We start from the raw sequence: 57,671 nt of genomic DNA, 5'->3' as shown, positions 1-57,671 counted from the left end.
AATATTTTCAAGGCTACTGTGAAAGAGCGCGTTTAGTTTCCTGTCGGACTGGTTCTTCTCGTCACATGCCAGCGATATGTTCAGGGATTTCCGTTCCGTCCGTTCAGCTTTGAGATTTGGGAGCTGGTACGGATAGTCGGATGCTCCTCCCCATATGAGCAGGTGATAAGTCCCGGCGGGAAACGGCACTCTTACCATGCAGTAGCTTTGATGTAATGTTATACTGTCTACGTCCAGTCGGTCCACATACTTGTCGTTCTTGTCGAAGGCAAGAATGGTGATGTCGCCTACTTGCGTAGGTGCGGCGTCCACGTTCAGGATGTTGTAGGTGTACGAGATTTTCAGCCAGGTTCCTGTCGGACAGTCTGACAAGTCATCGTTCACCCAGTCACAGGACGAGAACAGCGCGACAACGCAAATAATATGTAGTAGAAATGAACGCATTTAGATTGATTTTAGTTCAGACGGCCGGACTGCTTATTCAAGTTCTACATCTTGATTACGTACGGCCCATGGAAAAACATTGATATTGATATCCAGTTCGGCTTTGTATTCGTCCGGTTGTTCCGGTTCGATGTAAGGTTCTCCGCTGCCGAGTCCCGCTACTTTGCTGATAGACAGACGATAGATATTATTGCGGACGATGCCGAATTCCATTACACCCATTTCTGTAGAGTTGTTATCTTCGTGCTTGATCCAGTAGTTGTAGTAGCATGAGTAATTTTCCGTCTTCTGGAAACGTTTGATGCTGTATTCGGCAAGGATTTCCGTAGCCGAATCGTCAGTGATGTCTTCCGGAAGATTATTCAGAACCTGTTTGCGGATAGCGTCTACACTGGTGTAGAAATTGTAATTGAAGTAGAACATCTTGGACGGCCAGTTGGAAGGATTGCTTATGTTGTCACCGTTTTCATCGAAAACGCGGTCGGTGGCAATGTCCATGTTCGCTTTAAACATCACTCCTGTGCTGTATGCATTTAATTGTGCATTGACGAACATACAGTTCTCCAGACAGTAGACATGTGACCAGCTACCCGCTTGTGCCATGCCTGCCCAATTGCTGTCGTTGATATCCAGATCTACTAATGCCTGTGCAAAGAATCCGTCGGCATTGGTGAAATCTTTGGCGCCTTCCACTGTTTTCTTGAAGAAATAGGGGTCGATTGCATAACCGTTGTTGTCGTTGATGTCACCGAAGTTCTCATTTGTGTATGAGCCGGGTTCCTGGAAATCATTCAGAACGGCGGTGTGACGGAAGGTATAGAACTGTGTTGCCAGATTCAACATTCTGAAGTTGTTGAGCTTGATGGTGCAATAAACCTTTCCGGCAGGGTCTTTCAATGGGAAAGTTTCCTGTTTTTGTGTCAGTTCAATTTTGGCAACAGCACGTTCCAGGCCGATAGATACACTGGTCACCTTGTCGGAATCAGTCGGCTTCTTTACTTCCACGTTCAGATTGGCCGCACCGCGGTTTGTCATTACGAATCCACTTGCAGGTACGCTTGGAATCTTTCCTTCGCTGTATGTAATGCCGTCGACAGCATTCAGGAAAGCATCCTGCGTGCTGATATCTCCGGTGACGGCCTTTCCGTTGGCAATGGCGAAGATATTGTAGGTGCCCGGATTCACGGTAATCTTGTCGGCAGTGTACTTTATCTCTTCTAAGTCCGCTTTAATCTGTTGGATATTCTTCAGTTCCTGCTGGTCTTTAAGAGTTTTGGTGGTTGAGTCGAACAGATAGATTGTCAGGCTTTTTACTGCATACTCCTCTTTTGAACCTGTTTCGGTTATGCCCGATGATTCGGCGCTACGGGTGCCGTTTGCATTGGGGATTTCAAAGAACAGGGCAAGGTTGCCATTGGAATCCGCATGAGTTTCATCGGAAAAGGCTACATCCGCATCATTGATGCAACTGTACTGTGTGACTGCTGCAAATAAGAGCAGGGGCACTAACTTTGTGAATCTTTTCATTTTTACTTTGAGTTTTAATTGAATATTTATTTGAGTTCTAAAACTTGTTTTAAATTATCCTCCGCTTGTGACAATCCGGCGTCCTTAGCTTGCCTGAATAGCTTTTCCGCTTCTTCATAGTCGGTCTGAAGGAAGTATAGGACTCCTTTGGCCAGCGTCGTCTCCGGCACTGGCAGGGCTTTTTCGAGAAACCCTGCCGCAGCCTTGGTGTCTTTTTGCGTCAACGCTATGCAGGCGGCATTCAGGTTGGCCGTCGGATTATCGGGAAACAGTTGTACGGCAGTCATAAATATCCTGTTGTATGTTTCACTTCCCGGTGTATGCGTGAGCGCAAGGCGGAACATCTCTTCCAGGCTCAAGTTCTTGGGATTCGTATCGAATATCTTTTGAGATTCTTCCACCGTAAAGGGGCGGACATAATATTCGATGGTATAATCGGAATGTCTTAGTATGACAAACCAGTGTTTCAACACAAAACGGTAGAATGCCGGAAACTTCGACTTTATCAAACCTTCTTTACGGTCGGGATGAATGTTGCTTGTTACGATTTTCATGATAGCTTCCTTGTCCTGAAAAACTGTGTCGCCCAGAAGGGCTTCAAAGCCTTCCCAGTCTTCGGGCGTATAATTGGTGTGTATGTATGTGTTGTCGAAAGTATATAGTCGGGCTACATATTCCTTCAATGCACGGGTACGTTCGCGGGCCAGCCGCTCATTTATCCGGAAAGGGCCGTCGGGCGACGCATACCCATGAATGTTGATGTGTGTGATGCTTACGTTGCTGTCTCCTTTGATGGTGTTGATCGTTTCGATGATTTTATCCAACTCTGCCGCATTATTGCTGAATTCTTTATGAATAGCGGTCACATTCACCGGAAAGTCAATGAATGCCGACCCTTTTTCCGTCCTGATTTTAGACGTTTCAACTTGCGGAGTCAGGAAAGCAAGTTGCGGAACGGGCGTTGATTGCGGATGCAGGCGGGCAATACAGGTGAAATCTTCCGTACCGGGAATGCCGCAACCGCAACTCTTCTCTACCAGTGTGAGCGTAGCTTGGTTCATCCATTGCTCGAATGGGACGGATTGCAGATAATGCATCGTTTGCTTATCCCCGTTTTTCCTTTGCAATGCCCGGGCTGCCTTATCTTTCCTGCCTGTCTCCCGCAGGAATACGATGTGCTGTTTCCGGCTGTTGATATATATGGGTGGCAGTTCCAACCGGTGTTCCAGACTGTCACTGACAACGGGAACCAGCACCACTGATTCATTGGGAGAGAGGTCGCGGGTGATATCCATCGAAATAGAAACCACCAACTCTTTCCCTGCCTTGTACAGACTGGAAGTAGTTGTGCGAACAGTCCCCCTCTCTTCCGTTACGGCCCTTTGGGCTTGTATCGAAAGGGATAAAATGACTGCGATAATAAAAATTCCTCCTGTCTTCATTGTCGTAATAATCTGCATTTCTTCATTTCTGTGTGAGAATATCACCAGGGATAGATTTGGGAGATTACTCCGTTTTGTTGTAATTCTTCCAATATCTTTATATCCTTATTACTCTTACTCACGCCACCGTGCCCCAAGTGATATACTCTCCAGGGAGTGGAGTGGTGCTTGCGTGCTATCTGGACGTATATGTTCCTTCTTTTCGAAAACCAAACTTTCCATAAACTTTTCATACCTTTTTCTTCTTAAAATAGATAAACTAAACTTATTGAGGCTTTGGTAGGCCCTATGTAATGATGATGTCCTTTGTTACGTACTCCGGCACATTTCCTGACGCAGTTGTATTGTTTATAATGAATATAATCGTATCCCACTCCCAAGCTCGTTTCCACATTCCAATGATCGTTCAGCATCCAATGGTAGCCGCAACTAATGCCGCCCCCTATAAGCCACCCTTCATACCGGTACTTCTTCAGGTCAGAGAATATACCGAAAGGCAGCTTTTTCCCACCGACATTGAATTGCGCTCCATTGAGATAAACTCCCCAGAACAGGCCGTTAAACTTCTGGCAAGTCCAATATTTGTATTCGGGTTGAATCACCCAATAACGGTTCACGTACATCTCGCTCCGTTTCCATGGTCGCAGGCTTCCTGCCAGTTCGACGGTGCTTTTATTCCCTATGGCATAAGAGACTCCGGCTCCGAAAGCTCCGTCAATGGCGGGAAGCGTGTTGAGTCTGACGGCTACTTTCTGTGCGTAACCGTCAAGACAACCCAATAATAGGAACAGGAGTAAAATATATCTCATTGTATCTACCAGTTAATGCCGTTTATTATTTTCAAAAAAAACATTCAGATTGTATGCAGCTTCCTCAGAACCTTCCGCCTTGGCGGCTTTCAGTATGCGGATGCCTTCGTATGTGTTTCCGGTCATCAGCTCATATACCCCCCGGCAACTCTTGTAGGCAAGTCCCTCGTGCAATGCCATGGAAAGAAACTTGCTTGCGGATTTCGTATCTCCCTGCTCAATGGCAGCAGCCGCCGCATTGAGGTTGGCAACGGGGTGTACAGGATACAGTTTCACGCTGATATTGATAATCTGATAAAACTTCGCCTTATTATCCGCATATGATAAGGCTACCGTATACAGTTCGCGGAGCGATAACATCTGCGGATTGATGTCAGCCATAATCTTGGCTTCCTCGAGATTGAAGTTCAACTCTTTCTGATTGCGGATATCCACATCATCCGATGACGGTGAGACATACGAACCTTTATACCTTGGTTTTTTGCCTGTCGGGGCAGCAGAAGGAGTTGTGCTGTTGTCTGCTGTTGCCGCAGAGGAGACTTCCTGAATAGCTGTATTGCCCATTTCCGGCGGAAGCACTGCATATTGCGGTGCGATGATTAGCGTATCTTTCAGCGTCTGTTCGCCTTCGGGTCTGACAATCGTTCTCCTCAAATAGAGCGTGGCGTCGTTCATCCAGTTTTCTGCCGGCAATGCGGTGCGGTAATTGATGGTGCGTGAATGGCTGTCGTCGATACCGGCTACAAGATAGTCAGTGTCGTCTGCTTTACTGCCCTTCTTCTTGCGCAGTATCTGGTTGCGCAAATATAATTTCTGCTTCTGCTTGCCGTTCAGTTGGATGGCCGGTAATAGTATTCTGTGGTCTTGTCCGGTCAGGACAGGTGTCAGTATGACGGCATTCTTCGGGTTCATATCCTCGATTTCTACCGATATGTCCATCGAAAGGAGTAATGAGTCTGCCCGTACTCCCAGGAAATGGGGCTTGATATCCAGCTTGACGTTCTGTGCCGGAAGCAGATTACATATCAATAGGCCGAGCAAGATGAATGTTTTCGTTTTCATTTGATGCGTTTATTAAATTGGATTATTTATTGGATGAAGTACACGACTGATATTCCTATTTGCGTAGGACCCCAGTAGTTGCAATTTGATTTTTCTATCAGGGGTGCGCCTGCGGAGCGTCCGTAGCGTTTGTAATTGAGGTGGGCATATCCCAGAGCGATTCCCGCTTCCAGGTTCCATTGCGGGCTAATCATCCACTGGTAACCGTAGGAAATGCCGAATCCCGCCAGATTGCCTTGATATCGGTTATTGGCGATTTGTCTGTTCTCTACACCCAGCATCTTTCCGTCTCCGAATCCCCAGGGAAGCATTCCGCCGAAATTGAACAAGGCATAATGAAGCTGTAAGCCGATAAAACTTCCTGTGAATGCTTCGTTGAACCATTTACGGTATTCCGGTTGCACGAGGAAATGCTTCATCTTCTTGTTGTCGCTGAAGTTCCACGGATTGTAATTGATGGAAAGGCTGAAAGTATGTGTGTCATCACAACGTATTTCTCCGCCTAAATTGAGTGAGGTGGTGAGGTCATAAAGCAGATTGCTTTTGACGGCTATGTTTTGTCCGCAGAGATTCGATACAGGCATAATGCACACTACAAAGACGAGCGTGGTCAGTCTATGTCTCATGCTTGTCGTATGTCTCCGTCTGCTGTTGGCGGACAGACATGGATATTTGATATTATCGGGTTTGTGTGTCATAACTTTTTGTTTATGTGTGTCTGTTACTTCTTAGGTAACGGAATTTTATTATCATGACAGATGTATACGGGGAAAAAACAGGAAAAAGACAGCGGTCTTTTATAAATAAAATGTACTTGAATGCTTTCGGACGAAAATTAGTCTGATAGACGGCAATAAATAGTTGGAACATGAAAGAAATCTGCTTCGTGTTCTTGCCTGTTATTTTATTTATTCAAAGAAAAAGAATAAAATAAGATATGATTTATTTGGAATGTGAGATTCTTTTTATATATCTTTGTGCCATATTTATATCCGTTACCTAAGAAGTAACAGATGGGATAAAGTGCTTGTTTTTAGGTTATTGTGAATTAATGGTTGCTTCTCTTATAAGATTCTATGTAATAACAATTCAATTTGTTGGCTTCTGTCCTTTCCTTTAATCCGAAGCCTTTCAAATAGGTCTGTGTAGCCTTGATTGATTTGTGTCCCAGTGATTCACTAATCATCTCGATGGAAATTCCCTGATACTTTGCGTTTGTTGCCCAGGAGTGTCGTATAGTATATGAGGTGACGGGTGATTTTAGGCGCAATTCTCTCGACAGGCTTTTCAGTTGATTATTGAACCGACGGAGTGCTGATTGGTATTCTTTATAAACACCTTCATCTTTTCGTTGCTTGTCACCTTTCAGGATATTGAAAAGATAATCAGGGCAATTTTCTCTTGACGACTGGTTGTTGCGCAACCTGTTCATTTCCTTTTTCGACATATCCAGTATTTCAAGACTCATGGGCGTTCCTGTCTTTACACGGTTGTATCTGAGGACGTTTTGTTCCAACGCTGATTTTTCGATATGAGCGAAGTCCGAGAACGGCATGCCGCAAAACTGGAACATCAATCGTGCGATGGCTTGTGTGCGGCCCAGATGTTCGGACTGGGGAGTCTTGTAAAGGAGCGTATGCAGCTCTTCAGGCGGCAATGCTTTCTTCTGTCGTACATCCACCCCTGTGTACACGTCACGAAATAAATGGGGAATAAAGCGGGCGATACCTGCTTCCACGCCACGGTTGTAAATGCTGCGCAACATACGCATATAAGTAGAGACTGTATTCGGCCGTAGCCCATATTCTTGAAGGTGTTGGCCGTATCGTCTCAGACTGTCACGGGTGATTTGTGCAAATGATATACCCGGCGTATTGCAGAACTTCGTGAATGAGAGGACGGCGTTCTTATACACATGCGCCGTTGAATAGCGCCCTTCTTCTTGTAGCTTCCGTAAGTACGCCTGGGCACATACGGTAAATCCATTTCTGTTACTTTTTTGTTTCATAAGCTTGTTTATTTTTACTTTATTATTCAAGGTGAATAACAAAAGTAGTTGTTTTTTAGGTTGTTAATGCTTATGAAAAGTCATCGATTACCTTGCATTTTTTTTGTAATTTTGTTCCGGATTGATAATGAGATAGTTTGCTATGTTGCAAAAAACGAAAGGAATAGTTCTACATACGTTAAAATATAATGATACGTCTATCATTGTAGATATGTACACGGAATTGTCCGGAAGGGCTTCTTTTCTTGTCGCAGTACCCCGTTCGCGAAAGGCGGCAGTGAAGTCCGTCCTATTCCAGCCGTTGTCTTTTATTGAATTTGAAGCGGATTACAGACCGAACACGACTCTCTATCGTGTGAAGGAAGCGAAATCTTTTTATCCTTTTTCGTCCATTCCTTATGACCCGTACAAGTCTGCGATGGCACTTTTCTTGGCTGAATTTCTTTATCGGGCTGTCCGTGAAGAGGCGGAGAACCGTCCATTGTTTGCCTATCTGCAACATTCTATTATCTGGCTGGACGAGTGCAGCGAAGGTTTTGCCAATTTCCATCTGGTCTTTCTGATGAGGCTTTCCCGCTTTTTGGGGCTTTATCCCAATCTCGAGGACTATCATACCGGTGACTATTTTGACTTGCTGAATGCCTGTTTCACTTCGATTCGGCCTCAGTTACATTCATCTTATATCAAGCCCGATGAGGCCGGGCGTCTTCGCCAATTGATGCGTATGAATTATGAGACGATGCATCTTTTCGGCATGAGCCGTGCGGAACGCACCCGCTGCCTGACGACTATAAATGATTATTATAGCTTGCATTTGCCGGACTTCCCGGCTTTAAAATCACTGGAAGTACTGAAGGAATTGTTTGATTAAACATTGCCAGAATTGTATTAGATAATTTTAATTTTGCATTTTGGAATCAACATTATTGGTTGTTTCCTCATTTTCGGAGAGGGGGATATCGCCTTTCCGGTAAGTTTGTGGGGTGATGTGATATCTTTCCTTGAAGCATTTACTAAAATATTTGGGTACATTGAAACCGACCTGGTCTGATATTTCCGCAATATTCAGTTCCATGTTGTTCTTCAGTAAGAATGCTGCACGTTTCAGGCGGAGGGTCATAATGAAATCAGCAGGTGTCTGTCCTGTGATGGCTTTTAACTTGGAGAAAAGCTTTGTACGCGAAATACTCATTTGCGTTGCCAGCATATCTACATTGAAATCTCCATTCTCCATCTCCTGCTCGATAATTTCCATCACTTTATCCATGAATTTCTTGTCCATCACATTGTTGGTCAGGATTTGTATGTTTTCTTGCGGCAGTTTGCTGAACTTTTCTTGTAGCATGATTCGGTTATTGACCAGATTGTTACAGCGGGACAACAAGATGTTGATGTTAAATGGTTTGGTAATATAATCATCCGCTCCCATTCTTAATCCTTCCAGATTATGTTCGATGGCAGTTTTGGCTGTGAGTAGAACTACGGGTATATGGCAGGTATCAAAATCGGCTTTAATGGCTTGGCAAAGTTCCGTACCGGACATCTCCGGCATAATGATGTCGCTGAGCACGATATTGGGATTTTCGGATCGTACTTTCTCCAGTCCTTCCTTGCCATTGGAGGCGGTAATGACAATATAGAACTCTTCGAATATTTTAGATATCATTTCTTTTAATGAATCATTATCTTCTACAATAAGAATTTTATATTCTCTTTCCTTTAGTCGGCTATCGTTGTTTGAAGTCGTTTGTTCAAATAATAAAGACTGCTGGAACTCTGCATTTAACTCGTTAATTTCATTAAATGCAAATGTATCTTTTGTTTCACAGAACTGTTCGGATGTGAAGTGCTCATTTCCTGTTTTCAGATGTATGCAGAAAGTGGTCCCTTCTCCCAATTCGCTGGAAACTTCAATACTTCCATGATGCAGTTCGACTATACCTTTGGAAAGCGAAAGACCGATACCGGTACCTACATAGAACAGAGAATCCAACTGTTCCGTTTGATAGAAACGAGTAAAGATATTGTTGATGTCTTTGGCTGCTATTCCCGAACCATTGTCTGTTACGTCAATGAGGACTTCCTGATTTCTTTTCCGGACAGATATGGAAATTATTCCTCCCGCTTTTGTGTGTTTAAAGGCGTTGGAGATAAGATTGTTTATCACTTTTTGCATCTGCTTGGCATCGTACCATAAATTGATGGTATCACTACTCTTTTCGAAGTTGAAAGTAATCTGGCGTTGTACTGCATATTCCTGAAAGAGTAGATAATGTTCATATACGAAGTCCACAATATTGTGTTCGCTAACCTTGATAGTCATGTAACCTTGTTCCTGCTTGCGAAAGTCAAGTAATTCGGTGATAAGCTCCCTCAGCTGTAAACAACTCTTGTACACTCCCAGTATTTTGTTATAGACATTGGGAGCGAAGGAACGTATCTGTAATAACATTTCCATTTGTCCGATGATGAGTGTAAGAGGGGTGCGGAACTCATGTGAAATGTTGGTGAAGAAGCGTAATTTGGCTTGGTTGAGTTTTTCGATATCTTCAGCATGCTTTTTTTCATACTTCAGCGATTCTTGTAGCTGGATCCGGTGATGATAGGCGCGTATAAGGTAATATGCAATACCTACAATACATATGAGATATACTAGGTATGCCCATATCGTACGATAGAAAGGAGGTAAGATCTCTATCTGCAATCTGCTTGGTGGAACCAGGCTTTCATTGATATCTTTGGCTTTGACAACTAATGTATATTTACCAGGGTTTAAGTTGGTGTATGTAATAACATTTTGTTCCAGACTGTTCCATGTATTAGAGAAACCTTCCAAACGGTATATGATTTTATCTTTATTGAAAGGTATATAGTCTGTTGTGGTATACTCAATACTAAATATATTTTGATTAGATTTAAGAGTGATTTTTGGAGAATAAGTTATGTCTCTAGTCAATATGCTGTCTTTATCTCCTACATTGATGTCTTTTCCGTTCACGATAAGTCGGAATGGATATATACGGTAAGAACGAGGAGACTCTTCAAGTTCTTTCTCAAAGAACGAAATAATTCCAGTGGTTCCTCCAATGAAAATTTCTCCTTTTTTGTTTTTGTAAAGTGCATTCTCGTTAATACAGCTTAATGGGAGTTCTTCATAATTTTTGAATTTTTTTTGTTGATAGTCTAATATGGAGAACCCCTTGTCGGTGGTTACAAGTAGCCTATTTGGGGATAATTCACAAATGTTGTAAATAATATTGCTTGCCAGGCCGTTTTTGCTCATATCAAAGTTTTCGAAGTCGTCCGTTTCTCTACGGTATAAATCCAGTCCATTTTCATTAGTGCAAAACCATAACCTGTTTTGACTGTCTTCGTAGATGGAATTGACGCTGTTACTGCTGATGCTGTGTTCATTGGCGCTTTTATGTTTGTATATTGACAGCTTTTGAGTATTGAAGTTATAAGCGCAGGCTCCATTGTTATTATTGGTTATCCATAAAATACCTTTGTGGTCGAGGGTTAATCCAAAGGTGGATATAGTATTGTTGAGTGCCACTTCATCGTGGAACAATGGTTTACATGTTCCGGTTGCAGGATTGAATAGACCGATTCCGTTGTTAGTTGCTAAAATTAATTGTTCTTGATAGGGTAAAATATCTTCAATAAGATTGGATGGAATAGATGTTCTATCACCTTTCTTATATTTATAATTGGTAGAACGGCCGGTTTTTAAATCCAATTTGTTAAGTCCTTCCAAATGAATACCGGTCCACACTACTTTTTGTATGGAGTCGTAGTAGATTGCTCTTATATTTCCTGTATAATTGTTGGGAGTGTTTTTATTTGTATACCATTGATAGGTTTGGGTAGTCGGGATGTATTTATTAATTCCCCCTCTCTCTGTACCTATCCATAAATTCCCCTCATCATCCTCAGTCATACGTTTAACGATAGGGGAACTTAAACCTTCTTTTTCCTTGGAAGAAGCCTGATACTCACGATAAATTTGCTTCTGTGGATTGAAATAGTTGATTCCACCGGAGTATGTTCCTACCCAAATGGTTCCTTGTAAGTCGCAATGTAACCCCCAAATAGAAGAGTTGCTCAAGCTTTTGCTATTTTCTTTTTTCTCGTAACGGGTGAACTTTTTGGTTTGTTTGTCATACTTGTTAAGTCCGTTGAAAGTTCCTATCCATATATTCCCTTGTTTGTCTTCGCAACACCTGTGTGTATAGTTGGAACTGATGGTGGAAGGATCATCCGCTTCATACAAGAAATTGTTTATCTGTTTGCCTTGTATGCAGTACACTCCGTGTCCTGATTTGGTCGTTATCCAATAGTAACCGGAAGAATCTCTGATGATATCGGAGATATTTCCTTCTTTGATAGGTTGGGTTAGTGCCTTTTGTGGGTCGAGTATATAAAGTCCTTTATTGGTTCCTATGAAGACAGAGTCGTTATATACGTATAATCTTTGAATAACGCTAGTATTTTGAGTCATCTTATAGAACAAATCGAATTTTATTCCATCGTACTTGAATATTTGGTTTGAAGTGGCAACGTATAGATGTTTAGAAAAGAATTCTGCCCGTGTGCTTTTCTTTATGATAGGAGTAAATTGCCCTTTTTCTATGTCATAAGCGGAAATCCCTCTGTTAGTCATGATATAGACGTGTCCGTTTTGATCTCCTGTGATGTGATAAATATCATTGTATAAAATACTATTTGAGTTGTTTTTCTCCTTTTGATAAATCTTGAAATATTTTCCATTATATAAACTGACTCCATTTCGTGTACCGAACCACATAAATCCTCGTTCATCCTGATATATAGAAATAATGGAGTTGTGTGATAAACCATTATCGGTAGTCAAATGTCGGAAAGATATGCTTTGTGTACTACATGTAAGTATGTGTACACATAGGAAGTAGCAGATTAAAAAGATTTTGTTTCTCATAATCTTTAGGTATAGTAATCATTATATTAAGATTTGCAAATATAGCTTTTTTGTCGTGAGGGGGAAAGTGTGATGTTGTGTTGTTGGGTGTTTTATTATCCAATTTATATGTTATTTTTGTTCATTTTTTCAGATTGGACTTATTTTGTATGTTTAGAATTCCTTTCGTGTATATATACCGCCCTTCTAATATTGTTTTATTCTTTACTTTTGTTTGGCATAGTTAGCAAGTTAATGAAATGTTGATTGATTATGAAAAGTAATATTTTAGTTCGTACGTGTATTGGTCTTTTTCTCTTTTCAATGTTTGCTTGTGTGGGAGTTAAAGGACAGAAAGATTTTATTTCAACGAACATTGAGCATGCCGCTATTCAATATAGTTTGCAGATGGATGCTCTTGAAAAGAACGATAAAATCTTAATTCCTCGTACCGTGAACGCTAAGGGCGATATGGTGTATGCACGTCGTGGCTGGGATTGGACTCTTGGCTTCTTCCCGGGAAGTCTTTGGTATTTGTATAATCTCACTGGTAATGAATATTGGAAGCAGAAAGCAGAGAAATGCACCGAATACCTATATAAAGAACAATATAATACTTCGCATCATGATATTGGCTTTATTATAGGTTGTAGTTTCCTCAATGGTTTGCGCTTAGGTGGTAAGGAGGAATATACGTCGGTTGTGGTACAGGCTGCCAAATCTTTGTCTACACGTTTTCGTCCGAATGCGGATATCATTCAGTCTTGGAATGCTGACAAAGGACGCCCGTTAAAGATGGGATGGAAATGTCCAGTGATTATTGATAATTTGATGAATCTGGAACTTTTATTTGAAGCTACCCGGTTGTCCGGTGACTCTACCTATTATAATATTGCCGTTTCACATGCTGATAAAACCTTGAAGAACCATTTTCGGGAAGATGGAAGTTCGTATCATGTGGTAGATTACAATCCGGAAACAGGAGAAGTGCTTAAACGTTGTACGGCGCAAGGATATTCAGATGATTCGGCATGGGCACGAGGGCAGGCTTGGGCTATTTATGGCTATACTATGTGTTATCGGTATACACATCGTCCGGCATATTTAAATCAGGCTAAGAAAATATATGAGTTTATATTTACCAATTCAAATCTTCCTGAAGATTTGATACCTTACTGGGACTTTGATGCGTTGAATATTCCCAAAGAACTGAGGGATGTGTCAGCGGCCGCTATTACAGCTTCGGCGCTGTATGAGCTAAGTGTCTTCTCAAATAATAAGGAATATAAGGAAACAGCAGATAAGATAATGAAAACTCTGTCTTCTCCCGCTTATCGTGCAGAAATTGGTGAAAACCATTATTTTCTATTGATGCATTCCGTAGGTAGTTTCCCAGATTGCGCTGAAATAGACGTTCCTTTGAGTTATGCTGACTATTATTATCTGGAGGCTTTAAGACGTAAAAGGGATTGGGGAAAATAGTGAATATATCTAATTATGAAAACACATTTTAACCTTTCTTCGTAATACTAGAGATGCGTTTTCTTTGTGCAAAACACCGAGAACTGGGAGGCACGTTGTGGATTTGCTACAAAATAGCTATAGCCCTGCATGCTTGATTGGGGAGAATACCTGCTGTAATATGGGGCGCTATTGTTCGTTTATGGGGCATTTTTGTACATAAATACCTTATTTTTAGTTGTGTATAATATGCTACCTTCTTCTGAATAATAAATGGATTTTAATATCTAAAAACTATTTAATTTTGTGAATTATAGATAGAACCTTTTTGATAATATATTTTATAATACTTAAATTTAAAAAAGATGGAAAACTTCTTCTTTCCAATGAAAATACCTCAGAAGCAGGTATGGCTATTGGCGACGTTTTTGTCATTCGGACAAATGGCTTTCCCTATAGGAAATAGTGTGTTGGGAGAGGCTTCTGTTGTAAGTCCTATTGTGCAGCAGAATCGCAGAATGGTTACTGGAACAGTGACTGATAGTCATGGTCCGGTAATTGGTGCCAGTGTAATTGTAAAGGGAACTACCAGCGGGGTTATTACTGATGTGGATGGTAATTTTAAACTGGAAGTTCCGATAGGCGCTACTATCGTTATATCTTATATGGGATATAAGGATAAAGAAATAAAGTATACCGGAGAATCCGCCTTAAAAATCGAACTGAATGAAAATGTTCAAGAGTTACAGGAAGTACAGGTAGTGGCTTATGGTGCTACCAAGAAAGTGACAGTGACAGGAGCAATGTCGTCTATTACGACAAAAGATGTATTGAAAAGTCCGGTATCAAGTATTGGTAATGCATTGGCTGGTAAAATGCCGGGTTTGTCTGCCATCCAGACTTCCGGTCAGCCGGGTAGTGACGATCCCACAGTATATGTACGTGGTGTGGGGTCATTGAACGAATCCATGTCTCAGCCGTTGTTTTTGGTGGATGGAGTAGAACGCAGTTTCTTCCAACTCGATCCTAATGAAGTGGAAGATATTACGGTATTGAAAGATGCTTCTGCAACGGCTGTGTTTGGAGTACGTGGTGCTAATGGTGTAATTTTGGTGACGACCAAACGTGGGCAGGAAGGGAAAGCGAAAGTTAGCTTCTCTACTTCATTTGCCTTACAGGCACCTACTCGCTTACCTGATTTTGCTAATAGCTATGAATATGCCACGGCATATAATAACGCCCAGCTTCACGACGGATATACCGAAGCCCAGCTGGCGTTCAAACCGGAAGCTATTGAAGGGTTTCGTACTCAGAGTAATCCGTTAGCTTATCCGGATATGGACTGGATGGATTATTTGGTACGTAATACAGCCTTGCAAACGCAACATAACTTGACCATTTCGGGCGGTTCGCAGAGAGTGCGCTATTTTGCGTCACTCGGTGTGTTTACTCAAGACGGACTCTTTAATTGTTATCAAAAAGATTATGATGACAATTACAGCTACAATCGCTACAATTATCGTCTGAATTTGGATGTGGATTTGACAAAGACTACACAGCTCCGTGTGAATGTAGGTGGACGTGTCAATGACAAACACACTCCGGGAGTGGATGGAGAATCGGGGCTGTCTAGTATTGAAACTATTTTTCGTGGTATTTATTGGGCTGTTCCGTTTTCCGGTTCAGGTATCGTAGATGGAAAATGGGTGTGGGCCGATGCACGTAATATTTCTAGTTCTTTTGGTGATATGCGCGATGCCATGTACACTTATTACGGACGAGGTTATGATGTGACCTATGGTAATACGCTGAATTTCGATTTCTTGTTAGAACAGAAGTTGGACTTTATTACCAAAGGTTTGAAAGCTCATGTGAAAGGGGCTTATAATAGTTCCGTATCTCTCACTAAACAAAGGCGTGGTAAAACTCCTCATTACGAGCCGTTGATACAATCTGACGGATCGGTACTGCTTCGCCGCGTGGATGAAGAAAACATATTGGGGTATGAAGAATCTATTGGTCGTGGTAAGGACTGGTATGTGGAAGCTGCCTTGAACTATAAACGTGACTTCGGTAAACACCATGTTTCGGGACTTGTAATGTATAATCAATCCATTACTTATTATCCTAACGGACCTTCGGCATTTTTGTCAATTCCGAGAAGTTATATAGGTTTGGTGGGACGTGCTACTTATGACTATAATACCCGTTATATGTTTGATGTAAATATGGGATATAACGGTTCGGAGAACTTTGCCTCGGGCAAACGCTTCGGTTTGTTCCCTGCTTTCTCTGCGGGATGGGTAATATCAGAAGAGAATTTTATGAAGCCGCTAAAATCGTTTATGGACTACCTGAAAGTGCGTGCATCTTATGGTATTGTAGGTAATGACCGTGTGAGCGATAACTCTCGTTTCCTCTACCTGCCGGACGTATATAACGCTTCCAATGGTGGTTTCTATTTCGGTAGTGGCAGTTCTATTACTACGGGCGCCAACGAGGCAAAGAAAGGAAATCCTAATGTGACCTGGGAAACGGCTGCTAAACAGAATTATGGTGTTGACGCTTATTTCTTTAATAGCAAATTAAAGGTGAATTTTGACTACTTCATCGAACACCGCCGTGATATCCTGACTTCTCGTGGAACTGATCCCGGTTATTTGGCTGTGACACTTCCTACCGCTAATATTGGTAAGGTAGATAATAAAGGATATGAAATCAATGTGAACTGGAGAGATAAGATTAACAAACTGGGATATCATATCGGCTTTAATATCTCGCGTACCAAAAACAAGATTATTTATATGGACGAGGTGACTTATCCATATGCTTATATGCAACGTACCGGTAAATCTGTCGGTCAGCATTTTGGTCGTAAGTTTGCAGGATACTTTTCTGAGGAGGATGTGGAACGATATGCTACTGAGGGACATGGAGGTATTCCTGACCATGGCATTACTCCCAAACCTGGTGATGTTATGTATATGGACTTGAATGGTGACAAGAAGATAGACCAGAATGATATTACGGCTATCGGTAATACTAATTATCCGCAGTTGTCATATGGTATAAACTATGGTATCTCTTACAAGGGATTTGACGTTAGTATGACTTGGGCGGGTGCTGCCAAGACTTCGCGTATGTTGGACGACGTTTTCCGTTATCCTTTCGGGCAGACTAACCAACGTTCACTGATGAGATATTTTGTTACCGATACTTGGACACAAAAGGGGGATGCAGCTAAATATCCCGCAATTTCCTTCGTAAACAGAAGTAATAACTACTATGACTCTGATTTATGGTTGCGTGATGCTTCTTACTTACGCCTGAAAAACGTGGAAGTGGGTTACAGTTTCCCAAAGAAAGTTTTGAACAGGATGCATTTAGGTAGTTTGCGTGTATATGCTACCGGTTATAACTTGCTTACATTCGATAAATTGGATGTGATAGACCCGGAGTCGAAATCTGCTGCAAGAGCTAATTATCCATTGGTGATGGTTATCAACTTTGGTGTGAAAGTAGGTTTTTAATAAAAAATAGAATAATATGAAATCACTTACAAGATATTTTCAAGGATTGATGTTGGGGGCTTTATTGATTACCACAATATCATGTGAGGACTTTGCGCTGGGTGAGAAATTTCTCCAGAAACCGCCTAGTTCGGATGTTACCATTGATACCATCTTTTCTACAGCGGTATATGCGCGTCGGGTGCTGTGGAATAGTTACGGTAATTTGCCATATGCATTTTGGGCAAGTAATAGTTATGGTTACTCCACCAATATGTGGTTCGGCATTCAGGAAGACTTGACGGATTTGTGTAATTCAGCTTTGACTTGGGATGGTCCTAATAAAGCTTATTATAGTGGTGCTTACAATGCTGGTTCGGAAGAGGCGTCGGATGGAGACGGAGGTACCAAATACGGTTTTACCCGGCGTAATAGTTGGAAAAGTATCCGCATGGCTTGGGTGTTTATAGAGAATGTGGACCGTGTGCCTGATATGGAAGATGCTGAGAAGTTACGTTTGAAAGCGGAAGCTAAAATTGTGATTGCTACTCAATATGCCGAAATGCTTCGTCATTTTGGTGGTCTGCCTATTGTGGATCGAGCTATTTCTGCAGAAGATGGTTTGGGATTTCCTGCCCGTGCCACTTTGCAGGAGACTGTGAATTTTATTGTGAGATTGTTGGATGAAGCTATTGATTGTAAAGAACTTCCTTGGAATGTTACTGAAGAAGAATCTGACAACTGGAGTGGTCGCCTGACCCGTGCTTCCGCTATGGGATTGAAAGTACGTGTTCTTTTGTTTGCTGCAAGTCCGTTATTTAATAACGAGATGCCTTATTATGAAGGCGAAGCTTCCGAAAAACTGATGACTTGGTTTGGTGGATATGAACAAAAGCGTTGGGAAGATGCCGCAAAAGCAGGCGAAGACTTTTTTAGGGCATTGAATAAGGAAGGTTTCTACGATTTGGTAAAAGCCGGAGAGCCGCGTATGGCATTCCGTGACGCTTATTATACACGAGGTACGACCGAATCATTGATTTCGGTACGTCGCCATTATAAGACCAACAAAATCGGTGGTATCATGCAAAGTGCACGTTGGGGTGCTTGGGGAGTTACTAAGGAGTACTTCGATATGTTCCCTATGGCAGATGGAAGCGATTTTGACTGGAATAACCAAGAGCATGCTAAAAATCCGTTTATAAATCGTGATCCTCGTTTGTGCGAAACCATTCTGTTGGATGGTGACAAGTTCGGTAGCGGTGTGGCTGCTATATATCGGCAATATTCAAAAGATAAGACAAATTATCCGAAAGGCGAACATTATAATAATAAAAGTGTCAGTTTGGATGATAAAGGATTAACCACTAACGGTCTGACAGCACGTAAGTTTTTACTCGACCGTCAAGGGGAGTGGAGTGGGCGTGTCATTCAGTGGCCGTTACTACGTTTAGCTGAGGTCTATTTGTCGTATGCTGAAGCATTGAATGAATGTAACCGTACCGGGGAGGCTTATTCTTACATCAATGCGGTGAGGAATCGTGTAGGTTTGGGTGATCTGAAGACAGGATTGGGCAAAAAAGAATTCCGTGAAGCGGTACTTCGTGAACGTGCCTGTGAATTTGGCTTTGAGGAAGTTCGTTTCTATGACCTTATTCGTTGGAAACGTGAGACGGATTTTACTAAACATTTGCATGGTCTTTATTTCTATAAGCATAAGAAAACAGGAGAATATCTGTTTGAGTTCCCGCAATTGAAAGAAAGGGCTTGGCAGAAAGCCGGTGGCTTCTCTCCCAAGTGGTATTTGAGCGCATTCCCTCCCAAAGAGGTGAACAAAGGTTACGGATTGGTTCAAAATCCTGGTTGGGAATAACATAATTTATTATTGAATAAAGTAATCATACTATCCTTATGGAAAAAAGTATAAAGCTAATCATTACAGGGCTGCTGTGTTCTTCCATTGCGGCAGCTCAGGTAGCAGACAGCATACAGCATTATGGACGGGGTATCTCGTTCAGCAAGAAAGAAGCGATTACTTCTGGTGGCATGGCTACGGCTGATGAACTGAGTCACCGTACCAGTACGGTAGCTTCCAACGCTTTGTTTGGATTAATTCCCGGCCTTCAGGTTTTGCAGAATGGAGGGAATGAATGGGAAAACGGTGCTACACTCTATGTACGTGGTGTAGGGACTACCAATGGTAAGAGTCCGTTGATATTGATTGATGGTTATGAACGTAGTATTGATAATCTTGCTGTGCAAGATATCGAGTCCGTCAGTGTACTGAAAGATGCCACTTCACTGGCGCTTTATGGTGTACGTGGCGCTAACGGTGTGATTCTTATCACTACCAAGCGTGGTTGTGCAGGGAAACCTGTCATTACGTTCGATTACGAGTTTAAGATGGGTACACCACGTCGTTTACCGGAATTTGTGGATGGTTATACTTATGCTCAGTCTATGAATGAAGGCTTGAGAAATGACGGCGTCACGACATCTCGTTACAATCAGCGTGAGTTGGATGCTTTTCGCGACCAGACTTATCCGGAGTTTTATCCTAATGTGGATTGGGTGGACGAAGCGCTTCGAAACCATAGTTTCGGTAATAATGTGAATTTTTCTCTTCGTGGAGGTGGTGATGTCGTACAGTATTTTACCCAGTTGAATTACTTGAATGATAAAGGTATCTTACAACCCACAGAGGAAAATGAAGGATATTCTACGCAGTTTAAGTATTCTAAATTGAACTTCATGACCAATCTCGACATCAAGTTGGGAAATACCACTAAATTGCAGCTTAATATGCGTGGTAACTTTGCGGAGGACAATCGTCCTTATACTACTACCGCTGACATATTTGATATGTTGTACAAAGTTCCATCGGGGGCTATGCCTATCAAGACTTCTGGTGGCCGATGGGGTGCAACTTCAATTTATGGTAGTAACCCGATAGCTATGATTTCTGATACTGGTTATGAACGTGGGCAAACTCGTAATCTCTATGCCGACATAAACTTTGTACAGGACTTGAGTTTCATTACTAAAGGTTTGTTTGCTACTGCACGTCTAGGTTTTGACAACGAGGCGCGATATTGGGAACGCAACCAGCATAAATATGCAACCGAACAAGCTATTATGGGTTGGGACGGTGAAAAAAATTCTTATAAGAATTTGACTGAAGAAACTGCTTTAGACTTTAGTAGCAGTATCAAGGATGTGGTTCGCCGTCTGACTATCAATGCACAGTTGAATTATGATCGTACTTGGAAGGCTGATCATAAGTTGAACGCTACTGTGTTTTATAGTATGGACAAGCTGATGAAGCGTGGGCAGAATGCAGGCAGAGCCTTTATGGATATTGTGGGGCAAATTCATTATACTTATAAGAACCGTTACTTGCTTGATTTCTCTTTGGCAGGTTCTGCGTCCAGTATTCTCGAACCGGATGATCGATGGGGAATTTTTCCTTCGGTAGGTGCAGGTTGGATTCTTTCAGAAGAAAATGTTTTTAAAGCTGACTGGCTGAATATGTTGAAACTTCGTGCTTCGTATGGTATTGCAGGGCGCGCTGACTATGGTGTACAACTTTTCCGTGGTTCATATAGTGGTGGTGGAAGTTATTATTTTGGTGAAACACCGGCTTCCATCAGCGGTATGAAAGAGGCTCGTCTTGCTGTAGATGGGTTAACTTATGAAAAATCACATAAGTTGAATGCAGGTATTGATTTTATGGCATGGAGTCGTCTTTCTTTATCAATAGATGGTTATTATGATCATCGTACAGATATTTTGGTAGATGGAGATGGCGCTCTTTCCTCTGTATTAGGTATTGCAGCTCCTGATATAAACAGTGGTATTGTGAATAGCTACGGCGTGGAAGTTGCAGCTAATTGGAATGATAAAATAGGAAATGTTACTTATCAGTTAGGCGGGCAATTCAGTTTCAATCGTAATAAGATTAAGGAGATGAATGAGGTGTATCGTCCGTATGATTATTTGAAACGTACCGGACATTCTGTAAACCAATATTTTGGTTATGAAGTGGAGGGGATTTATCAGAGTTGGGATGATATTGAAAATCGTGAAGTGAAACAGATACTGGATGAAGTACGTCCCGGTGACTTGAAATTCAAGGATCAGAACGGTGATAAAGTAATTGATGAATATGATCAGGTAGCATTAGGATATAATAAAGTTTGTCCTGAGATTTATTACGGTTTCAGTCTTGGAGCCGAATACAAAGGATTAGGATTTACAGCCTTATTCCAAGGGGTTGCCAATTATAGTCAGATGCTTGATACACGCAGTATCTATCGTCCTCTGGTAAACAATAATACTGTTTCTCAATATTATTATGATAATCGTTGGACGGAAAGTAATCCCGATGGCAAGTATCCGCGTCTCACTTATAATGGTTCCAAGAACAACTATAATACCAATTCTTTGTGGGTAGCTGACGCCTCATACCTGAAGTTACGTACATTGGAAGTGTATTATGATTTACCGCAAAAGTGGGTAAATAAGTTACCCGGTGTGAACTATATGAGACTGTTTGCCCGTGGACACGATTTGTTCAGCATTGATAAAATGGATGGTGTGATAGATCCTGAAATGACAGGTACCGGTCATCCGTTGATGACTCAATATACATTTGGCGTTAATTTACGTTTCTAATAATTTAAGCGGAATGAAACTTATGAAATTGAAACATATAGCATTACTTATGTCGGTCTGCATATTGAGCGGATGTGACTTCATGGACTGCGATGAGTCAAACGACTATCAAAAGGAAAACATCTTTACGAGCTTTGAACGCTCCAAGAAGATGGTGACTAATATTTACAGTTATTTGCCTCAAGATTTTTGTAATACAGAAGGCGCTATGCAGGATGCGGCAACAGACGATGCCGTACATGTATACAAGTCTTCAGCTATCCATTATTTTGTAAACGGCACTTGGTCAGCAAATCGATTGGTAGATGATGTCTGGAGTGAATACTATACAGCCATTCGTGCTGCCAACCTTTATCTGAAGGAGGCTGAAGGACAGACTTTTGAGGACTGGGAAAATGCAGAGAAGTATAAGGATATGATGAAGGAATTTAATAACTTTCCTTATGAAGTACGCTTTCTTCGTGCGTTTTATTATTTTGAATTAATTAAGCGTTATCATGATGTGCCGTTGGTTACTACAGTGCTCACTCAGGACGAGGTGAACAGCTTGGAACGTGAAAGTTGTGATTTAGTAGCGGACTTCATTATAAAAGAGCTTACAGAAATTACAGCTGAAGGCAAATTGCCTATTACTTATACGGAAGGTTTTGCTAGTAAAGATATTGGTCGTATCACTCGGGGGGCAGCCTTGGCATTGAAGTCTAGAGTTACGCTTTATATGGCAAGTCCTCTCTATTCGGAAGATAATGCCGGAAAATGGAAAAAAGCTGCATCCGCTGCTTATGAGATCATCGGTAATGTTTCTGAGTTGGGTTATGAGCTAGTGGATGATCTTACAGCTCAGTTTCGTAAAGTGAACAACACATGTGCCGAAGTGATTTTAGCCCGTGGTGTAGGTGAAACGGGAGATTTTGAGAAAGCCAACTTCCCCATGGGAGTAGAGGGTGGAAAAACTTCTACTTGTCCCACACAAAACTTGGTGGATGCTTTTGAGATGAAAGACGGTTCCAAATTTGACTGGAACGATCCTACTATGGCAGCCAATCCTTACAGTAACCGTGACCCACGTCTGGCAAGAACTGTGGCTTACAATAATATGAATTGGTGTGGTGCACCTCTTCAGATATGGGAAGGCGGTGCTAATGGTCTTCCTTTGACTAACGCTACTACTACAGGGTATTATCTGTACAAGTATCTTAATCCCAATATCAGTTTTGTGTCAGGTTCCACGACTACTAAAGCGCAACATAACTGGGTATTGTTCCGTTATGCTGAAATATTGCTGAATTATGCGGAAGCAATGATAAATGCTTTTGGAAATCCTGATTATGCGGATGCAGATTATCCTATGACTGCCCGCGAAGCAGTGAATAAAGTGCGTGCGCGTGGTAAGGTAGAAATGCCTCCTTATCCTGCAGGTATGGGAAAAGCTGATTTCATAGAACGTCTGAAGAACGAACGACGGGTGGAATTAGCTTTTGAAGGACATCGTTTTTGGGATGTGCGTCGTTGGAAAGATTTGGATAAGACTGCTGATATTTATGGTGTGAAAGTTATTAAGGGCGAAGCTGGTAAGTTTGAATATTCCAAGTTCCTGATGGAAACCAGAAACATGACGGACAACTTGTATTTCTATCCGATTTCCAATACGGAGAAATACAAAAATCCTAATTTGGGACAGAATCCGGGTTGGTAATGGTTTTTGTATATAACACAGCCTTATGTTACTTTTATAGGGCATAGGTGCTGTGTTATTAGTTTATAGCTCGTCGAGTTCGTTTAAGTCAGAAGAAGTAATGTATAAATAGTCTTTGTTTAAATTAAAATAGAAATGAAACGAATTTTGCACAAACTTATTTGGGGACTTCCTGTAACTCTTTTTGCAGGAACGTGTACACAGCTTCTTGGACAGGAGCAACGACCGAACCTAGTCTATATTTTCCCGGATCAATATCGGTTGAACGCATTGAGTTTATGGAGCGATCCGGCATATCGCAATGTTCTGAGTACGGTAGGTGATCCGGTTCATACTCCTAACTTGGACAGGTTGGCCAAACAGAGTGTTGTTTTTAATCGGGCGTGCAGTACTTGCCCGTTGAGTAGTCCTCATCGTGCCATGCTGATGACGGGTGCATTTCCGGAGAAGAATGGGGTGCCGGGTAACTGTCACGTGAATAATCAGAATGGTATTCCCGATAGTTTGGTTTGTTTCACAGATGTGCTTGCGACAGCCGGTTATGAAACGGCTTATGTAGGAAAAACGCATTGGCATCGTACAGAAGCTTTGTTTGATAAGGAAAATAACTACGTGGGTACAAACAAAGCGCCCGGTGGGCATTGTGTATACCCATACGATACCTATATTCCTGAAGGAAGAGGGCGCAAGAGTAATAAATATTGGTTCCAGCAGTTGAAAGATAGTCATTTTAACGCTACAGCCTATTCCAATCGTCCGGAACTGGTGGGTGGACAGAAGGATGGTGAACCATTTCGTTATCGTCGGTTTACTCCGGAAGTAGAAGCAGATGTAGTAATAAGCTATCTGCGAAATAGACAAGAGGAACGGGACCCATCTAAACCTTTCAGTTTGTTTTGGAGTATGAATCCGCCTCACACACCTTATCATAGGCTTACAGATTGCAAGGAAGAGGTGTTTAACCAATATTACAAGAATTTGAAACCGAAAGAAGTCTTGCTTCGTCCCAATGTGAAGTTTGGAGAGGGGACACAGGTGAGAAACCTGGAACAACTGACATTTCAAGCTAAAATTTATTTCTCTTTAGTGAAGAGTGTGGACGACGAAATAGGTCGTGTATTGAAGGTTTTGGATGAAGAAGGTTTGACAGAGAACACAATTCTGATATTTACCGCTGATCATGGAGAAATGATGGGCAGTCACGGACGTATGGCGAAGAGTGTGATTTATAATGAATCGTTCTCTATTCCGTTCTTTATACGTTATCCTGGTAAGCTGAAACCGGGAGTGGACGATCTGATGTTAGGTGCTACAGACATTATGCCGACTTTGTTGGGTATGATGAATCTTGGAGACAAACTACCCGAAACAGTGAAGGGAAAAGATTATTCGCAAGGCATTCTTACTGGTAAATATAAGAATGTAAAAAAGCCTGTCTCTCAATTCTTTTATCAGCAGAAAGAAAAGGGTGTTCGTACCGGCCGTTATTCGTATTTGGTGACAAAAGATGGAAATTATCAGCTTTTTGATAATTTGAAAGATCCCTACCAAATGCATTCTCTGAAGATGGAAAAGATTCCGGCAAAACAAGCTAAGCTATTGAAAAAGGAACTTGGCAACTGGTTGAAGGTGTCGGAGGACAGTTGGGGTAAGGAACAAAAATTTCCTAATAGGATAACTTATTAAATCGATAAATTGTCATTAACCTGCTTTGAATTATTACTTAACAAAATACTAATGAAAATGAATTTAAAGAAATTATGTACACTGGGAACTCTTTTAGCGTTTTTTTCCAGCATATATGCTCAATCTTTTATCTGGATTAGCAGTACAGATAATAATGTTTGGAAAGAAGCTAAAATCAGATTACAGGCAGATAGTCAAAATATCCCTTTATTGTCAGTAGATGGTACTGAAAATATCCAGATATTCAAGAAGTGGGGAACTTGTTTTAATGAATTAGGTTGGGATGCTCTCAATATGTTGCCTCTTAAAGAACAGGATGCTGTTTTAAACAACCTGTTTTCTCCTGATGGAGATTTGCGCTTTTCCATGGGACGTATTCCTATGAATGCTAATGACTATGCCCGTAACTGGTACAGTTGTGATGAGGTGCCGGGTGATTTCCGATTGAAATATTTCAATATTAACCGTGATAAAACAACATTGATACCCTATATAAAGAGAGTTCAACGTATTAACTCCGATATGACTTTTTGGGCTTCTCCTTGGTCACCTCCTTCTTGGATGAAAGTCAATCATTACTATTCTGTGAGGAGCAAGGCCGAAGTGAACCAATTGCCGGTTAAGCATGAAATAGCTCTTTATGAAGGAGCTGATAATGTAGATAAGACATTTTATCCCAAGCAGGTAGCTGTCAATGACTATTTTATTCAAGATACTCGTTATTTGCAGGCCTATGCCAATTACTTCTGTAAATTCGTATCTGCTTATCAGGAAGAAGGAGTTACTATTTCCCGTGTAATGTTTCAGAATGAGCCGTGGGCTTATTCCATCTATCCGGCTTGTGCATGGACTCCAGAAGGTATTATTCGTTTCAACGTGGAATATTTTGCGCCGACAATAAAGAAATTGCATCCTGATGTTCAAGTTTATTTGGGTACGCTCAATACAAACCGTATTGAACTGGTAGAAAAAGTTCTTTCTGATCCCCGCATGAAAGATGCTGTCGAAGGTGTCGGTTTCCAATGGTGGGGTGGACAAATTCTCCCTGAAATCCGTAAAAAGTATCCTAATTATAAATATATGCAGACTGAAAGTGAATGTGGTTCCGGTACATTCGATTGGAAAGCTGCCGAACATACTTTCAACCTAATCAGTCATTATTTAGGAAATGGCTGTGAGGAATATACTTTCTGGAATGCTATCTTGTGTGATGCAGGGACAAGTGGCTGGGGCTGGAAACAGAATGCATTGATTCGTGTAGACTCAAAGACTGCTTCTGTTACTTATACTCCAGAGTATTATGCAGTAAAACATTTCAGCAACAAGGTGGTTTCGGGAACTAAAGTATTACAATATAAAGCAAAAGGTGAAGATAAACTGCCTGTTGTTATATTCCTTACACCGGAGAAAAGATATTTGGTTGTAGCTGCCAATTTCAATGACGAGCCGAAGAATTTAACAGTGAAGTTGGGTGATAAGTTTTTAGATGTAACTTTAAAAGCACACTCCTTCAATACATTTAGTATGAAATAATGGAAACGATGGTTTTTCTACTGCGAAATGATGTTTTATGTATTGGCTTTTCGATTTGGAAGTATAGGGAGAATCAACTGTTTCAGACTATAAAAAGACAGTTGCAGCTATGTTGCAGATAAAAGAATCTGTAACATAGCTGCAACGGGTATCTGCAACGCTATAACTGGCTGATTATAAATATATAAAAACGAAAATGTCGCAGATGGCAGATAAAAAACTATGTGTAGAGAATGGGGATTATCCCAAAAGTTCTTTCACTTTTGCGGAAATAGCACGTCCTTCTGCAAGTCCTGCCAATTTTTTAGAAGCAACTCCCATCACTTTACCCATATCCTTACCGCTGGTAGCACCTACCTCGGCGATGATTTCCTTCAATGCAGCTTCCAGTTCTTCGGCAGACATTTGTTTCGGTAAGAATTTTTCCATAACGGCTACCTGACCCAATTCCACGTCAGCCAAATCCTGACGACCCTGCCCGATATAGATTTCGGCAGAATCTTTTCCTTGTTTCACTAATTTCTGGATAATCTTGAGGGCTGCGTCATTTGTCAGTGTATCGTTAGCTCCCGGAGCGGTCTTGGCTTCCAGGAAAAACTTCTTTATATTTCTCAAAGTTTCCAAGGCTACTTTGTCTTTTGCCTTCATTGCGGTTTTAATGTCTTCGCTGACTTGGTCGAATAAATCCATATCTTTATATGTTATGATGTTTATATGTTATAAGTTATCAGAAAGTGATGACTCCGTTGTCATCTGTTGCTTCTTCCGTCGCTACTTCCTCTTCAAGAGCCGCTTTTGTGCGAATCTTAGTCAGAGTTGTCTTGTCACGCATATACGTAGGAGAGTCCTCTACCATAGCGATGATGTCGTCGTTGTCCAAATCTTCCGTGTTGAAGAGATAGATGTGGCGGCGTTTGCGGAGACTCTTGCTTCCGATGTTGCTGGCACTTTCGCCGTATGCCTTGCGGATACGCTCTTTGTTTTTTTCTTTTTCCTCTTCCAGTTGCAACTGGCGTTCTTCCTCTTCCTGACTGCGTGCAGCGTGCAGCGTGTCCATTCCGGGAACGTCTTCCACACCGAATCCGGTTGCCAGTACGGTAATTTTCACCTTTGTATCCAGCGAGTTGTCGATAGCAACACCCCAAATAACTTCTACACCTTCGCGGAATTTGCTCATGAACTCATGTATCTCGTTCATTTCTTCCATCATCAGTTCCGATGACGGGCAAAAAGAGACGTTCAGCATTACTTTCTTGGCGTTGAAGATGTCGTTGTTATTGAGCAATGGAGAGTGCAGGGCATCGTCGATTGCTTTGGTGACACGGTTTTCACCTTCACCGAATCCGGTACTCATGATGGCTACGCCACCATCTTTCAGGATGGTCTTGACATCGGCAAAGTCAAGGTTGACCGTACCGCGCATGGTGATAATCTCGGCAATGCTCTTGGCGGCAATCGAGAGGGTATCATCGGCTTTGCCGAAGGCGTTCATAAAGGTAAGGTCGGCATATATTTCGCGCAGGCGTTCGTTGTTGATAACCAACAGGGCGTCAACATGCTGGGCGATGCGTTCCACGCCGTCCAGTGCCTGGATGATTTTCTTCTCTCCTTCGAAGATAAAGGGGATGGTGACGATACCGACAGTCAGGATATCCATTTCCTTCGCGATGCGGGCAATGACAGGGGCGGCTCCGGTTCCGGTTCCTCCTCCCATTCCGGCGGTGATGAATACCATCTTGGTGCCGTCGTTCAGTTGGCTTTTGATATCTTCTATGCTTTCTTCGGCGGCGTCGCGTGCCCGTTCGGGACGGTTGCCGGCTCCAAGCCCTTGGGTGATGCTACGGCCCAGTTGCAGTTTCACCGGAACGGGTGATTCGGCCAGTGCCTGGTTGTCCGTGTTGCAAAGAACGAACGTTACATCATGGATACCTTCCCGGTACATGTGGTTTACAGCGTTACCACCACCACCACCTACACCAATCACTTTGATGATTTTCGGTGAATCTGTCGGGAAATCGAATTGTACTATCTCGTCCATATCCTATCTATTTTTATTTATCACTAATCACTAAAACACTAATCACTTACTTCATATCGTCGTCGGAGAAGATTTCTTTCGTCAGCGAGTCAATCTTGCGCTGAATCCAGCTCGGGCCAGCTTCCCGTTTCCGTCTTTCTTTCTCTTCTTTCTCCTTCTGCTTGCGAAGTTTTTCCGCTTCTTTGGCGGCTGTCTTCGCTTCCCGTTCTTCCTCTTCTTTTTTGAGTCGGGCGATGCGGGCTTGCTCTTTCAGTTCCTGGTCGTCCTCAAACATATCTGCTGTTTTGTGGACTTCCGCCGGTTCAGGTCTGGAAGTCGTCGGAGTGGGAACAGGCTGCGGAGCGGTTTCTGTCAGGCAGCAGTTTTGGTTTCCTTCAAACAGAAGTCCGAACAGAGTGTTTTGCGAACCGTCTTTTTTCAGGATATTGCTTGGGGCATGAACCGTGTTGCGGGGAAGTTTCGCCATTCGTATTTTCTCTACTTTACTACGTTTGCGCAGCATTTCTTCGATATTTTTCAGATTGGCGGCTCCTCCCGTCAGGATGATTCCTGCCAGCAGTTTGTCATCAAATCCGGATAGCTGTACTTGGTTCCATACGTTGGCGATGATTTCTTCGGCACGGGCTTCGATGATATTGTTGAGGTCGGCTACCTTGATGGTACGGCTGTCGTCGTCCAGTTTGCAGGTAGCTTCTTCTTGTTCCGGGTCTTCCTCGTAGAGGGCGTCACCATAGGCTTTCTTCAGGCGTTCGGCTTCTTCTTCCTCCATTTGCAGGGTGGTGATGTCGCGCGTGATGCTGTTGCCACCTAGCGGCAGTACGGTCAGGAAGCGGAGAATGTTGTTCTTGTAAACAGAGATGGTGGTCGTGTCTGCGCCGAGGTCGATGAGTGCGCAACCCGAACGGCGTTCGCTTTCCGTCAGTACGGCGTTGGCTGTAACGAGTGGAGCGATCAGTTGGTCGGCAATGTCGATTTTAGCCTGCTGGAAACAGTGTTCCAGATTCTTCCGTACGGAAGCGCGGGCAACGATATTGAGGAAACGGCCTTCGATATGGCTGCCTACCAGTCCGACCGGATTGGCTTGCAGGTTATTGCCTACCTTATATTCCTGTGGCGCTACGTCCAGTATATCCATATCGACTACCGGGATGGCGATATTCTCGTCACCGATAGCGCTTACGAGCTCTTCCGATATGATGGCTTCATCTTCCAGGTCGCGACTTACTACGTTGCGGACTGTGCGGAGTGACTGTCCGCCGATGCCTACATATACTTTGGCAATTGAGTTTTTCAACTCACCTTCCAGTCTGTTGATGATAGAAGTAAGGCTTTGTGCCGTCTTGTCCAGGTTAAAGATTACTCCTTTACGGATGAATGTAGAAGAGTCTTCCTGGGCATATGCCAATACCTGCATACTTCCGTCACTGTTCTTTCTTCCGGCCACACCGGTTATCTTCGATGAACCAAGTTCAATAGCGGCGATAAATTCTGTTGTTGCCATCTCTTTATTTACAATTTAATTATTTACAGTTTACTATTTAGAGAGACTTGTCATTCATAACTCATCACTCATTACTCACAACCTGTTCCCCATCACTCTCTCTTCGTACAGATAATCTGGTTACTGAACTCGAGGTTGATGCGTGAATACTTGTTCCAGCCTACCTGGTTGAGTCCTTTCTTATAGAATTCTTTCAGGCGTGCCAGTTTGTTTTCAAAGTTTTCCAGTTTGCCTAGATAGATAAGGTGGTCGCCTACACGCGGCACTAATTCGATACTGCGGTCGGACAGCACGTGAACTTGTTCTATCTGGGCATCCCAAAACTTATTGTTATGCAAAAATACACCAAACTTATATAAATCCTTCATTGCAAACGACTTTTCTACGTTTCCGGTGACAATTACCCGGTGTGCGACGCATTTTGCCTCCGGCGGCATGACCGTTCCTTTGTTGTCGAGATAGTAATTCTCGCCGTTGGCACTCATCACCCGCAGGATAGGGATACGCTGTGTCACCTCCACGCAGACTTTGCCGCTTGGGGTCTTGTAACATTCTGCTTCATCAATCAACGGATGCTTGCTTAGCTCCCGTTCCAACGACTTGGTGGAGATGCGCTCCATCTTTTTCCCGATAGGGTAGATGCCTTTCTTCTCAAGGATACCTTTCAGTTCGTCCTTGGTGATGAAGCCGGCGTAAGCGGTATCCTTGATGACTAATTCCAGGTCACGGCAGGTCTGGTCGGCAGGCTTGCGGTTAAAGGCGCTGACAGCTACGACGAGGTAGGCTATAAGCACCAGCATGACGATGGACAGAAGGATTCTCTTTACCATAAGCTTTATCGGTTTTCGAGGATTTTACAAATTTCGGGGACATAGTTGTCGATGTCTCCGGCTCCCAATGTTATTAATACTTCAATGTTTTTATCTTTCAGAATGTTCAGTATATCTTCCTTTTTGCACATACTTTTTTCGATGCCGGGGCGTAGATTGTCATAGATTAACTGACTGGTGACGCCGGGAATCGGTGCTTCACGTGCCGGGTAGATGTCTACAAGGATTACTTCATCGAGCAGCGACAGGCTATCGGCAAAGTCCTGATAGAAGTCACGCGTGCGGGTGTAAAGATGCGGTTGGAAGACGGCTGTGATTTTCTTGTCTTTGTAAAGCTCACGCATAGACAGTACGCTCTGTTTGATTTCAGAGGGGTGGTGTGCGTAGTCGCTCAGGAAGACGATACGGTCGTTCTTGATTTTGAAATCGAACCGGCGGTCTACTCCTCGGAAACTGGCCATTCCTCTTTTAATCTCCTCGGCAGTCACTCCGTTCAGGTACGCCAGTGCCATGGCAGCTACGCCATTCTCTATGTTGATGCTTACCGGAACTCCCAGTTGGATGTCGTTGATACGGGTGTCCGGTGTTACAAAGTCAATGAATATTTCTCCGTTACCGATGCGGATGTTCTCTGCGTGGAAGTCTCCTTCGTCACGTGAATAGGTATAGACACGTACGCCGGGCTGTACTTTCGGTTGCAGGGAGATGCCTTTGCGGATAATCAGTGCGCCGCCCGGTTGGATAAGGGTGGTGTAGTGCTCGAAACTTTCCAGGTAGGCTTCCGCTGTTCCGTAAATGTCGAGGTGATCCGGGTCTGTCGAGGTGATGACGGACATAAATGGAGACAACCAGTGAAAAGAGCGGTCGAACTCGTCTGCTTCGATTACTGTATATGGGCTTTCCTGGGAAAGCAACAGGTTGGTTCCGTAATTTTTCGAGATTCCTCCGAGGAAAGCGGTACATTCCACGTGTGACTGGTGAAACAGGTGGGCCGTCATGGTAGAAGTGGTAGTCTTGCCATGAGTGCCTGCCACACATAAGCCTTTGCTCGAATGGGTAATCGTTCCCAATACTTGGGCGCGTTTCTGTATTTCGAATCCGTTGTTGCGGAAATAGACTAATTCTTCGTGTTCCTGCGGAACGGCGGGAGTGAATATGACGAGGGTGCTTTCCTTGTCTTTACAGGCTTCTGGAATCAGGTCGACGTTTTCTTCGTAATGTATTTGTGCGCCTTCGGCGATTAGTGTTTCAGTCAATGGAGTAGGGGTGCGGTCGTATCCTGCCACTACTTTTCCTTTGAAGAGGAAGTAGCGCACAAGCGCACTCATACCAATGCCGCCGGCACCAACGAAGTAGACTGATTTTATTGTTTCGATATTCATTTCTTTTATCTTTAGTATTTGTATCAATTTCAGGCACGGGTTACGTGGAAACTATGCCTGGATATATATTTAATTAGCTCTTTGCTTCTGCCAGCTTTATTACCTCTTGGGCGATGATTCTCGCTGAATCGGGTAAGGCTAACTTGGCGATATTTTCACTTAGTTCTTTTAGTTTCTGCTCGTCGTTAACGGTGGATAAGGCTACATCCATCAAGATGCTTTCCGCTTCGCTGTCTTTGACGTAGATGGCTGCCTGCTTGTTTACCAGTGCTAATGCATTCTTAGTCTGATGGTCTTCCGCCACATTGGGCGAAGGCACCAGAACGACCGGTTTATGCAAAAGGCAGAACTCAGAGATTGACCCTGCTCCTGCACGGGAGATAACGAGGTCGGTGGCTGCATAGGCGGCTGCCATGTCTTTGATGAAATCCGTCACGTACAGGTTCGGAAGTTCTCCTGCCGCTTTCACGGCTTCGGTCACTTGCGGATAATAGTATTTTCCTGTTTGCCAGATGAACTGCACGTCACTGTTCTCTTTGATAGCCGTTAATCCGGCTGTCAGCGTATTGTTAATGGTGCGTGCTCCCAAGCTGCCGCCTACGATGAGGATTGTTTTCTTATCCGGTTGCAGATTGAAAGAACGCAACGCGTCTTCTTTGGACGGCATCTCTTTTGTCAGATTCTGCCGCACCGGATTGCCTGTCATAATGACTTTATCCGCAGGGAAGAACTTTTCCATCCCGTCATAAGCCACGCAAATAGCTTTTGCTTTCTGTGCCAGTAGTTTATTGGTTACTCCGGCATATGAATTTTGCTCCTGTATCAGAGTAGGGACACCCATCATTCCGGCAGTCTTTAAGGTCGGCCCACTGGCGTAACCGCCTACACCTACCGCTACTTGCGGACGGAAGTTCTTGATAACTTTGCGAGCTTTCCACTGGCTGCGTATCAGCTTGATTACCACCGATACGTTTTTCCATAAATGCTTGCGGTCGAAGCCGGCTATCGGCAGGCCGATAATCTGATAACCTGCATCGGGAACCCGTTGCATCTCCATACGTCCTTCTGCACCTACAAAGAGTATTTTTGCGTCGGGACGCAGTTCCATTATAGCGTTCGCAATGGAGACAGCAGGAAAGATATGTCCTCCTGTGCCCCCACCGCTGATAATAATTCTAAGTTCTTTTTCCATCATAGTCCTTTCTTTCTATCCGTTGTTCATCCTTTCCGATGCACCACCGTCCGTTAACTGTTCTTGTTAATATCGTTCTCGTCTTCGAACTTGGCATCGCTGTTCAGAATCGGCGCAGTCGGTTCGGCGGCAGTTTGTGCTTCGGAATTGGCCGCTGCATCTGTTGCTATCTGCAACTGAACCTGTGCGTCATGTTCTTTCAGCTCTTGCAGGTGAGCGGTATATCGGCTTACACTTAATATCATACCGATATAAGCGCAGTTGATTAATGTACTTGTTCCTCCCTTGCTGACTAATGGCAGCGGTTGTCCTGTGACGGGGAATAATCCGACCGCTACCATCATGTTCAATATCGCCTGTGATACTAATAGCAACGCAATGCCCATGACCAGGAAAGCGGGGAAAGTGCGTTCGCACTTTTGGGCGATTTTTCCCGCTCGATATAGCAGGCATAAATAGAGGAATACGACGAATATGCCTCCTATCAGTCCCATTTCTTCAATTATAATGGCGAAGATAAAATCGGAGAATGCCTGGCTCAGGAAGTCGCGTTGTACGGAGTTACCCGGGCCTTTGCCGACTACATTGCTGGTGGCAACAGCGATACGGGCATGAGCAATCTGCGCGTCCTTATCAATATCGAATTTGGCGGCAGGCACTTCTTCTTTCTCGAAGAAACCGGAAACGCGGTTCTGCCAGGTCTCGAAGCGGTGAAGACCGGGAGTGTTGTGTAATGTCTTTGCGGGGATAGCCATTAATATGCCTACGGCTACTCCACCCAGGAGTGCCATTATTCCCAACATTCCGAACAGCTTTTTGGAAGATACCCGTCCGATGAACATCATCATGCATACCACGCCGAATAGCAACATGGCTGTCGAAAGGTTCTCCGGTGCGATGAGCAGAAAGACGAGTCCGGTGAGAATCATGATATATTTAAAGGCGTTCGGGTTGGCTCCATATTCGTCCTGCCGCTTGGACAGGATGAAGGAGACGGCAATGATAACAGCCATCTTTGCCAGTTCCGAAGGCTGGAACTGCAATCCCATGAAAGTCATCCAACGGGCGGCTCCGTTGACACGGTCGCCTGTGATGATACCCATCAATGTGACGAACGCCAGCAGCACCAAGGAAATCGGGTATAGGAAGACTGGAAATACCTGGAACCATTTGTAGGGTACATTGTGCAGAAATACCACTACTACGGCACCTACCATGAGGATGATAGAGTGTTGCGTAATCGGCCCCCAATGGTCGCCGCTTTTGTAAGTCAGCGTCGATGCTGCCGAGAACACCTCGACAATCGAGATGAGGCAGAGACAGAGGAAGATAATCCAGATTACCTTGTCGCCTTTGAATATGTTCTTTAATAAATCCACTTCGTTACTCTCTAATTACTAATCCGTTAAACGTTATCTAAAGTTCTCTCACGCATTGCTTGAACTGGTCGCCACGATCCTCGTAACTCTTGAAGAGGTCGAAGGAAGCGCAGCAAGGGCTTAATAATACGGTTTCACCTTTCTTCGCCAGTTTGTAGGCTGCTTCTACGGCATCCTTCATCCCGGTTTGCACGTCTGCTACGGGCAGGCCGAGGCGGTCGAAGAACTCGTGGAGTTTCTCGTTGTGCAGTCCCATATATACGAGAGCCGAACATTTCTCACGTACCAGGTCTTCGATTTCCGTATAATCGTTTCCTTTATCTTTTCCGCCAAGAATCAAGACCGTTTTGGTAGTCATGCTTTGCAGGGCATACCAGCAGGAGTTGACGTTCGTGGCTTTCGAGTCGTTGATAAAATCAATTCCGCGGACACGCGCCACTTTCTCCAGGCGGTGCTCCACTCCTTTGAAGTCGGAGAGGGCTTTGCGGATGTTCTCTTTGGTGATACCGGCCAGGTTGGCTGAAATACCGGCTGCCAGAGAGTTGTATAAGTTATGTTGTCCTGTCAAGGCCAGTTCTTCCTGTTCCATGTTGAAGGCAATCGGTTCGTTGATTTTCACTTCGTGGTCTTCAACGTAGGCGATAGCTCCGTCCTCTTTCACTGCGGCGAAAGGATACAGGTGTGCTTTCAGACCATGCTTTGCGAGTTCGTTTTTGATAATCGGGTCATCATTCCAGAAGATAAAGGCATCGTCCGGTGTCTGATTCTGAGTGATGCGGAATTTGGCGTCGATATAATTCTGCATACAGTGGTCGTAACGGTCGAGGTGGTCGGGAGTGATGTTCATCAATACGGCGATGTTCGCACGGAAGTTATACATATTATCCAACTGGAATGAACTCAGTTCAATAATATAATAGTCATGATGTTCTTCGGCTACCTGCAAAGCGAGGCTCTTACCGATATTGCCTGCCAAACCTACATTCAGGTCTGCGCTCTTGAAGATATGGTAAATCAGGGATGTCGTAGTCGTCTTCCCGTTGGAACCGGTGATACAAATCATTTTGGCATCCGTATAGCGTCCGGCAAACTCAATCTCTGATATAACCGGAGTACCTTGAGCTTTCAGTTTAAGGATGAGTGGGGCGTCATTCGGGATACCGGGGCTTTTGATAACCTCGTCGGCATTCAGAATGAGTTCTTCGGTATGGTGTCCTTCTTCCCAGGCAATATTATGGCTGTCGAGAAGTTCCTTATACTTGTCCTTGATGGCGGACATATCCGAAACAAATGTCTCAAATCCTTTGACTTTGGCGAGTACGGCTGCACCTGCGCCGCTTTCGCCAGCTCCTAAAATTACTATTCTTTTCATCTACAATAATGTGCTCTTCTTTTCAATATGCTGAATTGCTTATTAGTTGTGCACATCCTTTAAAAGTTAATAATCGGGTTAATACTCTCTATATTTTTTATTAGCTACGGATTACGCGGATTTCACGGTTTTAAGAGATTGCGCAGCTAAAACCGCGTTAATCCGTGTAATCCGTGCCTTCATCTTATCTAATCTTTAATGTTATAATCGTTATAGCTGCTAGCACAATAGTTACAATCCAGAAGCGGATGGTAATTTTTGATTCGTGGAACAGTTGGTCGGGTTTGGTGAACTTCACAGTGCAGCCCGGTTCTATCAGGCTCATGGAAGTACGGAAATGGTCGTGAATCGGTGTCCGTTTGAACAGCCGTTGCTTCACTCCCTTTCGCTTGCCTGCCTTATAATAAGCCCGTTGCAGGATAACCGACAGGTTTTCTACGAGGAATACACCGCAAAGAATCGGTATCAGCAACTCTTTGTGGATGATAATGGCAAATACGGCGATGATACCGCCGATTGTCAGGCTACCGGTGTCGCCCATGAATACTTGCGCCGGGTAAGCGTTGTACCAAAGGAAACCAATCATGGCACCGATAAAGGCACAGATATAGATTACCAGTTCTTCCGAGCCCGGAATATACATGATGTTCAGATAACTTGCAAATTCGATGTGCGACGACACATAGGCCAATATACCTAGCGTGGCACCGATAATGGCGGAGTTTCCCGCGGCCATTCCGTCCATACCGTCATTCAGGTTAGCGCCGTTTGATACAGCGGCAACTACGATGATTGTGATAATGACAAACAATACCCAACCGGCTGCCTGAGCGTGTTCGCCCATGAAAGAAACCAGGTCGGCATAGTCGAGGTTGTTACTCTTGAAGAAAGGAATGGTGGTTTGAGTCGATTTCAAGTCATTCGTTCCATGTATCACTTCCATCTCCTGTCCCGGAGTATGCACTTCGATGTTTTCGCGGATTACCACGTCCGGGCTTAAATACAAAGTAAGTCCGACGATTAAGCCTAAACCGACCTGTCCGATAATCTTGAATTTGCCGTGCAATCCTTCCTTATCTTTCTTGAAGATTTTGATGTAGTCGTCAGCGAATCCGAGTGAGCCCAGCCATACGGTGGTTATCAGCATCAATATCATATATATGTTGCCCAACTTACCCAGTAAAAGGCAGGGGATGAGAATGGCTACAATAATAATGACACCGCCCATGCTTGGCACACCTACCTTGTTGACTCCGAACGGGTCGATTTTGGCATCACGCTGTGTTTCCGTGATTTGCTTTTTCTTTAGCAGGTTGATAAATTTATCTCCCCAGATACTTGAAATAAGTAGTGCGAGGATAACAGCCATCAAAGCACGGAATGAGGTGTAACCAAACATTCCCGCTCCTGGAAAATTGAGCTTATGCAGCCATTCGAACAGATAATATAGCATGATGAAATTTACTATTTTACAATTTACTATTTACAATTTACTATGCAGGCGACGTTATTGGAATACCTCTTTGAGTACTTCCTTGTCATCGAAGTGATGTTTCACTCCTTTTATCTCCTGGTAATTCTCGTGTCCTTTTCCGGCAACGAGTATCACGTCTCCTTTTTCTGCCAGCATGCAAGCCGTGCGGATTGCTTCCCTACGGTCAGCAATGCTGAGTGTTTTCTTCATATCCTCGGCGTCGAGTCCTGCCAGCATATCATTGATAATATCCTGCGGCTCTTCAAAACGGGGATTATCCGAGGTGATGATGACACGGTCGCTGGCTTTGGCAGCTTCTTTCGCCATGATGGGGCGTTTACCCTTGTCACGGTTGCCGCCTGCACCTACCACAGTGATAACCTTTCCTTTTCCTTCGAGTACTCCGTGTATGGCATTCAGCACATTGATAAGCGCGTCCGGCGTATGTGCATAATCCACAATCGCCGTAACACCCTTCGGTGAACGGACAGCATCGAAACGCCCTGCTACCGGATGAAGTGTGCTAAGGGCGACAAGCACCTCTTCTTCCTTCTTACCCAGCAGAACCGCCGCTCCGAACACAGCCAATAAATTGGAAGCGTTGAACTTGCCAATAAACTGAACAGCCAGTTCGTGATTGTTGAAATCAAGCAACATTCCTTCGAAATGAGATTCCAGCACCCGTCCTTTGAAGTCGCTGAGGCTTCTCAAGGAATACGTATAAACCTTAGAACGAGTATTCTGCGTCATTACCAATCCATTCTTATCATCGAGATTAGTAAGGCTGAACGCATTCTTCGGCATGTCGTCAAAGAACTTTTTCTTAGCTTTCAGATAGTTCTCCACTGTTTTATGATAGTCAAGATGGTCACGTGTAAGATTGGTGAAAATGCCACCTGCAAACTTCAATCCGCTGATACGTTTCTGTGCAATGGAATGAGAACTGACTTCCATAAACGCATATTTGCATCCTTCGTCCGCCATTCGTCCCAACAAACGGTTCAGCGTGATAGGGTCGGGCGTAGTATGCTCTGTCGGAACAGGCTCATTGTCGATATAATTGCAAACGGTAGAGATAAGTCCCACCTTATATCCGAAATAGCGGAAAGTATCATATAATAAGGTAGCGATGGTCGTCTTGCCATTCGTTCCGGTGACACCGACCAGTTCCAGTCTGGAAGTCGGGTCGCCATAGAATGTAGTGGCAATCTTGCCTACCGCATCTTCGCTGTCCTTTACTTGTATATAAGTGATTCCCGCCACAGGCTCTTCCGGCATATCCTCGCAGAGGATAGCGATAGCTCCTTTATTAATGGCGGCAGGTATATAGGCATGACCGTCGGTTTGTGTGCCGCGCATAGCCATGAACAGTTGCCCGGCTTCTACCAAACGGGAATCAATGTTGATTCCGGTGATTTCTATGTCTGAATTTCCGGCTATCTGTTCCGGTTGAATTGCTTTCAGTAACTTGCTTAGTAACATAGTCTCTTTTTTAATACTTCATTTTTACTTTTAATGCATCGAAAGGGTAATCGTCTGCCCCTTCTTTACTTTCGTTCCGTTGGCTATCGACTGGCTTTTCACCTTGCCTACTCCAACCAGGTGGACTTTTAGTCCCTTACTCTCCAGTAGGTACACAGCATCTTTCGCCCCCATGCCTATGACACTCGGCACGAAATTCTGCATATTGCTCCGGCTTTCAAGAACTACCGCCTGAGGTGCCGAATGGGTATTCCCCCACACTTCCTTTCCTGCGTCGGCTATCTTGCCCTGTACCTGAATATTCAACTCTTCCAGTACCCGTTGCGCTTCCCTCATTTCTCCGGCCTTGACGTTCGGAATAACTACGGAATTCGTATCAACCGCATTCGCGAGCGGCAAACGCAGGTCTTTGGCATACACCCTTTCGGCAATCTTGCTGAATACGCTACCTGCCATCAAACCACCCGACGCCGGCAAACCCGGTTTCTGAATGGAAACAATCATACTATATTTAGGCGCTTCCGATGGGAAATACCCGCAAAAACTTACAAGATAGTTCGTCCTTCCCGTTTTATATCCGGCTGCTCCCTGTGAAATCTGTGCCGTTCCCGTCTTGCCTGAAACATGGAACTGCTTGCTTCCCGCAGGCTTGGCCAACCCTTCGCCTACTACTTTTCGCAGTATCTCACGGATTTGTGCCAATGTCTTGTCCGAACAAATCTTCGGATTGATAACCTCTGTCGGATATTCCTTCACTATTTCCCCGTCTTTCACCGCAGCCTTTACGAACTTCGGACGTACTGTGACGCCATTGTTTGCTATTCCATTATAGAACGTGAGAATATTTATCGGCGGAACTTGCGTTTCATAACCGATACTCATCCACGGAAGAGCCGTCTTGGAGAAATAACTTCTCTCTTTCGGGCCGCGGATATTCGGCTTGCCTTCTCCCGCAATTTGCAGGTGAAGCGGCTGGTCGATACTCATTCGTCTCAATCCGTCAATGAACTTCTGCGGATTGCTGCCATAGAAATGGTCAATAATATAAGAGGTACCGACATTGGAAGAAACTCCCAGAATCTCCGTAACCGTTAATTTCCCGTATCCCCCGCGATGCCAGTTGTGGTCTTTCATCACACGGCCGTGCATCGGCATTTGTCCGTTGCCGGTATCCACTACATAATCGGGAGTGATTTTCCCGTCTTCAAGGGCTACCATGATAGACGCTGTCTTGAAAGTTGACCCCGGCTCGAGCATGTCACTGATGGCATTATTACGCATCTCGTAATATCCGCCGTCTTTGCCCTGCATCATATTGACGATGGCTTTCACCTCTCCGGTAGCCACCTCCATCAGTACGACCACCCCTACACTGGCATTCAGCTCTTTCAGTTTGTCTACCAATGCTTTCTCGCAAATATCCTGCATACCTACGTCGATAGTCGAAATGAGGTCGCAGCCGTCAACCGGCGGCACATCTACGATATTCAGATATTTGTTCATCACCTTCTGGCGGTGCGTCAATCCGTCCCGTCCCTTCAGAATCGTGTCAAAAGCAAGCTCGATACCGTTCTTGGCTCCTTTCGCGGTGTCGGCATATACATCGCCCAGCGTACGGGCTGCCAATGAGCCGAAAGGCTTTTTACGCTGGTTGTAGGGTAATCCTATAAATCCACCTTTATATTTGTTCAGGCAAAAAACAGGTAATCTCTTCACCTCTTTATATTGTATGTAAGAGATACGTTTCGGATAAATCGAATAATTACGGCTCTTTGCCTGGCGTCCTTTTTTCAGATGCGCCTTGAATTGAGCCACGCTCTTATCCGGAAATATTTTGTTCAGTCCGATGCAGATTGAATCCATGTTGGCGGTAAGGATGGAATCCCGTCGTGCCTGATCCTTCTTTCTGCGTTTTTCGTCCTTTTCACCGGACATAAAGTCCATATATATCCTGTATTCGGGTAGAGAACTGGCCATTAGTTTGCCGTCGGAAGATATAATGTTTCCGCGGTTGGGTTTCACTGTCACGTTTTCTTTTACGAAACGGTCGGCCACGTCCTGCCAGTATTGACGCTCGGCAAACATGGTGATGCCTGCTTTTACGACAATTGCCACGCCTATCAACGCCATCAGAAGGAGGACGAAGAAGTAACGGGTCATTATATTCTTTTTATTAACTGCCACAGTGCTTGTCTTTTAAAAACTCTCCACTCTCAATTTTCAACTCTCCACTTATTTAATAAGGTAAGGGGGATTTGTGGATGTCTGCAAATCACTTTCCTTACTCGATATGTAATCTTCAATGCGTGACTGGCGGCTCTTCTCCATCAGTTCCGAACTGCGTGTCAGCGCATCATATTTAATATCTATCAGTTCTTGTTTCAACTTGTCTATCTCAATCTGCTGCTGCTGACTGGCATAGCGGTTGTGGATATAGAAGATGATGAATACCATAATCAGTACCAGCAACTTCGTCTGACGACGGAAAAAGTCGGTAGCCAGAATGTCTCCACCCAGAATACTTTTCAGTGAGGTACGTTTTTTCTTCTTGCCCTCTTCTGCTTTCTTATTTACTACTTCTTCTTCCATTTTTTCTTATTTCTTTTCTGCAATACGTAATTTAGCGCTTCTCGACCGTGGATTCCTTTCTATTTCTGTCTGGTCGGGTACAATCACCTTGTTATTGACGAGGCGGAAAGGCGTCTGCAGGTTTCCGAAGAAATCCGTTTCGGCTTTACCTTCCACGTTACCTGTTTTCATGATATTCTTCACCATGCGGTCTTCCAGTGAGTGGTAGGTGATAACCACCAGTCTGCCACCCGGCTTTAACGCTTCGGTGGCCGCCAATAGCATCTCTTTCAGTGCTTCCATCTCCTGGTTCACTTCAATTCTTAGTGCCTGGAATACCTTCGCGAGCTCTTTCTTTTCCCGTTCGCGACCGAAAAGCGGTTTGATGATTTCCAGAAACTCTCCGATAGTGCGGATCGTCTGTCCGCTTCTGGCTTTGACGATGACAGAAGCCAGCTTGCGGCTGTTTTTTAGTTCTCCATACAGATAGAGGATGTTTGCGAGACGCTCTTCTTCGTATGTGTTCACGATGTCTGCCGCCGTAAGTCCCGCACGCTTGTTCATACGCATATCCAAATCCCCGTCGAAACGGAAAGAGAAACCGCGTTCGCTGTCATCGAAGTGGTGGGAAGATACGCCGAGATCGGCAAGGATTGCATCCACCTGTTCGATGTCGTGATAGCGCAGGAAATTGTACAGGTAGCGGAAATTGCTGCGTACAAAGATAAAATGGGGGTCATTGACAATGTTCCGTTCGGCATCCTCGTCCTGGTCGAATCCCAGGAGCCGTCCGCCCTCGCCGAGCCGTGAAAGAATCTCGCGCGAATGTCCCGCTCCCCCGAAAGTAACGTCTACATACGTTCCATCCGGCCGGATATTCATCCCGTCAACGCTTTCCTTTAGCAGTACAGGTACATGATATGTCAGTTCATCTTTCTCCATCTTGTCTATTTTCATCGTTCATAATTTCTTCTAATGCCGCTCCGAACTCTTCGGGTGACATAAACGGCTGTTCTGCCCGCTCCTTCGACCAAATCTCTATTTTGTTGTCGATGCCGATAAAGCGTATATCCCCGTGAATGCTGCAAATCTGCAAATATCGTTTCGGGATTAATATGCGACCGTTATTGTCAGGTGTCACCACCTCTACGTCGCTCACAAACTGCCTGAAAATGAGTTGATGCTTGCTGTTCCATTTGTTGAGTCTGCTTCGAAGCTCGTTCAACTCCTCGTTCCACACGCTCTCGGGGTACAGGGTCAGACAGTCCTGAAACACGTCTTTACGCATAATGAGCCTCTCCTCAGAAGCAGCTTGTAATTGCTTCCTGAAGATGGCGGGGATGAACACCCTTCCTTTGGTGTCCGCCTTGGCTTCAATATTACCTAAAAACCGTATCATTACCTTATTATAATAAGAGAGCGTAAAAGTATGAAATTCCCCACAATTCCCCACAATTTTCCATGGAAAACTTTTAGAGAAGTTTTCAACCGATTGTTAAATGGTTATTTGCTTGAAAATGAATAGGCTTTTCAAAGCCCTTATTCGTGGGGAATCAGGGAGGATGACAGTCAAAATAACTTTTATTTGTCTATAACCGTTTTTTTGCTGTGTCGGATACGCAAAAAAAGGCAGAAGGTCTTGAACTCTTCTGCCTTTTAATCATTGACACAACTAAAAAATTACATTTAAATATTTAATCTGGAATCAAAAATTATATAGTTAAGGTCGGCTTAGCGGAAGTCTTTCAATTCTTCCTGCAATTTCTGGCGTGTGAAGAAGATGCGGCTTTTCACTGTACCCAGCGGGAGATTCAGCTTTTCCGCAATCTCACGATATTTGAATCCTGAAACGTGCATGGCAAACGGAACCCTGTATTCTTTAGGGAGTTTGTTTACCACCCGGTGCATCTCTTTCAGGTCGTACGCTCTTTCTGTACTTTCCGAACTGGCGTCTTGCGGCAGATTCAGATGATATAAGTTGTCGGTTTGGTCAATAAAAGTCTGGTCGCGAACCACTTTACGGTAGTTGTTGATGAATATATTGCGCATGATGGTGTACATCCATCCTTTAAAATTTGTATCGGGCATGTATTTGTCTTCATTATCCAATGCTTTCAATGATGTTTCCTGCAACAAATCATTTGCTTCTTCGCGGTCGGTTGTCAGTTTATAGGCGAAACGGAGCAGTTCGTCCTGTACTCCTACTAAATCTTTTCTGAAGCTTAAACTTTTCATATGCGTTGCTTTTAAATTGTGAATATTCGTTCGTTAATTTCGATGGTGCAAGTTTACGGGATTTTTGAAAACCTGACGGGGGAGAATCCGGCTAAAAAACACCCGAAAACTATCCGCGGATAGTTTTTAGGTGGTATTTGATAGTTTTTAGGTGGTATTTTTTCATCTTCTGAACTTAAATCCTGCATTTTCTACTGATTTATTGCAATTAATAAAAAAGAACCGTTAATTTTGTGGCATCATTTTTATTTGAAAAGAATGACTGATGACTCTTTATTTTTAATCGATGTCGATAAGATACTTCGGACGAAAGCTCCGAAGCAATATAAGTACATCCCTAAGTTTGTGGTTTCTTATCTGAAGAAAATTGTTCATCAGGATGAGATTAATGTGTTTTTGGATGAGTCGAAAGATAAGGTAGGTGTGGATTTCCTGGAGGCATGCATGGATTTTCTGGATGCAAAAGTAGATGTGAAAGGTCTTGAGAATCTTCCCAAAGACGGTTTGTATACCTTTGTTTCCAATCATCCGTTGGGTGGTCAGGATGGTGTAGCGCTCGGTTATGTGCTGGGACGTCATTATGACGGAAAGGTGAAATACCTGGTGAATGACTTGCTGATGAACCTGCGCGGATTGGCTCCGCTTTGTATCCCTATCAATAAAACCGGCAAACAGGCGAAAGATTTCCCTAGAATGGTGGAAGCCGGATTCAAGTCTGACGACCAGCTTATCATGTTTCCTGCCGGATTATGTTCGCGCCGTCAGAACGGGATAATCCGTGATTTGGAATGGAAAAAGACATTTATTGTGAAAAGCATACAAGCAGAACGTGATGTGATACCTGTGCATTTTGGGGGTAGAAATTCAGATTTCTTCTACAATCTGGCAAATGTCTGCAAGGCACTAGGTATTAAGTTTAACATCGCTATGTTGTATCTTGCGGATGAAATGTTCAAGAACCGCCACAAAACTTTTACTGTCACCTTTGGCAAGCCGATACCCTGGCAGACTTTCGATAAATCGAAAACTCCGGCGCAATGGGCCGAATACGTGAAGGATATTGTATATAAACTGTAACTGATAGAACAACTATAACAAGAAATATGGAAGAGATTATCAAACCGATAAGCAAGGAACTGCTGAAAGCTGAGTTGACGGAAGACAGGCGCTTACGAATGACGAATAAGAGTAATAATCAGATTTATATTATTACTCACCAGAATGCTCCCAATGTAATGAAAGAGATTGGTCGTTTGCGTGAAATAGCTTTCCGTGCTGCCGGTGGTGGAACGGGCATGTCGATGGATATAGACGAATACGACATAATGGAACATCCATACAAACAGCTGATTGTATGGAATCCGGAAGCGGAAGAAATCCTGGGCGGTTATCGGTACTTGCTTGGAACGGATGTTCGTTTTGATGAAAAGGGGGCTCCGATTCTGGCTACTTCCCACATGTTTCATTTCTCAGACCCTTTTATCAAAGAGTATCTGCCACAGACGATTGAGTTGGGGCGTTCGTTCGTTACGCTCGAATATCAGTCTACCCGTGCCGGAAGCAAAGGCCTGTTTGCCTTGGATAATTTGTGGGACGGATTGGGCGCATTGACGGTCGTAATGCCGAACGTGAAATATTTCTTTGGAAAAGTGACCATGTATCCCAGCTACCATCGCCGCGGCCGTGATATGATTCTTTATTTCCTCAAAAAACATTTCTATGATAAGGATAAGCTTGTCACCCCGCTGGAACCGTTGATACTGGAGACTTCAGAAGAGGAGCTTCGTGCTTTATTCTGCAAAGATACCTTTAAGGAAGATTATAAAATCCTGAATTGTGAGATTCGTAAATTGGGTTATAACATTCCGCCGTTGGTGAATGCGTATATGAGCCTGAGCCCTACCATGCGGATGTTCGGGACGGCTATCAACTATGAATTCGGTGATGTGGAAGAGACCGGAATCCTGATTGCTGTGGATGAAATCCTGGAAGATAAACGAATCCGGCACATCCAGACGTTTATTGAAAGCCATCCGGATGCGCTGAAAATGCCTTGTGAGGATGATGAAGCGTTTACTCCTAAAGTGGTTACACCGCAGGCAGACTGTTGCCGTTAATCTTACGATATAAATCAAGGGCAAAGACATCGGTCATTCCCGAAATATAATCAAGTACCGCCTGTATTCTTTCATAGAGTGCAGGCGCTTGTATATTATATTGGCTGGATACACGGTCAATCAGAAGCTTGGAGTAAGCCTTTTCGGGTGAGGTTACGGCATCCACCATTAATTCGAGCAGCGTGCTGATGACACGGAAGCCGGCCAGCTCGATGTCCAGTACGTCCCGTGAACGGTAAATCTTCTTCAAAGATACCTGGGCACAGTGTCGGTATGCTTCTGCCGGACGTTCGGCGATGTGTTTGATAAGTGCCCCTTCGAAAGTGCCTGATAATATTTCCTGCTCATGTTCCAGGAATATGCGAGTACATTCACGAATCAGCAATCCGATTACGGAAGAGCGCAGATAGGCGATTTGCTCGTTTGTATCATTGACAATCAGAAAAGTTTTCCGGATATGTTCCTGTCGCTTTTCATCGAAATATGCCATTAATAGCTCTTTTGTCTCTTCAGTAGTGAGTAGCTTTAGCTTGTGCGCATCTTCGATGTCCATCATCTGATAACAAATATCATCTGCGGCCTCGACTAAATAGACTAAGGGGTGACGGGCATATTTTAAGGGATGTTCGTTCAGTAAGGTCAATCCCAACTCTGTCGCTATTTTCCGGAAGCTGTCTTCTTCACTGACGAAGAAGCCGAATTTGGACTTTGTTCCGGCAAGGCTCGATGAAAAGGGGTATTTTACGATAGAAGCCAATGTGGTATATGTCAGGACAAATCCACCGTTCCGACGTCCCTCGAACCGATGAGTCAAAAGCCGGAATGCATTTGCATTTCCTTCGAAATGTGTCAAATCTTCCCATTCCATCGCAGAAATTTGTTCTCCATTGGACTGCTTTTCTTTCAGGCGCAGCCCTTTTCCTTCGGAGAAGAAGGTGGATATAGCCCGTTCGCCGGAATGTCCGAAGGGCGGGTTCCCCAAATCGTGCGCCAGGCAAGCGGCGGATACGATTGAACCAATCTCCGGCAGGAAAGAGTCCTCAAGTTCAGGTTGACGTTCCAGGATAGCTTTGGCGACATCGTCGCCTAAAGAACGACCTACACTAGCCACTTCGAGACTATGTGTGAGCCGGTTGTGCACAAAGACGCTGCCCGGTAGGGGAAATACCTGTGTTTTGTTCTGTAGCCTGCGAAAAGGCGCGGAAAAGATAAGGCGGTCATAATCCCGTTGAAATTCCGAGCGATTTTCCTGGCGTTCTTCGTGGAACTCTTCCATTCCGAAACGTTTAGCCGATATTAATTGATTCCAATTCATCATTTTATTTGTAATTTCAGTGTTTAGCGTCCGCAAATTGGTTGCCGGTACATTATTTAACTGCAAACTTAACTATTTTTCAGTTCAAAATGTGTATTTTCGCCCGTTAAATAGTAAACATGCATTTATGAATATTCAAGTTATCAATAAATCGAAGCATCCGCTTCCGGCTTACGCCACTGAATTGTCTGCAGGAATGGATATCCGCGCTAATCTTTCCGAACCTATCACATTGGAACCGCTACAACGTTGCCTGGTGCCGACAGGATTATATATTGCTCTCCCGAAGGGATTTGAAGCACAAATCCGTCCCCGTAGCGGCCTGGCTATCAAGAAGGGTATTTCCGTACTTAATTCACCGGGAACAATCGATGCGGATTATCGGGGAGAAATCTGTATTATCTTAGTCAATCTTTCATCTGAAACTTATGTGATTGAAGATGGTGAACGTATCGCCCAAATGGTGATAGCAAAGCATGAGCAGCCGACATGGCAGGAAGTGGAAGTGCTGGATGAGACGGAACGGGGAGCAGGTGGCTTCGGTCATACCGGAGTATGATGAATGCTTAAATCAAGAAAATAAAATGAAGATAAAAATAGGATGGCTGCTGGTCGCAGTTTGGGTACTGGCCTCATGCGGAACGACACGTACAGGACGTACGGCGAAGTCCGCGACAGATGAGGGAGTTTCTTTCCTTCCACAAGTACAGGTGACTGCCGAACAACAGCGGAAGTATGACTACTTCTTTCTGGAAGCCATGCGGATGAAGGAAAAGAAAGAATATGATGCAGCTTTTGGCTTGTTGCAGCATTGTCTGGATATTAATCCAAGTGCTTCCTCTGCGCTTTACGAGGTTTCCCAGTATTATATGTTTCTCCGCCAGGTACCGCAAGGTCAGGCTGCTTTGGAGAAAGCGGTAGCTTACGCTCCCGACAATTTCTGGTATAGCCAGGGATTGGTTAGCTTGTATCAGCAACAGAATGAACTGGATAAGGCAGTGACTTTACTCGAAAGTATGGTTACCCGTTTCCCGGCAAAACAAGACCCTTTGTTCAGTCTGCTTGATATTTACAGCCGTCAGGAGAAGTATGATGAGGTGATTTCCACATTGAACCGTCTGGAGAAACGGTTGGGCAAGAATGAACAGTTGTCTATGGAGAAATTCCGTATTTATCTTCAGATGAAAGATGATAAGAAAGCGTTTCAGGAAATCGAGAGCCTGGTGCAGGAATATCCGATGGATATGCGTTATCAGGTAATTCTGGGTGATGTGTATCTTCAAAATGGAAAGAAAGAGGAAGCCTATGCAGCGTATCAGAAAGTGCTGGCGGCAGAGCCGGACAATCCGATGGCTCTTTTCTCTATGGCTTCTTATTATGAACAGACCGGGCAAAAAGAACTGTATCAGCAACAACTGGATACACTGCTGCTGAACAAGAAGGTGACTCCTGATACGAAAATCAATGTCATGCGTCAGATAATTGTGGAAAATGAACAGTCATCGGCGAAGGACAGTACCCAAGTGATTGCTTTGTTTGACCGGATGATGAAGCAGGAACAGGATGACCCGCAAGTCCCGATGCTTTATGCGCAGTATCTGCTGTCGAAGAATATGGAGCAGGAGTCTGTCCCTGTCTTAGAACAGGTGGTTGATTTAGACCCGACTAACAAGGCTGCCCGCTTGATGCTAGTCAGTGCCGCTGTGAAAAAAGAAGATTATAAACAGATTATAAAAGTTTGTGAGCCGGGTATCGAGGCTACTCCTGATGCTTTGGAATTGTATTATTATCTGGCAATTGCCTATCATCAGGCTGAACAGACAGATAGTGTGTTAAGTGTTTGTAACAGGGCGCTGGAACATATCACACCTGATACACGAAAAGAAGTTATTTCGGATTTTTACTCGATAATGGGTGACATTTATCATACGAAGAAACAGATGTCGGAAGCCTATGCCGCCTATGATTCGGCTTTGGTGTACAATCCTTCCAATATCGGCGCATTGAATAATTATGCTTATTACCTGTCTGTGGAACGACGTGATTTGGATAAGGCGGAAGAAATGAGTTATAAGACTGTAAAGGCCGAACCCAATAATTCGACTTATCTCGATACTTATGCCTGGATTCTTTTTGAAAAAGGAAATTATGCCGAGGCACGTATCTACATTGATAATGCGATGAAGAGTGACGGGGAGAAAAGTGATGTGATTGTGGAGCATTGCGGAGATATTTACTTTATGACCGGCGATGTCGAAGGGGCGCTGAAATACTGGAAACAGGCGTTGGAAATGGGTAGTGAGTCGAAAACATTGAAACAGAAAATAGAAAAGAAGAAATATATTGCAGAATGAAAAGGTTCGTTTATCTATTGTTGGTTGTAGTCGTATTGGCTGGTTGTAAGAGTTCCAAGCGTTTGGCGACTTCGGAAACAAAGGCTCCCGTATCCAGTTATCTGACTTCCAGACTTCAACTGACTATTCCCAATAAAAAAGGAGGAAGTATGTCCGTAGGAGGAACAATGAAGATGAAAACCCATGAACGGGTACAAGTCTCCTTGTTGATGCCTATTCTGCGTACGGAAGTAGCCCGTATCGAAATCACTCCCGATGAAGTATTGTTGGTAGACCGGATGAACAGGAGATTTGTCCGTGCGACTAAAGAAGAATTGAAAGGTATGTTACCGAAGAACGCAGAGTTCTCCCGTTTGGAAAAGATATTGATGGATGCGTCCCTGCCCGGCGGGAAAACAGAACTGACGGGAAAAGATGTAGGAATCCCTTCACTGGAAAAGGCGAAAGTGCAACTTTATGAGTTTTCCACGAAAGAATTCTCCATGACTCCTACGGAACTTACTGCTAAATACCGGCAAGTTCCTTTGGAAGAATTAGTAAAAATGCTGACGGCCTTGTTATGATGAAACGCTTCTTTGTTATTCTTGTCAGTTGCCTGTGGTTGGCAGTTCCGCTTTCCGCTCAGTCGAATAAGTTGATTCGCGAGTTGGAAAGTAAGCGCGGCGCGCTGCAAAAGCAGATTGCCGAGTCGGAATCTATATTGAAGGATACAAAGAAGGATGTAGGCAGCCAACTGAATAGTCTGGCTGCATTGACCGGACAGATTGAGGAACGGAAACGTTATATTCTGGCTATAAACAATGATGTGGACGCCATTGAACGTGAGTTAAACTCCTTGGAACGCCAGTTGCGGGCACTGGAGAAGGATTTGAAAGAAAAGAAGAAGAAATATGAAGCTTCTGTCCAATACCTGTATAAGAATAAATCAATAGAGGAAAAATTAATGTTCATCTTCTCAGCCAAGAATCTGGGACAGACGTACCGACGTATGCGCTATGTACGTGAATATGCCACTTACCAACGTTTGCAAGGAGAAGAAATCCTGAAGAAGCAAGAACAGATACGCAAGAAAAAAGCTGAACGCCAACAGGTGAAAGCAGCTAAGGAGAATCTGCTGAAAGAACGTGAAGGCGAAAAGGTGAAACTGGAAGCTCAGGAAAAAGAAAAACGAACCTTGGTAGCCAATCTGCAAAAGAAACAGAAAGGCCTTCAAAATGAGATTAATAAGAAACGTAGAGAGGCAAACCAACTGAATGCCCGTATTGATAAGCTAATCGCTGAAGAAATAGAACGTGCCCGCAAGCGTGCACAAGAGGAAGCCCGTCGCGAAGCGGCTGCACGCAGGAAGGCGGAGGGTAAGGAGAACCGGTCTTCCAGAGCGGGGACAGCAGCAAAAACAAACTCAAAACCTCTGGAAGCCTACACCATGAGCAAGGCAGACCGGGAACTGTCCGGCAACTTTGCCGCCAACCGGGGAAAACTTCCCATGCCTATATCCGGTGCTTATATCATCACCAGTCATTACGGTCAATATGCGGTGGAGGGACTTCGCAACGTGAAACTGGATAATAAAGGAATTGATATACAGGGAAAACCGGGTGCGCAGGCACGTGCCATCTTCGATGGTAAAGTAGCAGCCGTATTCCAGTTGAACGGATTATTCAATGTGCTTATCCGTCACGGCAACTACATTTCCGTTTATTGTAACCTTTCATCGGCCTCTGTGAAAACCGGTGATACTGTGAAAACGAAGCAATCCATAGGACAAGTCTTCTCTGACGGAACGGATAATGGACGGACAGTATTGCATTTCCAGTTGCGGCGGGAAAAAGAGAAACTGAATCCGGAGCCTTGGCTCAACCGATAAAATAGATGACTGTTTCTAACCTTATAAGTGGCGTTCTCATAGCGTTCCTGTCTTATAATATATATCGCGTAAAAAACGCGAAATGTTTAGATTCGTAGTGGTTTTGGTTAGTTTCTGTTATTTATTGGTTAATAATTAATCTTTTCTTTATAGAAGATTTCCCACCTTTGTGGCATAGACTTTATCCAGATAATTGAGAATAAACTAACTGAATAAAACGAAAGAACATGAGAAAATTATGTGTATGGGGAGTTGCCGCCCTTTTGATGGCGGCTTGTACGCCAAAAGCTGAAAAGGCTACAGAATCCGGGTTGTTGCAGAGTAAATTCCAGACGGAAGTGGACGGAAAGAAAACCGATTTGTTTACTTTGCGTAATAAGGACAATATGGAAGTTTGCATTACAAACTTCGGTGGGCGTATCGTTTCCGTAATGGTTCCCGATAAGGACGGACAGATGCGTGACGTAGTGCTGGGTTTTGATTCTATTCAGGATTACATCAGTAAGCCTTCCGATTTTGGAGCTAGTATCGGTCGTTATGCAAACCGTATCAATCAAGGTAAATTTACGTTGGACGGCGTTGAATATCAATTGCCTCGCAATAACTATGGGCATTGCCTGCACGGTGGCCCGCAAGGTTTCCAGTATCGCGTGTTTGATGCAGTGCAGCCGAATCCCCAGGAAGTGGAACTTACTTATGTCGCAAAAGACGGTGAAGAAGGTTTCCCTGGAAATATCACTTGCAAAGTCTTGATGAAGCTGACAGATGACAATGCCATTGATATCCGTTATGAGGCGGAAACGGACAAGCCTACTATCGTGAATATGACAAACCACTCTTATTTCAATCTTGACGGAGATGCCGGCAGCAATGCAGACCATCTGCTGACTGTTGATGCTGATTATTACACACCAGTGGACAGCACATTCATGACAACGGGCGAAATAGCTTCTGTAGAAGGTACTCCAATGGATTTCCGTACACCGACTCCGGTGGGCGCACGCATCAATGATTACGCTTTTGTCCAATTGAATAATGGTAATGGCTATGACCACAACTGGATCTTGAATACCAAAGGCGATATCAACCGGAAAGCTGCTTCATTGAAATCACCTAAAACGGGCATTGTGTTGGATGTATATACCAACGAACCGGGAGTTCAAGTATATGCCGGAAACTTCCTTGACGGTTCTCTGACCGGAAAGAAAGGCATTACCTACAACCAGCGTGCTTCCGTCTGTCTCGAAACACAGAAATATCCGGATACCCCGAACAAATCTGAATGGCCTTCGGCTGTGCTTCGTCCTGGTGAAAAATACATGAGCCAATGTATCTTTAAATTCTCGGTAGACAAGTAATGCAATCTTAGTTTTTATGGCAAATGGATGATGGGATAAAATAAATATTCCATAAAAGCAAGGTATCTCTTTCACTGTTTTTATCGGTGAAAGCGGTACCTTTCTCTTTGGTGTTTATAAGATGTCTCCACCTTCTTCACCGGAGATATAATTCGTTTTAATATAAACTGTTACGGGTGAACCCGCGTTGATAATTGAGTCCTATGCCGCTTTCAACGGTTTCACCAGATATACATTCCCGTATTTGGTGTGTTTGCGGGTGACTCCTGCCGCAAGCAATACTTGCGCAAATGTGGCCGGATTACTTCCGCGCATGGCAGCCGGGTTATACATTTTCAGTCTCCTGAATATGTCCGAAGCCGAAAGACGTTCACTCCCTTCTTCATCGTCTGTGGCTGTCCGGTAACAGGCATGAAAGACTTCCTCTGCCGGACATGGATGGTAAAAAGCTGTGTTGTGGCGTTGCAGTTCCCGTTCCTCTTCTTTTGTGAACCAGTAGCGGGTTCCGGCAAGCAGTTCCGCTTTCAGTTGGGCATAGAGCTGATCGTGCTCCATCCCCTCGCAATTGATGAAGTGTTCCGCTTCAATGCAGATGAACCGCCGGCTGCCGGTGGGGTCGGTGAGCAAGTCGAAACGGTTGCTTGTGCCGATGAAAGAAGCGATGCGCGGCAAGTTGCGGAAATTCTTCTGATAAGCCTTGCAGATATTCAGGTTTGCCATTTGCATCAGATTCTTTAATAACGGCATTTGCTGCGTTCCGTACTTGTCAAATTCATCCATGTTCAGAAGTCCCATTTCGGCAAGCAGCCTTTCCGGTTTCCCTTGCGCCGACAGTTTCAGGTTGTCGATGTAATAGCGTGACAGTGCCGGTGGCATCAATGCTTTGCAGAAAGTAGATTTTTGTCGTCCCTGCTCACTGCTGACAAGTATGGGAGCTACGCTGTTGGCATGTATTCCCGTCATACCGAGCCATTGTGCCGTGACTCCCAACAGCCATGTATGGAAACTTTTCACCCAAAGCTGATTGTCAGAGACACGTCGTGCCAAAGCTTCCAGTCTGTCTGTCCCGTCCCAATCGGGCAGCTCTTCCATGTAAAGTCGGAAAGGGTGGTATTCGGGGATACAAGTGGAATAGATATAACGGCTCAAGTCCTTGTCCCAACAGGATATCCCTTGGTCGTGCGCTTCCATGCAGAAAGTGTTCAGTTCCCGCTTGCCCACAGGCTCAAAGGGAGTGCCACGTTTGCCGGCGGGACGATATTCCGTTTCTTCTGTCAATAAATTGTAGCGGAAATCATACTGTTTCTGCAAGAATGCACGTACCTCTTGCGTCAGCCGGACGGGCTGTTTTCGTTCCGTCTCTTTCTCTTTCCCGACAGGCAGTTCGCTATCCAGAATACTGTCTGTATGCATTTCTCCACAACATTCTGCCGGTTTCGTCCGGTCTTTCTCCACTTCCCCTGTCGCGTATTCTTTACTCTCCTTTATTTGGAACAGTTTTAGTTCTTTCAGTATCTGTCTCCATACTAATGTTATTGCATTCATTCTTTTTTTGTTTTTAAGTGACTAAAATAGGTTTGTTTATCAGCGCTGATACTGCAAATCTACAATAGGGCAGTACCGGTTTGCAAGTATTTCTCTAGAAAAAAGATATTTTTTCCTTAACGGAAGAAGTCGGCTTCTTATCACCCTTTTCACTATTATTTATCGTATCTTTGCCGTAGAGTTATCAATGATTCACTAGTGTGGTTTAATTAAATAACTAGGGTCATCTAATTAAATGACAATTGTAGTTTGAGTGAACCACACTAGTGGGTCATTAATAACTTTAAAGGTTTTGCATGAAAAGTATTCATTATAAAGACGTTAACTACTATGGCTATACTTTACGATTGGTATGAGAATCCCGGTGAATCCGATGATTCTGAAGAAAAGGGTTTGCATCCCCGTATTTTTTTGAACGGAAAGCTAGGGACGGATAAGCTATGCCGGATGATTCACGGACGCAGTTCCCTTTCTGTGGGTGATGTGAAAAATGCGTTTGAAATGCTTGCCCAAATCTGTGGCGAGGAACTTCGCGAAGGTCGTGAGATACATATCGAAGGACTCGGTTATTTTGCCCCCATTCTGCGGAGCACGCAGAAAGTGACTCGCAGCACCAAGAACAAATCGTCGAAAATGGAGTTGAAAACAATCGGGTTTCGTCCCGATGCCCGTTTGAAGGGGGAACTTGCCGGTATTAAAGTCAGCCGGAGCAAGTATGCGCGCCATTCGGAAGTTTTGTCGGCAGTAGAGATAGATATGAGGTTGAAAGAATATTTTGCAGACCATGACGTAATGCTCCGCTACGATTTTCAGGAAGTGTGCTGCATGACACGGACTACGGCGAACCGTCATCTCCGGCGATTGCAGGAAGAAGGAAAACTGCGTAATATAGGTAAATGTATGCAGCCAATTTATGTGGCTGCGGCAGGGTATTATGGGGTGTCGCGCGATGTGGTGAGGCGGTAATATAGGTCTGTTGTGAAATGGTGAAATCTCACAAAAAGAATTTTAAAGGGATGCTTTCACCTGCTTTTGGCCATTAAGAAAGGGTTTCTGAAAAGATTGAAAGAGATGAACCGTATGATCATATTAGTTATGTTATCATGAGAAATAAGTGTGTTTTCTGAAGAATTTGCTTATGGAGAGCATTTTAGTTGCTATAAATTATTTATCTTTGCTGTGTCATTTCAGCTTTTTTAAACTAGAAATGGCAGACATATTAAAATGACGTTTACGAACGTGATCTTCTATACGTAAATTCTCGCAAAATTTATCAAACCGAAGAGAACGGCAACGAAGACGTCCACTTGTATGTGTATTTATCAAACATATCAGTTATTGGTATGTTCTGTATATTTCCATACTGCGTGGGCTAGCTGCGTTGCTTATCCGGTTTGAAGGCAATGCGAGAAGCCTACGTATAGGATAAGCTATAGTCGGTTTCCCACGCTTTTTTGTTATGTCTTCATGGAGTATTAATATCAGTCGCCGTACTTGGGGAACTATACGGCTTTATACACACAATGAAACCGATTGGTCTTCTTATAAAAGAAGAATTAGAAAAACAAGAACGGAGCATCAGCTGGTTTGCCCGTAAATTATCATGTGATCGTTCTAATGTCTATCGCTTATTTCAAAAAGATAGTGTAGATACAAGTCTGTTAGCTAGAATCTCTGTTCTTCTAAACCATGATTTCTTCTCAGATCTCTCAGAATATATTAAAGAAAAACATCAGTCGCAAGATTCGCAATAAAGTTGTGGCATTTTCGCAATATATCATCTTATCTCTGTTTTCATTTTTGACATATCTTTGTCGAAGATTATAGAATAGACTATTTGAAATAATATGTAATGAAAAAGCTAATATGAGAATAACTTTTTCATTGATGGGGGGATATATCTGACTTGAAATAGAATAATTTATAATTAATTCAATTTAAAAACGAGAAAAAATGAAAACAATGAAGTATTTGTCAATGATGCTGGTTATGCTAGCTATGAGTGTGTGCATGTTTAGTTGTGGAGATGATGATGAGACGGGAGGCTATGATTTAGCTGGAACACAGTGGGCATATACCGATGTGTATAGTGATGGAACCCGAGAACAGATTATCAGTTTTAATAAAGATAATACAGCGACTTTGGTGGTTTCTGTAAAAAATGCGGGTGGTGTAATAGTTCAATCGGAATCAATAAGCTATACATATCAACGTTCCGAAAATTTGGTTGTACTAACTGCACAACAGGCAGGGAAAGCAAACTTAGAGGGGGTGATTTCTTCTACCATTAAAATGGAGATAACGAATACTTCTAATCAGAAAATCATCGGTACATTTTATAAGAAATAACTTTAGTATTTGTTTAATCGAAATATTGTAAATATGAAATGAGATTATGTCAAGGAATGATGTTATACAATAATGGAAATGATTTGACATAATCTTTTTTATTCTTTAAAACAAATTCCTTATGTATAAGTATCTATATTTCTTGTTATGCTTTCTATTTTATAATTGTCATGAAGATAGTGAATTCTTATCTTTATCTAATAGTGTTGTAACATTTGGTTGGAAAAGTGATACAAAGGAAATAATCGTAGATTCAAATACGCATTGGTCTATTCTTGCAGATCTACCATCTTGGATAACGATAAATGGGTTAAAGGAGGGAAATGGAATATCCTCTATATATGTGACAGTTGCTAATAATGAAACAGGAAATTTAAGAAAGTGTAGTATTGTTTTTACCGATTATGATAATCAGAAGACTCTGTTAATTTCACAAACTGCCAAAGAGCAACTTTATTTTATAGGTGGAAAACAATATCAAGTTAATTCCTCAGGTGTAGAATTATTGATTGATATAGAACAAAATATA

At 43.5% G+C, this 57,671-nt stretch carries 45 protein-coding genes (2 of these 45 running past the window's edge); 19 read left to right on the top strand and 26 right to left on the bottom strand.

Going from position 1 to position 57,671, the window contains the following annotated elements:
• From AB5443_RS12815 to AB5443_RS12780, 8 genes are all read right to left on the bottom strand, one after another.
• On the bottom strand, positions 1-444 hold the start of the coding sequence (locus AB5443_RS12815) for a FimB/Mfa2 family fimbrial subunit (RefSeq protein WP_073346827.1). 534 nt of this gene lie to the left of the window's left edge; the window shows 444 of its 978 coding nt (coding positions 1-444); it begins with the start codon at positions 442-444; its stop codon lies off the left edge, out of view.
• A 33-nt stretch (positions 445-477) separates the two neighbouring features.
• On the bottom strand, positions 478-1,971 hold the full coding sequence (locus AB5443_RS12810; RefSeq protein WP_073346826.1) for an Mfa1 family fimbria major subunit: 1,494 nt from the start codon (positions 1,969-1,971) through the stop codon (positions 478-480).
• Positions 1,972-1,997: 26 nt separating this feature from the next.
• Complete coding sequence (locus AB5443_RS12805; RefSeq protein ID WP_073347413.1) at positions 1,998-3,413, bottom strand: DUF3868 domain-containing protein; 1,416 nt, start codon at positions 3,411-3,413, stop codon at positions 1,998-2,000.
• 41 nt (positions 3,414-3,454) lie between these two features.
• On the bottom strand, positions 3,455-3,646 hold the full coding sequence (locus AB5443_RS12800; protein ID WP_022138734.1) for a hypothetical protein: 192 nt from the start codon (positions 3,644-3,646) through the stop codon (positions 3,455-3,457).
• Positions 3,647-3,658: 12 nt separating this feature from the next.
• Positions 3,659-4,222 (bottom strand): DUF3575 domain-containing protein, encoded by a 564-nt coding sequence (locus AB5443_RS12795; protein ID WP_044654573.1) that lies wholly within the window; start codon positions 4,220-4,222, stop codon positions 3,659-3,661.
• A gap of 12 nt (positions 4,223-4,234) precedes the next feature.
• Positions 4,235-5,284: a DUF3868 domain-containing protein gene (locus tag AB5443_RS12790; protein ID WP_073346825.1), complete on the bottom strand. Its 1,050-nt coding sequence runs from the start codon at positions 5,282-5,284 to the stop codon at positions 4,235-4,237.
• Between the two features lie 26 nt (positions 5,285-5,310).
• Positions 5,311-5,982, bottom strand: coding sequence for a DUF3575 domain-containing protein (locus tag AB5443_RS12785; RefSeq protein ID WP_083589232.1), 672 nt, complete (start codon positions 5,980-5,982; stop codon positions 5,311-5,313).
• A gap of 350 nt (positions 5,983-6,332) precedes the next feature.
• Positions 6,333-7,292, bottom strand: a complete 960-nt coding sequence (locus AB5443_RS12780; protein WP_368113669.1) for a tyrosine-type DNA invertase cluster 3b — start codon at positions 7,290-7,292, stop codon at positions 6,333-6,335.
• A 142-nt stretch (positions 7,293-7,434) separates the two neighbouring features.
• Here AB5443_RS12780 and recO point away from each other — a divergent pair, with 142 nt between their 5' ends.
• A complete protein-coding gene (gene recO, locus AB5443_RS12775) occupies positions 7,435-8,163 on the top strand; it encodes a DNA repair protein RecO (RefSeq protein ID WP_044655876.1) in 729 nt (242 codons plus the stop codon).
• A 27-nt stretch (positions 8,164-8,190) separates the two neighbouring features.
• Here the strand turns inward: recO and AB5443_RS12770 are convergent, their stop codons facing one another.
• A complete protein-coding gene (locus AB5443_RS12770; protein WP_022138728.1) occupies positions 8,191-12,249 on the bottom strand; it encodes a two-component regulator propeller domain-containing protein in 4,059 nt (1,352 codons plus the stop codon).
• Positions 12,250-12,501: 252 nt separating this feature from the next.
• Between AB5443_RS12770 and AB5443_RS12765 the strand changes: the two genes are divergently transcribed.
• The 7 genes from AB5443_RS12765 to AB5443_RS12735 all read left to right on the top strand — a co-directional run bounded on the left by AB5443_RS12765 (position 12,502) and on the right by AB5443_RS12735 (position 26,784).
• A complete protein-coding gene (locus AB5443_RS12765) occupies positions 12,502-13,710 on the top strand; it encodes a glycoside hydrolase family 88 protein (RefSeq protein ID WP_195406743.1) in 1,209 nt (402 codons plus the stop codon).
• 365 nt (positions 13,711-14,075) lie between these two features.
• On the top strand, positions 14,076-17,219 hold the full coding sequence (locus tag AB5443_RS12760) for a TonB-dependent receptor (protein WP_195406744.1): 3,144 nt from the start codon (positions 14,076-14,078) through the stop codon (positions 17,217-17,219).
• A gap of 16 nt (positions 17,220-17,235) precedes the next feature.
• Positions 17,236-19,068 carry a RagB/SusD family nutrient uptake outer membrane protein gene (locus AB5443_RS12755; RefSeq protein WP_044655353.1) on the top strand — a complete coding sequence of 611 codons (1,833 nt, stop codon included), beginning with the start codon at positions 17,236-17,238 and terminating at the stop codon, positions 19,066-19,068.
• A gap of 38 nt (positions 19,069-19,106) precedes the next feature.
• Positions 19,107-21,869 carry a SusC/RagA family TonB-linked outer membrane protein gene (locus tag AB5443_RS12750; RefSeq protein WP_307995157.1) on the top strand — a complete coding sequence of 921 codons (2,763 nt, stop codon included), beginning with the start codon at positions 19,107-19,109 and terminating at the stop codon, positions 21,867-21,869.
• Between the two features lie 13 nt (positions 21,870-21,882).
• Positions 21,883-23,565, top strand: a complete 1,683-nt coding sequence (locus tag AB5443_RS12745) for a RagB/SusD family nutrient uptake outer membrane protein (RefSeq protein WP_195406745.1) — start codon at positions 21,883-21,885, stop codon at positions 23,563-23,565.
• Between the two features lie 135 nt (positions 23,566-23,700).
• Complete coding sequence (locus AB5443_RS12740) at positions 23,701-25,251, top strand: sulfatase (protein WP_022138722.1); 1,551 nt, start codon at positions 23,701-23,703, stop codon at positions 25,249-25,251.
• Positions 25,252-25,302: 51 nt separating this feature from the next.
• The gene (locus AB5443_RS12735) at positions 25,303-26,784 is read left to right on the top strand and encodes a glycoside hydrolase family 30 beta sandwich domain-containing protein (protein WP_073346820.1); all 1,482 of its coding nucleotides are present in this window, start codon (positions 25,303-25,305) and stop codon (positions 26,782-26,784) included.
• A gap of 240 nt (positions 26,785-27,024) precedes the next feature.
• On the opposite strand, the gene AB5443_RS12730 is transcribed toward AB5443_RS12735, so the two are convergent.
• From AB5443_RS12730 to AB5443_RS12660, 15 genes are all read right to left on the bottom strand, one after another.
• Positions 27,025-27,474: a GatB/YqeY domain-containing protein gene (locus tag AB5443_RS12730; RefSeq protein ID WP_022138720.1), complete on the bottom strand. Its 450-nt coding sequence runs from the start codon at positions 27,472-27,474 to the stop codon at positions 27,025-27,027.
• Positions 27,475-27,511: 37 nt separating this feature from the next.
• On the bottom strand, positions 27,512-28,822 hold the full coding sequence (ftsZ, locus tag AB5443_RS12725) for a cell division protein FtsZ (RefSeq protein WP_022138719.1): 1,311 nt from the start codon (positions 28,820-28,822) through the stop codon (positions 27,512-27,514).
• Positions 28,823-28,868: 46 nt separating this feature from the next.
• Positions 28,869-30,323: a cell division protein FtsA gene (gene ftsA, locus AB5443_RS12720; protein ID WP_288360166.1), complete on the bottom strand. Its 1,455-nt coding sequence runs from the start codon at positions 30,321-30,323 to the stop codon at positions 28,869-28,871.
• Positions 30,324-30,415: 92 nt separating this feature from the next.
• On the bottom strand, positions 30,416-31,153 hold the full coding sequence (locus AB5443_RS12715; RefSeq protein ID WP_195406749.1) for a cell division protein FtsQ/DivIB: 738 nt from the start codon (positions 31,151-31,153) through the stop codon (positions 30,416-30,418).
• 5 nt (positions 31,154-31,158) lie between these two features.
• A complete protein-coding gene (gene murC / locus AB5443_RS12710) occupies positions 31,159-32,535 on the bottom strand; it encodes a UDP-N-acetylmuramate--L-alanine ligase (protein ID WP_073346818.1) in 1,377 nt (458 codons plus the stop codon).
• Positions 32,536-32,608: 73 nt separating this feature from the next.
• Positions 32,609-33,727 carry an undecaprenyldiphospho-muramoylpentapeptide beta-N-acetylglucosaminyltransferase gene (gene murG / locus AB5443_RS12705; RefSeq protein WP_307995167.1) on the bottom strand — a complete coding sequence of 373 codons (1,119 nt, stop codon included), beginning with the start codon at positions 33,725-33,727 and terminating at the stop codon, positions 32,609-32,611.
• 53 nt (positions 33,728-33,780) lie between these two features.
• Positions 33,781-35,106 carry an FtsW/RodA/SpoVE family cell cycle protein gene (locus tag AB5443_RS12700; protein WP_307995156.1) on the bottom strand — a complete coding sequence of 442 codons (1,326 nt, stop codon included), beginning with the start codon at positions 35,104-35,106 and terminating at the stop codon, positions 33,781-33,783.
• 37 nt (positions 35,107-35,143) lie between these two features.
• Positions 35,144-36,478: a UDP-N-acetylmuramoyl-L-alanine--D-glutamate ligase gene (gene murD, locus AB5443_RS12695; protein ID WP_022138713.1), complete on the bottom strand. Its 1,335-nt coding sequence runs from the start codon at positions 36,476-36,478 to the stop codon at positions 35,144-35,146.
• Between the two features lie 184 nt (positions 36,479-36,662).
• Positions 36,663-37,931, bottom strand: coding sequence for a phospho-N-acetylmuramoyl-pentapeptide-transferase (gene mraY / locus AB5443_RS12690; protein ID WP_044654527.1), 1,269 nt, complete (start codon positions 37,929-37,931; stop codon positions 36,663-36,665).
• 54 nt (positions 37,932-37,985) lie between these two features.
• Positions 37,986-39,434 carry a UDP-N-acetylmuramoyl-L-alanyl-D-glutamate--2,6-diaminopimelate ligase gene (locus AB5443_RS12685; RefSeq protein WP_195406751.1) on the bottom strand — a complete coding sequence of 483 codons (1,449 nt, stop codon included), beginning with the start codon at positions 39,432-39,434 and terminating at the stop codon, positions 37,986-37,988.
• 30 nt (positions 39,435-39,464) lie between these two features.
• Complete coding sequence (locus AB5443_RS12680) at positions 39,465-41,594, bottom strand: penicillin-binding protein (RefSeq protein ID WP_044654525.1); 2,130 nt, start codon at positions 41,592-41,594, stop codon at positions 39,465-39,467.
• Positions 41,595-41,666: 72 nt separating this feature from the next.
• Positions 41,667-42,023, bottom strand: a complete 357-nt coding sequence (locus AB5443_RS12675) for an FtsL-like putative cell division protein (protein WP_167961391.1) — start codon at positions 42,021-42,023, stop codon at positions 41,667-41,669.
• Between the two features lie 6 nt (positions 42,024-42,029).
• Positions 42,030-42,944 (bottom strand): 16S rRNA (cytosine(1402)-N(4))-methyltransferase RsmH, encoded by a 915-nt coding sequence (rsmH, locus tag AB5443_RS12670; RefSeq protein WP_368113683.1) that lies wholly within the window; start codon positions 42,942-42,944, stop codon positions 42,030-42,032.
• Complete coding sequence (mraZ, locus tag AB5443_RS12665) at positions 42,931-43,401, bottom strand: division/cell wall cluster transcriptional repressor MraZ (RefSeq protein WP_044654523.1); 471 nt, start codon at positions 43,399-43,401, stop codon at positions 42,931-42,933. The genes rsmH and mraZ overlap by 14 nt, the downstream gene beginning before the upstream one ends.
• 332 nt (positions 43,402-43,733) lie before the next feature.
• Entirely contained in the window at positions 43,734-44,237 is a 504-nt protein-coding gene (locus tag AB5443_RS12660; protein WP_073346814.1) for an RNA polymerase sigma factor, read from the bottom strand.
• Between the two features lie 258 nt (positions 44,238-44,495).
• Here AB5443_RS12660 and AB5443_RS12655 point away from each other — a divergent pair, with 258 nt between their 5' ends.
• Positions 44,496-45,314 carry a 1-acyl-sn-glycerol-3-phosphate acyltransferase gene (locus tag AB5443_RS12655; protein ID WP_288361383.1) on the top strand — a complete coding sequence of 273 codons (819 nt, stop codon included), beginning with the start codon at positions 44,496-44,498 and terminating at the stop codon, positions 45,312-45,314.
• A 26-nt stretch (positions 45,315-45,340) separates the two neighbouring features.
• On the top strand, positions 45,341-46,354 hold the full coding sequence (locus AB5443_RS12650; RefSeq protein ID WP_368113664.1) for a GNAT family N-acetyltransferase: 1,014 nt from the start codon (positions 45,341-45,343) through the stop codon (positions 46,352-46,354).
• Here AB5443_RS12650 and AB5443_RS12645 read toward each other — a convergent pair.
• Positions 46,326-47,672 carry a deoxyguanosinetriphosphate triphosphohydrolase gene (locus AB5443_RS12645; RefSeq protein ID WP_277132784.1) on the bottom strand — a complete coding sequence of 449 codons (1,347 nt, stop codon included), beginning with the start codon at positions 47,670-47,672 and terminating at the stop codon, positions 46,326-46,328. The two genes, AB5443_RS12650 and AB5443_RS12645, sit on opposite strands and share 29 nt — an antisense overlap.
• 124 nt (positions 47,673-47,796) lie before the next feature.
• On the opposite strand from AB5443_RS12645, the gene dut reads away from it, so the two are divergent.
• From dut to AB5443_RS12620, 5 genes are all read left to right on the top strand, one after another.
• Positions 47,797-48,228, top strand: a complete 432-nt coding sequence (gene dut / locus AB5443_RS12640; protein ID WP_368113663.1) for a dUTP diphosphatase — start codon at positions 47,797-47,799, stop codon at positions 48,226-48,228.
• Between the two features lie 25 nt (positions 48,229-48,253).
• Complete coding sequence (locus AB5443_RS12635; protein ID WP_368113661.1) at positions 48,254-50,023, top strand: tetratricopeptide repeat protein; 1,770 nt, start codon at positions 48,254-48,256, stop codon at positions 50,021-50,023.
• Positions 50,020-50,586: a DUF4292 domain-containing protein gene (locus AB5443_RS12630; RefSeq protein ID WP_073346811.1), complete on the top strand. Its 567-nt coding sequence runs from the start codon at positions 50,020-50,022 to the stop codon at positions 50,584-50,586. Before AB5443_RS12635 ends, AB5443_RS12630 begins: the two co-directional genes overlap by 4 nt.
• Complete coding sequence (locus AB5443_RS12625; RefSeq protein ID WP_368113660.1) at positions 50,583-51,890, top strand: murein hydrolase activator EnvC; 1,308 nt, start codon at positions 50,583-50,585, stop codon at positions 51,888-51,890. The genes AB5443_RS12630 and AB5443_RS12625 overlap by 4 nt, the downstream gene beginning before the upstream one ends.
• Before the next feature lie 227 nt (positions 51,891-52,117).
• Positions 52,118-53,248, top strand: coding sequence for an aldose epimerase family protein (locus AB5443_RS12620; protein WP_368113658.1), 1,131 nt, complete (start codon positions 52,118-52,120; stop codon positions 53,246-53,248).
• Between the two features lie 201 nt (positions 53,249-53,449).
• On the opposite strand, the gene AB5443_RS12615 is transcribed toward AB5443_RS12620, so the two are convergent.
• A complete protein-coding gene (locus AB5443_RS12615) occupies positions 53,450-54,793 on the bottom strand; it encodes a VapE domain-containing protein (RefSeq protein WP_044653481.1) in 1,344 nt (447 codons plus the stop codon).
• 330 nt (positions 54,794-55,123) lie between these two features.
• Here AB5443_RS12615 and AB5443_RS12610 point away from each other — a divergent pair, with 330 nt between their 5' ends.
• From AB5443_RS12610 to AB5443_RS12595, 4 genes are all read left to right on the top strand, one after another.
• Positions 55,124-55,759, top strand: coding sequence for an HU family DNA-binding protein (locus AB5443_RS12610; RefSeq protein WP_022139002.1), 636 nt, complete (start codon positions 55,124-55,126; stop codon positions 55,757-55,759).
• Between the two features lie 557 nt (positions 55,760-56,316).
• Positions 56,317-56,547: an XRE family transcriptional regulator gene (locus AB5443_RS12605; protein WP_195406758.1), complete on the top strand. Its 231-nt coding sequence runs from the start codon at positions 56,317-56,319 to the stop codon at positions 56,545-56,547.
• A gap of 199 nt (positions 56,548-56,746) precedes the next feature.
• Entirely contained in the window at positions 56,747-57,142 is a 396-nt protein-coding gene (locus tag AB5443_RS12600; protein ID WP_368113656.1) for a hypothetical protein, read from the top strand.
• 121 nt (positions 57,143-57,263) lie between these two features.
• On the top strand, positions 57,264-57,671 hold the start of the coding sequence (locus tag AB5443_RS12595; RefSeq protein ID WP_195406759.1) for a M64 family metallopeptidase. Its footprint extends 1,188 nt past the window's final position; the window shows 408 of its 1,596 coding nt (coding positions 1-408); the start codon lies at positions 57,264-57,266; its stop codon lies off the right edge, out of view.

Source organism: Bacteroides sp. RTP21281st1_H5_RTP21281_210402 (assembly GCF_040918965.1).
Lineage (GTDB): Bacteria > Bacteroidota > Bacteroidia > Bacteroidales > Bacteroidaceae > Bacteroides > Bacteroides congonensis.
The sequence above is the reverse complement of the archived record's forward strand: the minus strand, read 5'-3'. Positions and strand labels throughout refer to the sequence as shown.

Bases quoted from the DNA above. Each gene is read 5' to 3' on its own strand.
- ftsZ (WP_022138719.1), bottom strand. From the start codon at position 28,822: ATGGACGAGATAGTACAATTCGATTTCCCGACAGATTCACCGAAAATC.
- AB5443_RS12740 (WP_022138722.1), top strand. From the start codon at position 23,701: ATGAAACGAATTTTGCACAAACTTATTTGGGGACTTCCTGTAACTCTT.
- AB5443_RS12660 (WP_073346814.1), bottom strand. From the start codon at position 44,237: ATGAAAAGTTTAAGCTTCAGAAAAGATTTAGTAGGAGTACAGGACGAA.
- ftsA (WP_288360166.1), bottom strand. From the start codon at position 30,323: ATGGCAACAACAGAATTTATCGCCGCTATTGAACTTGGTTCATCGAAG.
- AB5443_RS12680 (WP_044654525.1), bottom strand. From the start codon at position 41,594: ATGACCCGTTACTTCTTCGTCCTCCTTCTGATGGCGTTGATAGGCGTG.
- AB5443_RS12685 (WP_195406751.1), bottom strand. From the start codon at position 39,434: ATGTTACTAAGCAAGTTACTGAAAGCAATTCAACCGGAACAGATAGCC.
- AB5443_RS12755 (WP_044655353.1), top strand. From the start codon at position 17,236: ATGAAATCACTTACAAGATATTTTCAAGGATTGATGTTGGGGGCTTTA.
- AB5443_RS12800 (WP_022138734.1), bottom strand. From the start codon at position 3,646: ATGAAAAGTTTATGGAAAGTTTGGTTTTCGAAAAGAAGGAACATATAC.
- AB5443_RS12610 (WP_022139002.1), top strand. From the start codon at position 55,124: ATGGCTATACTTTACGATTGGTATGAGAATCCCGGTGAATCCGATGAT.
- AB5443_RS12600 (WP_368113656.1), top strand. From the start codon at position 56,747: ATGAAAACAATGAAGTATTTGTCAATGATGCTGGTTATGCTAGCTATG.
- AB5443_RS12770 (WP_022138728.1), bottom strand. From the start codon at position 12,249: ATGAGAAACAAAATCTTTTTAATCTGCTACTTCCTATGTGTACACATA.
- AB5443_RS12715 (WP_195406749.1), bottom strand. From the start codon at position 31,153: ATGGTAAAGAGAATCCTTCTGTCCATCGTCATGCTGGTGCTTATAGCC.
- AB5443_RS12650 (WP_368113664.1), top strand. From the start codon at position 45,341: ATGGAAGAGATTATCAAACCGATAAGCAAGGAACTGCTGAAAGCTGAG.
- AB5443_RS12655 (WP_288361383.1), top strand. From the start codon at position 44,496: ATGACTGATGACTCTTTATTTTTAATCGATGTCGATAAGATACTTCGG.
- murC (WP_073346818.1), bottom strand. From the start codon at position 32,535: ATGAATATCGAAACAATAAAATCAGTCTACTTCGTTGGTGCCGGCGGC.
- AB5443_RS12795 (WP_044654573.1), bottom strand. From the start codon at position 4,222: ATGAGATATATTTTACTCCTGTTCCTATTATTGGGTTGTCTTGACGGT.
- AB5443_RS12765 (WP_195406743.1), top strand. From the start codon at position 12,502: ATGAAAAGTAATATTTTAGTTCGTACGTGTATTGGTCTTTTTCTCTTT.
- murG (WP_307995167.1), bottom strand. From the start codon at position 33,727: ATGGAAAAAGAACTTAGAATTATTATCAGCGGTGGGGGCACAGGAGGA.
- murD (WP_022138713.1), bottom strand. From the start codon at position 36,478: ATGAAAAGAATAGTAATTTTAGGAGCTGGCGAAAGCGGCGCAGGTGCA.
- AB5443_RS12620 (WP_368113658.1), top strand. From the start codon at position 52,118: ATGAGAAAATTATGTGTATGGGGAGTTGCCGCCCTTTTGATGGCGGCT.
- AB5443_RS12635 (WP_368113661.1), top strand. From the start codon at position 48,254: ATGAAGATAAAAATAGGATGGCTGCTGGTCGCAGTTTGGGTACTGGCC.
- AB5443_RS12785 (WP_083589232.1), bottom strand. From the start codon at position 5,982: ATGACACACAAACCCGATAATATCAAATATCCATGTCTGTCCGCCAAC.
- dut (WP_368113663.1), top strand. From the start codon at position 47,797: ATGAATATTCAAGTTATCAATAAATCGAAGCATCCGCTTCCGGCTTAC.
- AB5443_RS12730 (WP_022138720.1), bottom strand. From the start codon at position 27,474: ATGGATTTATTCGACCAAGTCAGCGAAGACATTAAAACCGCAATGAAG.
- mraZ (WP_044654523.1), bottom strand. From the start codon at position 43,401: ATGATACGGTTTTTAGGTAATATTGAAGCCAAGGCGGACACCAAAGGA.
- mraY (WP_044654527.1), bottom strand. From the start codon at position 37,931: ATGCTATATTATCTGTTCGAATGGCTGCATAAGCTCAATTTTCCAGGA.
- AB5443_RS12735 (WP_073346820.1), top strand. From the start codon at position 25,303: ATGAAAATGAATTTAAAGAAATTATGTACACTGGGAACTCTTTTAGCG.
- AB5443_RS12615 (WP_044653481.1), bottom strand. From the start codon at position 54,793: ATGAATGCAATAACATTAGTATGGAGACAGATACTGAAAGAACTAAAA.
- AB5443_RS12810 (WP_073346826.1), bottom strand. From the start codon at position 1,971: ATGAAAAGATTCACAAAGTTAGTGCCCCTGCTCTTATTTGCAGCAGTC.
- rsmH (WP_368113683.1), bottom strand. From the start codon at position 42,944: ATGGAGAAAGATGAACTGACATATCATGTACCTGTACTGCTAAAGGAA.
- AB5443_RS12675 (WP_167961391.1), bottom strand. From the start codon at position 42,023: ATGGAAGAAGAAGTAGTAAATAAGAAAGCAGAAGAGGGCAAGAAGAAA.
- recO (WP_044655876.1), top strand. From the start codon at position 7,435: ATGTTGCAAAAAACGAAAGGAATAGTTCTACATACGTTAAAATATAAT.
- AB5443_RS12630 (WP_073346811.1), top strand. From the start codon at position 50,020: ATGAAAAGGTTCGTTTATCTATTGTTGGTTGTAGTCGTATTGGCTGGT.
- AB5443_RS12805 (WP_073347413.1), bottom strand. From the start codon at position 3,413: ATGAAGACAGGAGGAATTTTTATTATCGCAGTCATTTTATCCCTTTCG.
- AB5443_RS12780 (WP_368113669.1), bottom strand. From the start codon at position 7,292: ATGAAACAAAAAAGTAACAGAAATGGATTTACCGTATGTGCCCAGGCG.
- AB5443_RS12750 (WP_307995157.1), top strand. From the start codon at position 19,107: ATGGAAAAAAGTATAAAGCTAATCATTACAGGGCTGCTGTGTTCTTCC.
- AB5443_RS12745 (WP_195406745.1), top strand. From the start codon at position 21,883: ATGAAACTTATGAAATTGAAACATATAGCATTACTTATGTCGGTCTGC.
- AB5443_RS12645 (WP_277132784.1), bottom strand. From the start codon at position 47,672: ATGATGAATTGGAATCAATTAATATCGGCTAAACGTTTCGGAATGGAA.
- AB5443_RS12790 (WP_073346825.1), bottom strand. From the start codon at position 5,284: ATGAAAACGAAAACATTCATCTTGCTCGGCCTATTGATATGTAATCTG.
- AB5443_RS12625 (WP_368113660.1), top strand. From the start codon at position 50,583: ATGATGAAACGCTTCTTTGTTATTCTTGTCAGTTGCCTGTGGTTGGCA.
- AB5443_RS12760 (WP_195406744.1), top strand. From the start codon at position 14,076: ATGAAAATACCTCAGAAGCAGGTATGGCTATTGGCGACGTTTTTGTCA.
- AB5443_RS12605 (WP_195406758.1), top strand. From the start codon at position 56,317: ATGAAACCGATTGGTCTTCTTATAAAAGAAGAATTAGAAAAACAAGAA.